This window comes from Clostridium ljungdahlii, assembly GCF_001636845.1.
Classification (GTDB): Bacteria; Bacillota; Clostridia; order Clostridiales; family Clostridiaceae; genus Clostridium_B; species Clostridium_B ljungdahlii_A.
The window spans coordinates 1-57,671 of record NZ_LITT01000064.1; the positions used below are offsets into that span (position 1 = coordinate 1).

Genomic DNA, 57,671 nt, shown 5'->3' on the forward strand with positions numbered 1-57,671 from the left:
CGGCTTATATCATTTTTATATTTTCTTGTTTTTGATATTTCATAATTTGCTGGTTTAATATATGATAACTGTCCGTTCTCTTTAACATAAACATAGTTTTCTTCACTTTCATAACCTGCATCCGCAGTAATTTTAAAATACTTAAAATACAAGAAGTTCTCCATAGTTCATTTTTAATGTTTATAATTCAATCACTTTTAACATTTTTAATTCCTTCTGGGAGTGGATTAGCTATGACTACTATGCCAATCATGATTCCATTATCCGAAATAATACATTTAAACAAACAAATTGCTATATTAGCCTTCCAATTTGGTGATGGTTTTGCACATTTGGCTTTTCCAACTGTAGCCGTTGTAGTTGGTTACTTAGCATATACAAAAGTTTCCTTTGGAAAATGGTTAAAATTTATATGGAGCTTTATAGTACTAGTTTATATTGCTGCATTCTTTACACTATGTATAGCTTTTATGATTAACTACCATTAATAAAATCAAGACATCTATCTGCGCATGTATTAATTTTAAAATTTTTATTTAAAAGAAAAGCTAACATCAAAAAGGTTAGCTTTTCTTTTAAATGTATGTTTACTAGATTGAATCATTAATAACCTACAAATAGATTATTTATTGTACATAATGTATTTACTACTGAAAATATTATGACAGCAGCTAAATTTGCCGTAGTTTTATCCTGATCAAATCTAGGAGAAACCTCGCATATGTCAAAACTTACTACTTTGTTGGATTTTAATATGTATTTTAAGAATTTTAAAACTTTTTCTGGGTCAAGTCCTAGAGATTGGGTAGCACTTACTCCAGGTGCGTAAGATGAAGTAAATACGTCAGAGCATATTGTTATGTAAATATCATCATGTTTTTTAATAAAATCATTCAGCTTATCTAAGGTATTCCACTCAGTATCGTTAGTTACATCTTTGGCTAGTACATATTTTACTCCAAATTTATGTGCTGTTTTAAAAAGATCTACAGTGTTACTGTGATTTTGTATACCCATGCAAAAATATGAATAGTCAATTCCCTTGTCTACATTGAGATCGTGAATTTGTCTGAACATTGTTCCTGAACTGGAACCTTTTTTATAAGGTCTGAGATCAAAATGAGCGTCAAAATTTACAATGCCAATGTCTGGAGCTTTAGTATGGTTACTTAAGTGATTTAATACTCCCTTGTAATTTCCAAAAGTAGTTTCATGGCCTCCACCTAGAATTATGGGGAAGAGATTTAAACTTAATATTTTAGATACTGCTTTTGAAAGTAGTTCCTGACTTTCTTCTAAAGAATTATCATCACAAATAATATTGCCAAAGTCAAATAAATTAACGTCTTTTGTAAAAAAGCAAGGAAGGTTTGCCATTTCTTTTCTAATACTTTCCGGACCTTTTGAAGCACCTGTTCTCCCATTATTACGTCTTACACCTTCATCACAGCAGAATCCAATAAAGCCAAATCCCAGCTTACCAGTATAAGGAGAAAGATTATCTTTTCTTAAATCAATGCATTTAATCCATTGATGCCATCTGAAAGCATCAAAATTAGTTTCACTATCAACTCTGCCTTTCCATAGTATTTTGTCCATAGGTTTGTATTTAGAATCAAACATTTTAAAAAGTCTCCTTCTAGCTAAATTTGTAGTATAAATATATAGTAGCATATATATATTTATAGTATATAAGATTTTGATAAAAATGAATGAATTTTTTTAGTAAAATCTTATATTTGTCTTATAAATGTAATTAGTTAACAGTATAAATATTATGTAAATTAAAAAAATGTAAACCAAACTAGATATTACAAAAAATAAATGATAAAATATAAAATATAAAGAATTTAGGAGGGAAAAAATTGAAAGAAAAATATACAGCAGCAATTTTGTGTGGCGGAAAAAGTAGTAGAATGGGATTTGATAAAAGTAAAATAAAAATGGGAGATAAACTTCTAATAGAACTAACAGCTGAAAAATTAGAAAATATATTTGATGAAGTGTTTTTTGTAGCCGAAAACAAATACAAATTTGGAAATATAAAATATACTGTAGTAGAAGACTTAAAAAAAGAATATGGACCTGCAGGTGGAATATTTACAGGACTTAATTACTCCTCGTCACCTTATACATTTTTTATAGCCTGTGATATGCCTTGTGTAAATCTAGAATATATAAAATACATGATGAATTTTACAAAAGAAAAAAAATTCCATGTTATAATGGCTCACAATGGAAAAGATATAGAGCCATTGTATTCTTTTTATTCTAAAGATCTTGTACCTTATTTTAAACGGGGTATAGATGCTGGAAGATTATCTATTAGAAAAATAATAGAAGGCACTAATATAAAATATATACCAGAAACTATAAAAGAAAAATATGATAATTCACTAAGCATGTTTACCAATTTCAATTACAAAAGTGATCTAGACAACATATATGGTAAATACACACAAGATTAATGCTATATTTCTTTACAAATTAAAAAGACACAGACTAAAATATAAGTAGTTAAAGTCTGTATCTTTATATAAGTTTACATATCTATTATGTCTTTTATAACCTCTCCACCTATTATCATTCCTGCTACAGGAGGTACAAAAGAATTACTAGCCGGTATCTGACGTTTGGCAAGGCATTTTCTAGATCCTCCTGCACATACACATCCTTCCTTACAAGTTACAACCTCATCTATCTTGGGCTTTCTAGGGATTTCTTCTGAATAAAGTACTTTTACCCTATCTATATCTCTTTTTCTAAGTTCATGCCTCATAACTTTAGCTAAAGGGCATATTTTCGTATCATATATATCAGCTATCTTAAATTTAGTAGGGTCTAATTTATTTCCAGTACCCATGCAGCTTATTATATCAACATTGTGTTTTTTACACCACATTATTAAGGATATTTTGGAAGATACAGTATCCACTGCATCTATTACATAATCCGTTTTATCTGGTATGATTTCATCTATGTTGTCTTCCTTTACAAAGGTCTTGTAAGCTTCTATTTTACAATTAGGGTTTATATCTAAAACCCTGTCTCTTAAAACATCTACTTTATATTTACCTATTGTATGAAAGTTAGCTTGTATTTGTCTATTTATATTTGTTAAACAAACAGTATCATCATCTACAATTACAATGTGGCCTATACCTGCTCTGGCTATAGCCTCAAGGCTAAAACTACCTACGCCTCCTAATCCAAATATAACCACTGTACTGTTTTTCAATTTTTCCAAAGCTTCTTTACCAATTAATAATTCAGTCCTTGAAAGTGAATGTTGTTTCATTAAATAATCTCCCTCTTATCTATAGTAATATCATAAAAATTATATAATTTTACCTATTTTTAAGCAATAGATTTTTTGTAGTAATTTTAAAAACAATAATCGTATAAGCATTATTAAATTATGAAATTTTTTCGAAAACTTAAATAGTCTGGAGTAATAAATTAGAGTTAATGTTATAATATAAATTATACAACTTATGGCTATAATATATTTTAACAATTAAATGAAATGATTTAATTTTAAGAGGTGTTTTTGTGGTAAAAATAGGTTTATGCCAAATGAAAGTTTTAAGTTGTTCTAAAAAAAGTAATATAGAAAAAGCAAAAAGCATGATAGTACAAGCTACCGATAAAGGGGCAGATATAGTAGTTCTACCTGAAATGTTTAACTGTCCTTATGACATCAAAAATTTTAGAGAATATGCAGAAGCAGAATATTGTTATGGAGATACATTAGAAATGCTTTCCTCTGTATCAAGAGAAAAAAGGATACTTTTAATAGGAGGTTCTATACCAGAACTTGACCATAAGGGGAATGTCTATAATACTTCCTTTGTATTCAATAAGGATGGAAATTTAATAGGCAAATATAGGAAAATACATTTATTCGATATAGATATAAAAAATAAGATGACTTTTAAAGAATCTAAAGTTTTAACTCCAGGTAATAAAATTACAATAATAGATACAAAATGGGGAAAGATAGGTATAGCGATTTGTTATGACATAAGATTTCCTGAACTCATACGATTAATGGCTCTTAATGGTGCTAAAATAATATTTATTCCAGCAGCTTTTAACATGACTACTGGTCCAGATCATTGGCAACTTTTGTTTAGAAGCAGGGCAGTGGATAATCAAATTTACATAGCAGGAATATCACCTGCTAGAGATATAAATTATTCCTATGTAGCTTATGGACATTCTCTTGTAGTAAATCCTTGGGGAACAATAACAGATATATTAGATGAAAAAGAGGGAATACTAATATCTGAATTAGACTTAGACTATATAAATGATGTTAGAGAGTCTTTACCCATTATTAAAAACAGAAGAAAAGATATATATGACCTAACTTTTTTGCACTAAAAATTAATAAGGTGCTTAATTATTAAACTGCGTGTTGTAATTCAATCAGATATAATGAAAAGAAATAAGTAACTTTTCATTATATCTGATGAACAGGTGAATGTAAAAGCTTAAATTACAGCTTTATGGTTTTATCTGAAGAATTCATTTTTTCAACTATATCATACATATTAGTTATTTCACCTACAGATAATTTTTCTTTTACACCATAAAAATCAAGGCAAGTTCCACAGCTGTATATGCTTACTCCTTTTTTATCGAGCACTTTTAAATTGTCAATGCAATCGGAACCTTCTACTGTTAGTTTTACACCACCATTTAAAAATATTAAGTTAGTTGGAAGATATTCACTTTCACTCAGCGCATATAGATAACTTTTCATTAAAGTGGTCCCAAGTTTATCATCGCCAAGTCCAAGTTTATTATTTGATATAACTATAGTCAGTTTCTGTTGATTAGACTCACATAGCTCACAATTACTAGCATCTTTTTTAATAGTTATATAGAATAGATCTTCCTTTTGTTCTACTTTGGCAGTAAAACTATTGCTCTTAGCAAACTTGCATACATTATTTTTTGAGACTTCATTGTCCACAACAACAGTAGCAGTTCCTTTTTCTATGGAATCAAAGTATTTTTTAGTATTTATTACTGGTTGAGGACATTTTAGACCTTTACAATTTATTATATGTTCCATTATTTTATCACCCCTTAAAATATCTATGTTTCAGGATAATTATAACATAGTTGAAAATATGCAAATTATATTTTTTAGTAATACAAAGTCACTTGACTATTAAAAAAAATTATAGTATGGATATATATATTAATCAGAATATTACAACAAATACAGTATGACTAAAAATTTGTGGTATTATGATATACGATAATTATGTTTATTCGTTATATAAAATAATAGAGTAAATATATTAAGGAAGGATTTTATGATGAAAGGGTTTATTTTTAATTCTACATTTATTTTCCAAATATTAGTTTGTATACTTGCATCTTACTACCTAATACTTTCTCTATTTGGATTATACAAAAAAAAGGATAATGGCGCTGAAAAATGCACACCTAAAAATACTTTTGCACTTTTAGTGGCAGCTCATAATGAAGAAATGGTAATTGCACAAATAATAGAAAGCTTAAAAGACATTGATTATCCTAAAAATATGTATGATATCTTTGTGATTGCAGATAATTGTGACGACAATACTGCATCTATATCAAAAAAATACGGTGTTAATGTATGCGAAAGAAAAGTTCCTGATAAAAAAGGAAAAGGTTATGCTCTTGAGTGGATGTTTAACAAAATATTTAAAATGGATCGTAAATACGATGCAGTAGCTATCTTTGATGCAGATAATTTAGTTTCAAAAAATTTTTTAACTGAAATGAATTATAAATTGTGCAAAGGATATAAAGTTGTTCAAGGTTACATAGATAGCAAAAATCCAAATGATTCATGGATAACAGGTTCCTATTCAATTTCTTTCTGGTCTACAAACAGACTTTTTCAACTTTCTAGATCAAATCTTGGATTGTCAACTCAAATAGGTGGAACTGGATTTTGTATGAAAACAGATATATTGAAGAAATTAGGTTGGGGTGCTACTTGCTTAACTGAAGATTTGGAGTTTACATGCAAACTAGTATTAAATGGCGAAAAAGTTGGTTGGGCTCACAATGCAATAGTTTATGATGAAAAACCTTTGACCTTAAAACAATCTTGGACTCAAAGGAAAAGATGGATGCAGGGTTTTACTGATGTTGCTTCTAGGTTTTTCTTTAAGCTTATAAAAAAATCTATTGTAAACAGAAGCTTTACAGCATTTGATTGTGCAATATATACAATACAACCTTTTGTAACTTTATTACTTGGAGTTTCAGCACTCTTAACTATACTGCAAAACAACAATCCACATGGCCTAAATATATTTGTTATAAATTCGCTGTTTTCATCGATTGAATGGAAAATTTTTAGTATATTTCAGTTTCTATTTACTCCCTTAATAATGCTTTTAGAGAGTAAACTTTCTAAAAAAATGTTTTCTGTATTTGCATTGTATTCTTTAAATATAATTGTGCTTTCATATGTATTTACGTCTCCAACTTTCTATGAAATGTTAATTGGAAATATATTATATCTCTTAGTGTTTTTAATAGGTGTATCTTTATTATGTGGTAAAAATTGTTTTAAAGTTTTTATATGGTATCTTTTATATGGTATCTATACCTTAACATGGATACCTATAACAATACAGGGTATATTGGACAAGAATAATAAAGAGTGGAATCACACAAAACATATAAGACAAATAAGTATACAGGAAATGGAATAATATAAATAATCCTTAATGGCAATGTCATTGAGGATTATTTATATTGTATACATAAATTATGAGCTGTGAATTGAAGAACTTATAGGTAGGTGTTAATTATGGTAGAAAGATTACAAAAATATATGGCTTACTGTGGTATAGCTTCAAGGAGAAAATGTGAAAGCATAATATTGCAGGGAAGGGTTAAAGTAAATGGAGTAACTATTAAAAGCTTAGGAACAAAAATTGATGACAAGATAGATATAATTACTGTAGATAATGCAGAAATTGAAAAAGAAAGCAAAACAGTATATATACTATTGAATAAACCCACAGGATATGTTTCTACAGTTAAGGATGACCGCGGAAGGAATACTATTTTAGATATTGTCAAAGTAAAAGAACGAATATATCCAATAGGTAGATTGGATTATAACACTTCTGGTATCATTATACTTACTAACGATGGAGAAGTGTACAATAAAGTAGCACATCCTAAAATGGAGAAAAATAAAGTCTATGTTGCAGTTATAAAGGGAATCCCTTCAAAGGAAGATATAGAAAAATTTAAAAATGGAGTGAATATAGATGGCTATATAACAGCCAAAGCAGATTTTAACATACTTAATATAAATAAGAGCAAGAATAATTCCAAAGTTAGGATAAAAATACATGAAGGAAAAAACAGACAAATAAGAAAGATGTGTGATGCCATTGGCCATCCTGTAATATCTTTGACTAGAATTTCTATAGGTAATATAAATGTAGGAAATTTAGAAGAAGGAAAATGGAGATATTTGAATGATGATGAAATAAAATATATAAAAAATTAAATTTGTGTATTGCTTTATTCCTAATAAAAGTATCAATTATCAAGGAATATACAAAAAATTAAGGGAAAAATTAGATAAACAAATGAATAATCTATTGAAAATTTGGTCAATAGATGTTAAACTGAAGTAAATATTGCAATAATTATAGCAATGAAAGAAAGGAATGAAGCAAATGGAGAATGTTGACAACCATGACCTGATACGAACAATTCAAGTTAAATTTCCTAGATTGAGTAAAGGACAAAAATTAATAGCTGAATATATATTAAAACATTATGATAAAGCTGCTTTTATGACAGCTGCTAAATTAGGTGTAAGTGTAGGTGTAAGTGAATCAACAGTGGTTAGATTTGCAAATGAACTTGGATTTTCAGGATATCCTAAATTGCAGAAATCTCTTCAAGAACTAATAAAGAATAAATTAACTACAGTGCAAAGAATTGAATTGTCAAATGATTTTGTAAGTCAAGAAAGTCCATTAAAAAGTGTTTTAAAATCAGATATGGAAAATATAAGAGCTACACTAGAAAAGATAAATCATAAAACTTTTGACGATGTAATTACAAACATATTCAAAGCTAAAAAAATATATATAATAGGTCTTAGAAGTTCCACTGCAATTGCAGATTTTTTAGGATTTTATTTAAATTTGATATTGGATAATGTAAAAGTTGTTGGATATGGAATAAGTGATATTTTTGAACAGATGATAAATTTAACTGGAGATGATTTAGTAATAGGTATAGGATTTCCAAGATATGCAGTAAGAACTATTGAATCTTTAACATTTGCTAAAAGTAGAAATGCAAAAGTAGTTGCTATTACAGATAGTCTTCTATCGCCACTTGCAGCAAGAGCAGATTACACATTAATAGCTCAGAGTAATATGGCTTCTTTTGTAGATTCACTAGTTGCACCTTTAAGTGTAATCAATGCTTTAATCGTAGCTGTAGGTATGCAAGAAAAGGATAAAATATCTTCCACTTTTTCAGATTTAGAAGACATTTGGAAAGAATACCAAGTATATTCTTTTAGAGAACAAAATTAAAAATGAATTTTCTACAAGGGACGAATTTATTTTGAATTTGTCCATTTTAGATTAGGCATTTGAAAGAAAATAACAAGTCAAAGATGCGACGAATATCTTTTATCAGACAAGGAGGCAGGTTCCGCAGATAGTGAATCCTATCTAAGGGTTCTACCGACGCAGTATGATAAAAAATAGGCTAGCATACTGATTAGTTATTTCTTTGAAAATGCCTTATTATCAATATATATCATATTTATATTGAATAAATGATTATAGTATATTACTATAATAGAAGTGCTATATGTATTATATATGAGAAAATAAGGTGTGTAGATTAATGTCAAAAGTAATAGTAATTGGTGGTGGTCCCTCCGGTATGATGGCAGCCATAAATGCAGCAAAAAATAATGATGTCGTTTTAGTTGAAAAAAACAACAAGTTAGGTAAGAAAATGTTTATATCCGGAAAAGGAAGGTGTAATATAACTAATTCAAAAGATATAAGTGAATTTTTTGATTATATTCCTCGAAATCCGAATTTCTTATACAGTTCTCTTTATTCGTTTACAAACAATGATACTATAAATTTTTTCAATAATTTAAAAGTTAAATTGAAAGTTGAAAGAGGAGATAGAGTTTTTCCTGAATCTGATAAATCTTCAGACTTAATTGGTGCTATGGAAAAAGAATTGCTTAGAAAAAAGGTTGTTATAAAATTAAACTCCCAGGTTATCAAATTTATCTGTAGAGAAAATCGTATAGAATCAATTCAGCTTCAAGATAGCTCCATAATGAAAGGCGACTATTTTATATTGTGTACAGGGGGGATGTCTTATCCCCAAACTGGTTCTACCGGGGATGGTTATAAAATGGCAAAAGATTTAGGCCATACTATAACACCTATAAATCCCGCTTTAGTACCAATAGAAATAAGTGATGATTGGATCAAATCTCTTCAAGGACTTTCTTTAAAGAATGTAGAGCTAAGTATAATAGATCCTAAAAAAAATACATTATATGAGGAATTTGGAGAAATGTTGTTTACCCATTTTGGCATCTCTGGGCCTATAGTATTAAGTGGGAGTAGAGTTGTAGAGAACAAACATAATTTAAAGGCAGTTATAAATTTAAAGCCTGCACTTAGCTTTGAAGAATTAGATAAAAGAATACAAAAGGACTTTTTTAAGTATTCAAATAAAAGTTTTAAAAATTCCCTAGATGACCTGCTTCCTAAAAAGTTAATAGATGTAATTGTAAGTTTGAGTAATATAGATCCAAATAAAAAAGTTAATTCTATAACAAAATTTGAAAGACATACATTAGTAAATTTGCTTCAAAATTTATCAATGAATATAAAAGGACTTCGCCCTATAGCTGAAGCTATAGTAACTTCTGGTGGTATAACTGTTAAAGAAATAGATCCATCTAATATGAAATCTAAAATAGTTTCAAACTTGTATTTTGGTGGAGAAGTAATAGATGTAGATGCTTATACGGGAGGATTTAACATGCAAATTGCTTTATCTACTGGTTTTTTAGCAGGAAATGATATTGGGCATATTTAAGAAAATAACTAATTTTATATAAGATCATAAAATAAAGGATTTTATAGTTTTATATAGAATTATAATAGAATGTAGATATACAAATTTTTATCCTTATATTGACTATTTTAAGAAAGGCGGAATAACATTTTGAAAATATCTGTAGCAATAGATGGACCTGCAGCTGCAGGTAAAAGCACCATAGCAAATATCGTAGCCCAAAAATTTAATTTTATGTACATAAACACAGGAGCTATGTATAGAGCAGTTACTCTTATGTGTATAAGACAAAATATAAGTTACACAGATGTAAATAGAGTATGTGAAATCACAAAATCACTTAAAATGCATTTTGAAGGAGAGAAGTTAATTGTAAATGGGGAAGACTTAACAGAAAGTATAAAGCATCCTACAATAAGTAATACTGTATCCAATTATGCTGCAATTTCTGATGTTCGAAAATTACTTGTAAAGTTGCAACAGAAGATGGCAGGGGAATATAATGTAATTATGGATGGAAGAGATATTGGCAGTGTTGTTTTAAAAAATGCACCTTTAAAATTTTTTCTAACTGCCAGTCCAGAGGAAAGAGCTAAAAGAAGATATAATGAGCTGAGTGAAAAAAATATATCTGTAAACTATGACGAAATACTAAATGATATAATTAAAAGAGATCATATAGATTCACATAGGTCCTCTTCACCTTTTGTAAAGGCAGAAGATGCTGTAGAGATAGATTCATCTTTTCTCTCTCTTTCTGAAGTTGTACAAATAATTTCATCCTATATAAAAAAATATATTGAAGAACATAGATAAAATAATTAAGGTGATAAAATTGAACATTATTTTAGCAGACAAATCTGGATTTTGCTTTGGAGTAAAAAGAGCTGTAGAAGAATCCTTAAAGGCTCAAAAAAAATTTAATAAAAAAATATATACTTTAGGTCCTTTGATTCATAATAGTGATGTAGTAAATAAATTAAAGGAAAAAGGTATATATCCTATAGAAATAAATAATATAGATAATCTAAGGGAAGATGATGTGGTTATAATACGTTCTCATGGTGTTCCCGAAAAAATATTTTTTACTTTAAAAAACAAAAAAGTAAACATAGTAAATGCAACTTGCCCATATGTTTTAAATATACAAAGAAAAGTACAAGAATATTATAAATTAGGGTATTCTATATTAATAGTAGGAGATAAAAATCATCCTGAAGTAATTGGAATAAATGGATGGTGTGAAAATAAGGCTTTTATATCTAAAGATGGCTCTAATTTGGGAAAATTACCATCAAAACTGTGTATAGTTTCTCAAACTACGGAGAAACAATCTAACTGGCAAAAAGTACTTAGTATAGTAGCTAAAAAGTGCAAAGAATTTATTGCTTTTAATACTATATGCAGTGCCACAGAATTTCGTCAGAAGGCAGCAGCAGATATTTCTAAAGAAGTAGATATGATGGTAGTAATAGGTGGCAAAAATAGCTCTAATACCACTAAACTTTATGAAATATGTAAAGATAACTGCAATAATACTATTTATGTTGAAAATTCAGGAGAAATACCTGATGATATAAGTAACTGTAATAAAATTAAAACTATAGGTGTTACAGCAGGAGCTTCAACACCAGATTGGATAATAAAGGAGGCAATTTTAAAAATGAGTGATGACAAAAATTTAGAACTAAATGAGCAACTATCTTATATGGACAAAAATGATACACAAATAATATTAGGTGAAAAAATTAAGGGTACAGTAATATCTGTAAATCCAAAAGAAGTTTTTTTAAATATAGGATATAAATCAGAAGGTGTACTTCCAAAACGTGAAATAACAAAAAATGAAAGTGACAACTTAGAAGAATTAATTCATTGTGGAGATGAATTATATGTTAAAGTAATAAGAAGACAAAATGAAGATGGATATGTGGTATTATCTAAGATAGAATTAGAGAGGGAAAATGCTTATAAAGAATTAAAAGAAGCTAATGGAAATAATCAGGTATTAAAGGTTATTGTAAAAGAAGCTGTAAATGGAGGTCTTGTTGCCAATTATAAAGGTGCTAGGGTCTTTATACCTGCTTCTCATGTAGAATTATATCATGTAGATGATCTTTCACAATATGTAGATAAAGAACTTGATGTAACTATAATTGAATTTAAAGAAGAAAAGAAAGGTACCAGAATAGTAGCTTCAAGAAGAGACCTTTTGAGAATGGAAAGAGAAAAAATGGAAGAACAGACTTGGAATGTGCTTGAAAAAGATACTGTAGTAGATGGTGAAGTCAGAAGATTAACTGATTTTGGGGCATTTGTTGATGTACAAGGAGTTGACGGGCTTCTACATGTATCTGAACTTTCCTGGGGAAGAGTTGGAAAACCAAGTGATGTTTTAAAAATTGGAGATAAGATTAAAGTTTACATCTTAGACATTGATAGAGAAAAGAAAAAATTATCTTTATCTCTAAAAAAGCTCATGGAAGACCCATGGATCAACGTAGACATAAAATATCCTGTCGGCAATGTAGTTCTTGGTAAAGTAGTCAGATTTGCAAATTTTGGTGCATTTGTTGAATTAGAGCCAGGTGTAGATGCATTAGTTCATATATCCCAAATAAGCCATAAGAGAATAGATAAACCAGAAGATGTACTTAAAATAGGTCAGGAAATAAAAGCAAAGATCCTTGAAGTAAATAAAGATAGCGAAAAAATAGCTTTAAGTATAAAAGAAGTAGATGAAATCTAAGTTAAGTATTTTTAATTTACTACCCTGAAGTAAGGATTAGAAAATAAAAACTATGTATAAATTCTAATTTCTTATACAATATACATAGGAAATAAGAGCAATATTTAATTAAATAGAGCTATTGTAAACTAATATTTTAATAGTTATATTTATATTGACTTTTCTCTTATTTTTGATAAAATTTAATTGTTGTATTTTTTTCTAAGGGGGTAAATTAAAGCATGCATGAATTAGGAAGACATATTTTAGCAGAGATTTATGGATGTGATGCTAAAATATTAAATAATAAAGATTTTATAGAAAAAATTATGATTGATTCTGCGATAAAGGCAGGTGCCGAAGTTAGAGAAGTTGCTTTTCATGAATTTAAGCCTCAAGGAATAAGTGGAGTAGTAATAATATCTGAATCTCACTTAACTATTCACACATGGCCTGAACTTGGTTATGCCGCCGTAGATGTGTTTACCTGCGGAAGTAAAATAAATCCTTGGGATGCATGTAATTATATGACTGAAAAGTTCCATGCCAGAAATATGACAGCAACTGAAATAAAGAGAGGTATATTTGAGCAAGTTGTAGAAGTAAAAGCTTCAAATATATAAGAGATCATCACCTGAGATGGTCTCTTTATATATTTGACCAAGATTTATTTTAAATTTATACTTATATTAAATAACAATCCTATGGGGAAAAATAGAGTATGTATAAATGCGTGAAACTAACAAACAAGAATCTAAAGTATTTTAGGGAGTTAAACAATAAAAGATATTTATTTAATCCTGTAAACGAGGATTTTTTTAAAACCTATGATAGGTATAATTTTGCTAAGCAGCTAATTTTAAGAAGAAGGGTAAAACTTATTAAAAAAGATTTACACTATATAGGCTATATTTGGTCTGATGTCTCTTATAATAAGATGCGTACTATAAACGCCATGAATGTATTATGCAACTGCATTGCACCAGATAGTTTGCCTTATAAGTATCTAATAAACACTATAAAAGAGCCTTGTACTATAAAATATATGTGTCAAAACAATAATTATAATTTCAACTTATTAAAAAGTATTGGATTTAAAAAAAGAGAGGGAACTTTAACCCTTTATAAGAATTTACTTGAAAATATACCGTTAATTTTTGACGAAAAGCTTCAATTCAAAATATTTCAAAAGGGAAAGGATGAACAAAAAAGATGTGAAATACAAAATGAAATATTTAAAGCTGATACGAGAATTCCTTTGACTTTAGAGGATATATATTTTGATGAAGCTCAAGATTACTATTTTGAAAGAGGGGCAATTTTTCTAAAGCAAAATAATGAGTATATAGGTTATGGTCAAATTATAATGGAAAATGATGTACCTGTTATAGTGAATTTTGGTATATTAAAACAATTTAGGGGGAAAAAATATGGTAAGGCATTGTTAATCTATCTTTTAAAAATGATGTACTCCAGTGGATTTAATAAAATAATAATAAAAGTAAAGAGCTCTAATTATATAGCCTTACAATTATATACTAGCATGGGATTTCGTATTGAAAGTGAAAGGTATAACTGGATATTAGAAAAAAAAGTTTCCATAAATAATTATGGAAATTTTTTTATAATCATTTATTCTTTAACTTTTGATACTCTTCTAGTGCTACTTTGAGAAGACCCATAGCATCTTTTAAATCATCACAATTTAAACAATAAGATATTCTCACTTCATCTTTTCCAAGACCAGGAGTAGCATAGAAACCACCTGCTGGTGCTACCATTACAGTTTTACCATCTTTACTAAACTCAGTTAATAAGTATTTAGCAAAATCTTCTGCATCTGGAACAGGTAACTTAGCAACTATGTAGAAAGCACCTGTTGGCTTTTGACATACAACTCCAGGTATTTTTTTAAGGCCATCCATAAGTATGTCTCTTCTTTTTTGGTACTCTTTTCTAGTTTCAATGAAGTAACTTTCTGGAGTATCTTTTAAAGCTGCAGCACCTATCTGCTCTACTGTAGGTACACAAAGTCTAGACTGACATAATTTCATTATATTGTAAATAAGGTTCTTATTCTTTGAAGCTACAAGACCAATTCTTGCACCACAAGCACTGTAACGCTTTGATATACTGTCTACGATTATTACTCTGTCTTCAATGTCCTTCAAAGTAAGGGCTGAAGTATATTTTAATCCATCATATACAAATTCCCTATAAACTTCATCTGCAATTAAGAATAAATCATGTTCTTTAGCTATATCTCCAAGCATCCTGAGTTCTTCTGCAGTATACACTGTTCCAGTTGGATTTCCTGGATTTGAAATCATAAGAGCACGTGTTTTATTAGTTATTTTGCTTTCTATTACTTCTTTAGGTGGTAAATGAAATCCTTCTTCAGCCTTTGTTAAATAAGGAACCATTTTAGCTGAAGCAACTTGTGCAAATCCGTTATAATTTGTATAAAAAGGCTCAGGTGAAAGTATTTCATCACCAGGATCACATAAAGTTATAAAAGTAAGCATTATGGCCTCACTTCCACCATTAGTTATCAAAAGTTCATCTTTTGTAAATTCTGTACCCCATTTTTTATAATATTCTATAAAACTTTCTTGAAGTGCATCCATTCCTTGTGATTCAGTGTATTTAAGCACATTTTCTTTAAAATTTGAAATTGCCTTAAAAAATATGTCAGGAGTACGTACATCAGGTTGTCCAATATTTAAGTGATAAACTTTTGTACCTCTCTTTTTAGCTTCAGCTGCATAAGGTGCCAATTTACGAATAGGTGAAAATTGCATCTTTAAAATTCTGTTTGATAATTTCATATAATTTATCCTCCAACTATTAATTTTAACCAAGCTAAAGATAATTTAAGCTAAAAATTTCTATTTAATTAAGCTTTCTGTAGGAATGTGCATTGACTTAAATTGAAACATACTTTCATAATAAGTGCTTTTAAAATAACTCCTGTCTCCAATGCAATCAGCCCTTAGCTTATTTTTTCTCTCTTGTAATTTTTCAAAATCTTTTATATCATACATATTATCCACTCCCTTAAGAGAAGTTTAACCCAAAGGGAGTGGTTTTATTCATATATTAATAGTATTTAGCAAGAACTTTTCCTAATCTTTTGATTCCTTCAACGATTTTGTCTTCAGACATACATGAGTAGTTTAATCTAAAGTGATTTTTATGTCCACCATTTGGGAAGAAAGGACCTCCAGGAACATAGGCAACATTTTCTTTTAGAGCTTCTTTTAATATTTCAGCAGAATCTAAACCTTCTTTTAAATAAACCCAAGTGAAAAGTCCTCCATAAGGATTTGTGTGTTTAACTTCTTTTGGAAAATACTTGTCCATACTTTCCAGCATAAGCTTTCTGCGTTTTCCATATACTTTTTTAATTTCTTCCACATGTTCATTTAAATCGTACTTTTGCATAAAAAGTGCAGCTGCCCTTTGATCTAAAGTACTGCACTGCAAGTCTACACCTTGTTTTATAATAACGTATTTTTCAAGTATTTCAGGTGCAGCACATATCCAACCAAGTCTCAAGCCTGGGCAAAAAGTTTTTGAAAATGTTCCAAGGTATATTACCCAGCCATCTTTATCAAAACTTTTTATAGATGGATGTGTAGTGCCTTCAAAAATAAGTTCTCCATATGGATTATCTTCAATTACAGGAACCTGATATTCTTTAGCAAGCTCTGCAATACGCTTTCTCCTATCATCTGACATAGTTATTCCTGTTGGATTTTGAAAATCTGGAATTGTATATATCATTTTAACTCTTTTATTTTTCTTTAATTCTTCTTCTAATTTTTCTATTATCATACCATGTTCATCCATCTCTATTTCAGTAAAATTAGGTCGATAAGCTTTAAATGCACCAATAGCACCTAAATAACTTGGGCTTTCACATATTATAGTATCTCCCTCATTTACAAATATCTTAGCTGAAAATTCAATTCCTTCTTGAGATCCAGATGTTACAATTATATCATCTCCAGTTACATCTACACCTTCACGAGACATTCTCTGCTTTGCTATTATATCTCTTAAAGGCTTAAAACCTTCTGTTGTACTATATTGTAAAGCAACTTGTCCATCCTTTTCCAAAACCTCTTGAGTAACTTTCTTCATTCCGTCTACAGGGAATAATTCCGGTGCTGGTAATCCTCCGGCAAAAGAAATGACTTCAGGCATCTCTGTTAATTTTAAAAGCTCTCTTATTTCAGATGCTTTTAAACCATTTGCCCTTTCTGAAAAATTTATTTTCATAAAAAAACCCCCTTAAGTAAATATTTTGTCATACAAATATCTATTTATCGCCACCTTATAAATAGATATATTACAATAATAAAGTTTTTGAATGATTTTTTCAATAAAAACTTTATTATTGTATAATTCTGAATACGAAATTTATTCTATATATTTATTATACTTAAATTTAAAGAGCTATGAAAGTTAAAGTCATGTTATCACATTCTGATTTCAGAGTAAACAAAAATGCATTAAAAAATACAAAGTACGGCGAATTAGATATTTCAGGAAGCGAAATATAAGTGTATTCATATAATATATTAAAAAATAAAATTATGAGATTAAATAAAATTTTTACATAGATGGAGGTAATAATATAAAAAACCTTATCAGAGATTATGCCACTGCTGCATTTAGATTTTATGCTAAACAAAATATGTCAGTGGATAAATAAAAGGAAAAAATATATGATGAAGCATTTGATATATGTTAAAAATAAGTTAGAAAAATGAAGGAGATGTTTAAAATGTCAAATGAAGCAGAAAAAGTGTTTTTATATGATTTAGTTCGCACTCTTAATAAAAAATATAACTATGAAACAGAATTAAGAAATAGAATAAGTCAAACTAGTAAGCTTATAATTGAATATTTTGATATTCTTCAAGAAAATTTAAAAAATATATGTGAAATTTCTAATGGAGACATTATGATAAAATTAAATGAATCTAATGACATTATTGCTAGAATTAAAATATTTAGTGATGAACTAATATTTAAAAGGGAAAAAAATATGATAGATGTATTGCTGAAAGGGACCGCTATAAATGGTGATTCTAAAGATGTTAGAATCAATTATATTGACTGCCAACCTGATGAAGTTAATATTAATTTTAAAGTAATGGATGATATATTAAAACAGGCCTTTAAAGATGTGATTGAAAATATTAAAAAAGAGCTTAAATAAGCTCTTTTTTAATATTTAAATATAATGTTTAAATATAATGAATAGCATAGAACTAGTTAAATGGATTAATACTTTAATAAAACATAATAATATTAAAGAATTTTATGACTCTGATACAATATGGAAACTAGTAAGAGCATACAGAACTCAAATCTATATTATCAAGTACTTAGCTACAGGATTTTTAAAATATTATATTTACAAAGTTCTGCTATTATATTAAAAGTAAGATAAACATAGTCCATTGAAAACAATCTTAATGAATTATGTTTATTTTCAGTTACTTATTATGTTATAATACAGTGTAAAGCTAAGACTATCGGAGGTTATAATACATGATAAATAACATAGAAAAGGCAACTAAAAATTTCTTTATTGAAACCTGGGGCTGTCAGATGAATGAAGAGGATTCTGAAAAATTATCTGGTATGTTAAAAAGATTAGGATATAAAAGAACAGAAGATAGATCTTCTGCAGATTTAATTATATTTAATACCTGCTGTGTAAGAGAAAATGCAGAACTAAAAGTATATGGAAATCTTGGAATGCTCAAAAAGCTAAAGATTAAAAATCCAAATCTCATAATAGCCATATGTGGATGCATGATGCAGCAAAAAGACATGGCAAAAAACATAATCAAAAGATTTCCTTTTGTAGATATAATATTTGGGACTCATAATTCTTATAAATTTCCTGAATACTTAAATAGAGTTCAGCAGGAAAATACATCTGTAATTGAAATACAAGACAAAGAATCTGGAATTGTAGAAGGGCTTCCAATAGATAGAGAAAGTAATGTAAAAGCCTTTGTTACAATAATGTATGGATGTAATAATTTTTGTACCTACTGCATAGTTCCCTATGTAAGAGGAAGAGAGAGAAGCAGAAAACCTGAAGATATTGAAAAAGAAATAAAAGAATTGATTTCAAAAGGTTATAAGGAAATAACCCTCCTTGGACAAAATGTAAATTCCTATGGTAAAACTTTAGAACCTAAAGTAAGTTTCAGTGATCTCTTGAGGAGAATTAATTCTATAGATGGTGTTGAAAGAATTAGATTCATGACATCCCATCCCAAAGATTTAACTGAAGATGTAATAGATGCAGTAGCTGAGTGTAGTAAAGTATGTGAACAAATACATCTTCCTGTTCAGTCGGGTTCAACTTCTCTTCTAAAAAAAATGAACAGAAACTACTCAAAGGAAGGGTATCTAAATCTTGTTAAAAAGATAAGAGAAAAAGTGCCAGATGCCGGTATTACTACGGATATAATAGTTGGTTTTCCAGGTGAGACGGAAGAGGATTTTGAAGAAACATTAAATCTTGCAAGAGAAGTACAGTATGATTCAGCATTTACTTTTATATATTCCAAAAGGAAAGGTACTCCTGCTTATGATTTTGAAGAGCAGATTCCAGAAGATATAAAACATGAAAGATTTAATAGACTTGTTGAAGTTATAAATGAATCCTCCGCTAGAAAAAATAAAGCTTACGAGGGAAGAACGGAAGAAATATTAGTAGAGGGTACAAGTAAAAATGATACTACAAAACTTACAGGTAGAACAAGATCAGGTAAGCTGGTAAACTTTGAAGGTAATAAAAAAGATATAGGCAAATTAGTTAAAGTAAAAATAACAAAAGCAACTTCTTTCTCACTTTTAGGTGAGGAAATACAGTAGCAAGGAGGACAGTAAAGTGGCATTAACTCCAATGATGCAGCAGTATATGGAGGTAAAAGAAAGTTATAAAGACTGTATACTGTTTTTTAGATTAGGTGATTTTTATGAAATGTTTTTTGAAGATGCAAAAATAGCATCTAGAGAACTTGAATTAGTGCTTACAGGTAGAGACTGCGGCCTAAAAGAAAGGGCTCCTATGTGTGGAATACCCTACCATGCCGCAAATTCATATATAGGAAGACTTATAAACAAAGGATATAAGATAGCTATATGTGAGCAGCTAGAAGATCCTGCTCTAGCAAAAGGTATAGTTAAAAGGGGCATAATCAAGGTTGTAACTCCTGGGACTTATACGGACTCTACTTTTTTAGAAGAAAATAAGAATAATTATATAGCGTGTTTGTACATAAATACCAAGACAAATATTTCTGCACTGTGCTTTGCAGATGTATCCACTGGAGAATTCAATTGTACGGACACTCCTTTTAATTTATCTATAATTTTAGATGAAATATCAAAATATTCTCCAAGTGAACTAGTGATTCAAGATAGTATAAGTATTGATCTATTGAATAAAATGAAGGATATTTTTAATGGTTCATTCACTAAATTAGATGAAAGCTATTTTTCAGACGAAACTAAAAATATGTTAGAGGATCAGTTTGAAAATTTTGCAGGGGAAAATTATAGTAATGAAATTATAAAATGCTGCGGCTCTCTACTAAAATATATAAGGGAAACTCAAAAAAATGATCTATCTCATATAAATAAATTTTCCTATTACAATATAGTAGATTACCTCACTATAGATGGGAATTCCAGAAGAAATTTAGAAATTACAGAAAGCTTAAGAGAAAATAATAAAAAGGGATCTCTCCTATGGGTTATAGATAAAACAAATACATCTATGGGAGGGAGGCAGCTTAGAAGATGGCTGGAACAGCCCCTTATAAATAAGGTTAAAATAGAAGAAAGACTGGACTCTGTAGAAGAAATTTCAAATAATATATCCTACCATGAAGATCTAAAAGAGGCTTTAAAAAACATATATGATATTGAGAGATTAGTTGGAAAAATATCTTCTAAAAGTGTAAATGCAAAAGAGTTGAATTTTTTAAAAAACTCTATAGAAAAAATACCTGAAGTAAAATCCATACTATCCAATTTTCATACAAAATTATTGAAGGATATGTACGAAAACTTGGATGAACTAAAGGACATATATTCACTTTTGGATAAATCTATATTAGATAATCCTGCAATATCTTTAAAGGAAGGCAACCTTATAAAAAAAGGATATAACAGTGACATAGATGAACTTAAAGAAATAAAGGCTCATGGTAAGGAATGGATAGCTTCTCTTGAGAACTCAGAAAGGGAAGTTACTAAAATAAAATCTCTTAAAATAGGTTATAATAAAGTATTTGGTTATTATATTGAGGTTACTAAAAGTAATTTAAATCTTGTACCAGAAGGTAGATATATAAGAAAACAAACTCTTACAAATGCAGAAAGATACATAACCCCTGAATTAAAAGAAATGGAAGATAAAATATTAGGTGCAGAGGAAAAACTTATAAATCTAGAATATAGTGTCTTTATAGAGGTAAGAGATAAAATAGAAAATGAAGTAGATAGAATGCAAAAATCCGCTAAAATAATTTCAGAAGTAGACTGCTTAAGCTCCCTTGCAAGAGTTGCTATAGAAAATAATTATTGTAAACCTGAAATAACAAATTCAGATAACATAATTATAGAAGAAGGTAGACATCCTGTAGTAGAAAAGATGATTGACTCTGGAGAATTTATATCAAACGACATAAACATAGATACTTCCGAGAATCAACTTCTTTTAATAACAGGACCTAATATGGCAGGCAAATCTACCTACATGAGACAAATAGCTTTGATTGTTATAATGGCCCAAATTGGCAGCTTTGTGCCAGCAAAAAATGCTTCCATATCTGTTTGTGATAAGATATTTACAAGGATAGGTGCATCAGATGACCTGGCATCGGGAAAGAGTACCTTTATGGTGGAAATGTGGGAGGTTTCAAACATACTTAAAAATGCAACTAATAAGAGTTTGATTTTACTGGATGAAGTAGGCCGTGGAACAAGTACTTATGACGGTCTTAGCATAGCTTGGTCGGTAATAGAATATATATGCAAAAACAGCAAACTAAAATGTAAAACCTTATTTGCCACCCATTATCATGAACTAACTAAATTAGAAGGTAAGATAGATGGAGTCAAAAATTACTGTGTATCCGTTAAGGAGATGGAGGATAATATAGTTTTTTTAAGAAAAATTATAAGGGGAGGAGCCGACCAATCCTACGGCATAGAGGTTGCAAAGCTTGCAGGACTTCCAGAAGAAGTTTTAAAAAGAGCAGGAGAAATATTGAATAGCCTTGAAAGTAAAAAACTAAAAGAAAATAAACGTGCTGATTCTGAAATTGCACTAGATGTAGAGTATTCAATAAATGAGAAAAAAACTCCTCTCAAAAATAAGGAGACAATTATAGAAAAAGCTCCTATACTTGAACCAACCAGACAATTGGGATTTTCAGATATAGAAAAAACAAATTTAGTAAAAGATATTACAGATATAGATATACTAAACATGACTCCTATGGACGGATTTAATAAACTTTATGATATAATAAGAAGAGCAAAGTCCATAAGATAAAACTTAGTCATAAGGAATGATGTATGGTGAAAAGAATAAATTTACTTGATGAAAATACTTCAAATAAAATTGCCGCTGGAGAAGTAGTTTAAGGCCCTTCATCTGTAATAAAAGAGCTTCTTGAAAATAGCATAGACTCTGGAGCTAAGAACATAACTATAGAAATAGAAGATGGTGGAGAAAAATCCATAAAAATAATAGATGATGGATGGGGAATACATCCTTTGGATATAAAAAAAGCCTTTATGCCTCATGCCACAAGTAAAATAAGCACTGTAGAGGATTTAGATAAAATAAGTACTTTAGGGTTTCGTGGAGAGGCTCTATGCAGCATAGCTTCCGTATCAAACACCATGCTTAAAAGTAAAGCAGAAGGTTTTGATGTGGGAAATGAAATAATTATAAGTGGAGGAGCCTTAAAGGAAACTCAAGAAATTGGCTGTAACAAAGGGACTACAATTTTAGTAGAGGATTTGTTTTTCAATGTGCCTGCCAGGAAAAAATTCTTAAAATCCCCAAGTAGGGAAGCTGCAGGTATATCGGACATAGTAACAAGACTTTCTCTTGCCAACCCAGACATATCCTTTAAATTTTTTAAAAATGGGAAAAAGGCTTTGACAACTTATGGTACGGGAAAAGTGATGGATGTTATACGATGCGTATATGGGAAAAATATATATGAAAATATAATTCCTGTGGAAAAGCACAGCGATGTTATCTCAATTTTTGGATACATAGGTAACTCCGAAATAAGCAGGGGAAGCAGAAATAACCAAAGTATATTCATAAATAAGAGATATGTTAAAAATAAATCCATAACTTCTGCTGCAGAGCAGGCTTTTAAATCATTCTTAACCATAAATAAATTTCCTTTTTTTATATTGTTCATAGATATATTTCCTGAATTTGTAGATGTAAATGTGCATCCAGCCAAATGGGAAGTTAAATTCAGCGACTCCAGAATGGTATTTAAATTTGTATTTGATGCAATTCACGAGGCTTTAAGGGAAAGCTTAAAGGATTCCTTTACCATTGATTTAAAGGAAGATGATTTAAAGCCCAAAAAAACTGAAACTGAAATTAAGGAAGTTCAAATACCAATAGATTTGAGATCTCCAAATGAGGGGATTTATGTAGAAAAAAATGAGCCTGGCTTATTTAAAAAAAGTAAAGAAAGCTCAAATAAAAATGAATTTGTAAAAGAACCTAAGGTATCTTTTACTGCTAAAGAAAATGCAGTATCTAAAAATAAACCAGAAGAAACTAGAGTAGCTAAATTTCCACCACTTAGAATAATAGGACAATTTCATAGTACCTATATAATAGCAGAAGATAACAGTAATCTTTATATGATAGACCAGCATGCAGCCCATGAAAAAATTCTATTTGAAAAATATAAAAAGAGCATACAAAAGGGTATGGTATTATCCCAAGTTTTAATAACTCCTGTAGTAATGGAACTTACAATTAAAGATTATAATTGTTTTATAGAAAATAGAGATTTATTTAAAAAAACTGGTTTTAATATAGAATTATTTGGAAATAATACAATAAGTATAAGAGAAGTACCTATGATACTTGGAAAACCTGATATGAAAAATTTATTTATGGATATATTAGATAATTTAAAAAACATGGGATCAGGCAATACCTGGGAAGTTAAATATCTTTCACTTGCAACCCTTGCCTGTAAAGCTGCCATAAAGGCAAATTCTAGCATTTCAGAAATAGAAATGAATCATTTAATTGAAGAACTGCGCTTTATAGATGACCCATTTAACTGTCCCCACGGAAGGCCCACTATAATAAAACTTACATTAAATGATCTGGAGAAAAAATTCAAAAGAATACAATGAGGAGAGACATGAAAAACTTATTTATACTTTCGGGACCGACTGCAGTTGGAAAAACTCATATATCTATAGAACTTGCTAAAAAATTAAAGGGTGAAATAATATCTGCAGATTCCATGCAAATATACAAGTATATGGATATAGGTTCTGCTAAAGTTACAGAAGCTGAAATGCAGGGGATTACCCATCACTTAATAGATTTTATTGAACCAGATAAGAATTTTAACGTATCTGAGTACAAAGCCTTAGCTGAAAATGCAATAGATGAAATATGTAAAAAGGATAAACTTCCTATGGTAGTGGGTGGTACTGGACTTTATATAAATTCTCTCATTTTAAATTACAATTTTACAGATGCAAAAACAGACAAAAGCTATAGAGAATGCCTGGAAAATTTAGCAGAAGAAAAGGGGAAGGAATACGTACATTCCCTTTTGAAAGAGGTAGACATAGATTCTTACAAAAGATTATATCCAAATGACTTAAAAAGAGTTATACGTGCCCTGGAAGTGTATAAACTCACAGGGAAAACTATAAGTGAGTACAACGCAAATACCAATTTATATGACATACCTTATAACATATATTATTTTGTACTCACTATGGATCGGGCTAAATTATATGATAGAATAAATAAGAGGGTAGATTTAATGATGGAAAATGGCCTTATAGATGAAGTTAAAAGTCTAAAATCCATGGGATATACCCCTGATATGCAATCCATGAAGGGTATAGGCTATAAGGAAATTTTAGATTATTTAAATGGAAATTCTACCTTAGATGAAGCTATCTACTTAGTAAAAAAGGGAAGCCGAAATTATGCCAAAAGGCAGTTAACCTGGTTTAGAAAAGATAAAAGAGTAGTTTGGATAAATAAGGATAATTTTAGTTGTGACGAAGACATTGTAGAACATATAATACACGTCTTTAATATAATGAAAATTTAAATTCATTATATTGTATGAATATAAATAAAAGTTACGGAGGGTGAGAACTATGAGTAAAACAGCTAATAACTTACAGGACATATTTTTAAATGGGGCAAGGAAAAATAAAATTCCAGTTACTATATACTTAACAAATGGATTTCAAATTAAAGGAAATGTAAAGGGTTTTGACAACTTTACCGTTATAATGGATTGTGATGGCAAACAAATGATGGTATATAAACATGCGATTTCAACTATGACACCTATAAAGTGCATTTTATTTAACAATTTTTCAGGAAATGAGATATAGGGGGAATGGACATTTGTCTATTCCTTTTCTATATGTTAATATGACATTTAGTACATACATTTAGGAGGTAATATTTTTGCTAAATATAACAAAAAAAGTACTTAAAGATAAATATAAAATAAGCGATAAGGTAATTGATTTATATGAAAAGGCTTTAAATGATGTGAAAGACCAATTTCAATACTACGATGAAATAAGGGAATTCAATCAATTAAAAGTTTTAAATGCACTGCAAGAAGAGGGAATAAGTGAATCTCATTTTACAAATTCATCTGGATATGGATATGGAGATATAGGTAGAGATTCATTGGACAAAGTCTATGCTAGAATATTCAATTCAGAGAGTGCCCTTGTAAGGCCTCATTTTGTAAATGGGACTCATGCTCTTGGCTGTGCACTTTTCGGAAACTTACGTCCTGGAGATACTATGCTTTCAGTATGCGGTGATCCCTATGATACCCTTCATGAAGTAATTGGCATAGAAAACAAGGGTTCCGGTTCTCTTAGAGAATATGGAGTAAATTATGAACAGGTAAATTTAACTGATGATAACAAAATAAATTTTGAGGACATAAAAAAGCATCTTGAAAATAATCATACAATAAAACTGGTACATATACAGAGATCTACAGGTTATGGCTGGAGAAAATCTCTTCTTATATCTGAAATCAAGGAAATTATAGATTTCGTTAAAGGTATAAATCCTAATGTAATATGTTTTGTAGACAATTGCTATGGTGAATTCATAGATACCATAGAGCCTACAGATGTAGGAGCTGATTTAGTAGCAGGTTCGCTTATAAAAAACATAGGTGGTGGAATAGCACCAACTGGTGGATATATAGCAGGAAAGAAAGACTGCGTTACAAAAGCGTCTTACAGGCTAACTGTACCTGGAATAGGTGGAGAATGTGGTTCTACTTTTGGAGTTATGAGACTTTTATATGAAGGTTTATTTTTTGCACCTCATGTTGCCATAGAAGCACTAAAGGGAGCTATATTCTGTTCTAGAATAATGGAACTTTCAGGATTTGAAGTACTGCCTAAATATACGGATAAAAGAAGCGATATAATACAGTCTATTAAGTTTAACGACAAGGAAAAGCTTATAAATTTCTGCCGTGGAATTCAAAAGGGATCTCCTGTAGATTCTTTTGCCCAGTGTGAACCTTGGGATATGCCTGGATATTCAGATCAGGTCATAATGGCTGCTGGAGCTTTCATACAGGGAGCTTCTATAGAGTTGTCTGCAGATGCACCTATAAGAGAGCCTTATATAGGTTATCTGCAAGGTGGACTTACTTTTGACCATGCTAAGATTGGAATATTGATAGCTCTGTCAAATATATTTTAGAGTTTCTAAGTAAAAAATCAACTTATACTGCGAATATTTTTACAACCTTCATCCCGGTTAAATATTTAAATGTGCTTCATTATTGTAAAAATATCTCTACGTATAAGTTGATTTTTAGGTTTAGAAATTTGAGGTGAATTTTGTCAGTATTATTCCTATGTATAAGTTAACTTTTTTAATGAAAAACCCTATAATTAATATAAAGAAGATTACATTGATTTTAAAATTTTAATAAATATGTGAGGTGGTAATATGTATACTTGTGCTATGTGTAAAGAACATTTTTGTAAAAAAGGAGAGCTTGAAAATTTACCTTCTAACTGTCTCTGCAGGGAAGATGAGGAACAGGAAAAGATAAAGAAGTTGTACCTTGAAGATGAAAATGCTAAATTGTCTTATAATTCAGCATTGGTAGAAGCAGAAGGTTATTGTAAAAAAACAAGACTTGAGGAAATAATGGATTTTGCAAACAAGTGCAACTTTAAAAAGTTGGGATTAGCTTTTTGCGTAGGCCTTAGCAATGAGGCAAGGATGTTATCTTCAATACTAGAGCATAATGGGTTTGAAGTTAATTCCGTAATATGCAAAAATGGAAGCATACCTAAAGAGTTTTTAAATATTAAAGACAGCCAAAAGGTAAGACCTGGTACTTATGAGCCCATGTGTAATCCAATTGGACAAGCTGATTTTTTGAACAAAACTAAAACAGATTTAAATATCATTTTGGGTTTATGTGTGGGGCATGATTCTTTGTTTATAAAATATTCTGAAGCACCTATAACGGTTTTTGCAGTTAAGGACAGGGTTCTTGCACATAATCCTCTGGGAGCTTTATATCTTTCGGAAGGATATTATAAGAATAAGTTGTACAAGTAAATGAATTTGATAATACTGCGTCATTGTTTTTTTAAGGAAGACAATGACGCTTTTCAATTTTTGTGAGTGATAATGTTTTAATACAAATAAAAACATTTCTATTCTTTTATATATTATAAAAAAGGAATGTAACTATGGAAAAAGAAGAAATTATTAATGCGTTTTTAAAAGTGGTTCCCGTTCTTAAAGATATGTTGTTGGATGATATAGTAGTGTCTGTTGCGGACACTACGAAAGTTCTATATTATAGACCAGGTGACACAATAGATATAAAAGCTAATGTAGGAGATAAATTGTCACCAGGTGAGCCTTTATATGAAGCAATTAAAGATGGAAAGACATATAGTTCAACAATTTCTAAAGAATTAAACGAAATAAGAAAATTAGCTCAATTAAGTAATCAATCATCAGAAAAAGTCTCACAATCTTTATCAGAGACAAATAAATATATTAGAAATATTTTCAAGGTAATAAGTGAAGCACAATCTATTTCCGAAGGACAAGCTGCCTCTACTCAAGAAATGAATGCCACATTAGAAGAGATTACTACAAGTGCTCAAACATTAACAGAGATTTCAAAGACTAAATAAGTCTAAATATAATTGCAATTTACACAGTATAGTGTGAATTGCATATTTTTTTGAATAAAAATAATGTCTAATAAATAATCACAGTGTATAAATAAACGTATCAAATTCAGTCATTATGTAAGCTGAATTTCCACAATGTATATGATATTCTAACATTAGTACAAATTAACATAAATTTTTATTTTGTATTAAAAGGAGGATATGAAAATGAGTAAAAAATTAATTGATGCAATGGCGGACTTAGATGAAGACGTTGTTTTAGCAGAAGTAAAGGCACAAAAAGAAAGTGGAACACCAGTATTAGATATTATAGCAGATTTGCAAGAAGGCATGGAAATTGTAGGAAATAGATTTGAGAAAAAAGAATACTTTTTATCTGAACTCATTATGTCAGCTGAAGTGTTTAATGAAGCTTCTGAAATTATTGGAGGATTGGGTGAATCTTCAGTATCAAGCAATGGAATATTTGTAATGGGAACTATTTATGATGATATACACGATATAGGAAAAAATATAGTAACTACTGTAATGAAAAGTAACGGCTTTGATGTAAAGGATTTAGGTGTTGATGTGCCTACAGCAAAATACATTGAAGCTATAAAACAATATAAGCCTAAGGTAATAGGAATATCATGTCTTTTAACTACTTGCTTTGATAATGTAAAACAATGTATAAAAGAAATAGAAGATGCAGGACTTAGAAAAGATTTAAAGATTCTAGTTGGAGGTGGACCTGTAGATGAAAATGCAGGAAAATACATGGGAGCAGATTTAGTTTGTAAAGATGCACAACAGACAGTAGATTTCTGTAAAAAAGCTATGGAGGTAAAATAATATGAAAACTGCAGAAGAATTATATAATGAACGTTTAAACAGAGTTAAAAAGGCAATTAAATTGGAGAAGACTGATAGGACACCTGTTGTTCCATTTGGAATTTGTATTTTTCCAAAGTTAACAGATGTGAAAATGTCTGATTTTGTAGCAGATTTAGATTTGTCAAATAGAGTTATATTAAAAGGAATGAAAATGTTTGGAGATGTTGATGCATCACCAGCTTCGTTTTGTTTCGCATCAACTATGGGAACTACATCTTTTTCAAATATGAAGCTTCCTGGACGTGAACTTCCAGATAATATGCTCTGGCAGGTTGATGAACGCCAATTGATGACCACAGATGATTATGATACTATAATAAATAAAGGATTTGAAGCTTTTAGAAATGATTATTTTGCTTCAAAGATAAACTTAGATTTAGATGTATTAAATGAAGTAATAACTAAATGTCCTCAGTATATGAAAAATATAAATGATGAAGGATATCCTCTTTATGGTGCAGTACAAATAGTACATCCTATTGATTACTTGAGTGTAGGCCGTACACTGGCAAAATTTATGATGGATATAAGAAAGATGCCTGAAAAAGTAGAAGAGGTAATGGACATAATTACTGATGCAAACATTAAAACAATGAAACAAGCTGTTAAAAATGCTGTTGATCCTTTAGGCGTATTCATAGCTATGGGGAGAGGATGTCCTGATTTCTATAATCCTAAACTTTGGGAAAGATTTGTATGGAAAAACCTCAAAAAGATAACTGATGCTATAATAGAGACAGGAGCAGCTGCAAGTTTCCATGCTGATTCCAATTGGGAGCGCGGACTTGACTATTTTAAAGAATTTCCAAAAGGTACTTGTGTATTTGAAACAGATGGTACCACAGATATTTACAAAATTAAAGAAAAACTAGGAGATCATATGTGTATTAAAGGAGATGTTCAAGCTTCAAAATTTGTTCTTGGAACTCCTGATGAAGTATATAATTACAGCTCTCGCCTAATAAAAGATATGGGCCCGGGATTTATTCTATCATCTGGCTGTGATATACCTGCAAATGCAAAGATAGAAAATGTGAAGGCAATGATTTCTGCTGCTTCAGGCAAATAAAATATATTAAAATTTAACACTATTGACTGAAGCAAAAAAATTTCACTTTGATAAAGTAAGTTTTTAATCAAAGTGAAGTTTTTATTTTTATCATTTAAATATGAACAGAGTTCTAAGCATCAGGTGGAGTCAAAACGCAACCTGATGCTTAGAACTCGTTATCCTATGACTACCTATTCTAATTGATGAATAAATATAATTTAGATATACTAATCATATAGATGATATAATAGATTCCAGATAATAGTAGAGGAAGTGATATTTTTTATTAAAAAAGCTTTTTCAATATTTAAAGAGGAATAATTGGGAAATGGTCTTTTTCGCTATAACAGTAGAAAAATATTGTATGATAAAATATAAGCTTATTAGCAATGGTATTAAAGTAAAGACTAAAATAATAAGACACAATGGAAGAAAAAGTGGACATGAATACTATGAAATATATATCGAATCCAAAGAAATAGAAAAAGCTAATAAAGTTATTCATAATACAATGTTGATCTAAATCCTAGTGATTCTTAGGTTCAGATGGAGTTTGATTACAATGATGACTTTCTCCAGCTGAGCCTAAGAAGAGAACTTCCATAATAAAAAATAGGGTTAATTACTGGTAGCGATCGGATGAATCAAATAATCATATTTATTTTTAGATAATTAATCAATATACTCTTAAGTACTTAGTGTAGTTAAGATACATTGATTTCATCAAGGGTTCGACCTTTAGTTTCAATACCAACTAGAGCAACTACTACTGCAACTACTGCGAACACTATAGTTAGCATAAGAAAGACATAAGTGAAGCCAGCTTGTTTACCTTTAGTTTCATATACCAATCCAACGATGTAAGGAGCAGCGATGGCACCAATTCGGCCAATTGCAGCTGCCCAACCGGCTCCACTGCCCCTAACACGTGTAGGATAAACTTCCGGTGTATAAGCATACACTGCACCCCAGGCTCCTAGACTGAAAAAGTAAAGTAGGCATCCGAAAACAAGCACAGTAACTGCAGATGTTGCTTGGCCAAATAAATATGCTGATAAGGAGGTACCTATTAAGTAGACCACTAGAACTACTTTACGACCAATCTTTTCTATTAGATAGGCTGCACTGTAATATCCGGGCAGCTGAGCAATACTCATAATTAATGTAAATTGGAATCCCTTTACTAAGCTGAACCCTTTGCCAACAAGCAGAGTCGGAGTCCATAAAACAAACCCGTAATATCCAAAATTAATACCTAACCATAGAACCCACAGCACAATAGTACGCCTAAAATAAGCTTTAGACCATAAATCAGCAAGAGTGATATTACTCATTTTTTCATTTTTGGGCAAATCGGTTACAGCTATTTCATTATTAATTACTCCAGCCTGTTGTTCCATTTTACGTACAATTCCATCTGCTTCTTCCAAACGTCCTTTTTGTTCCAAGTATCGAGGAGATTCTGGAATATTTCTTCTTAGATAGGCTGCATACAATGCTGGCATTCCTCCTAAGAAAAACCCAATACGCCATCCATATATTGGTATCAAAAGGTAAGCAATTAAAGCTGCAGCAATCCATCCCCAAGCCCAGAAACTTTCTAACAAAACAACCATCCGACCGCGGGATTTAGCAGGTGAAAATTCACTAACCAAAGTAGATGCCGCTGGCAGCTCTCCACCCAGTCCTAATCCAGTTAAAAATCGCAGCAACAATAATATATTAAAGTTAGGAGAAATACCGGATACAGCACTGGCTAATCCATATAGAACAAGAGTAAATGTAACGACTGTTCTTCTGCCATATCTGTCAGCGACCATTCCAGCAACAGCGGCACCAATAGCCATTCCCACTGCCGAAGCGCTTCCGAGCAAACCTAAATCGGCAGGAGTAAGTTTCCATGACTTTCCAATTGAAGCCATTACACCAGCCATCATGCCTTGATCCATTGCATCAAACAACCATCCGATACCTGACAAAAACAGCACTGTCCAAAGCATGGGTGTGACCGGCAATTTTTCAATTCTTCGCGAAATACTACTCATTTAATTCACATCACTTTCTTAAATAGCTATTTATTTTTTTAATTCTTTTAAATAACTAACTTCTTATTATTTTTTGTATAATACTATAGAATATTTACGCCAATAACGACTTCTTACATAAATACTCACCTCTAATAATATAAATTTTATAACTTCAACATTTATATTATACTGTATATACACATGTAAATTCAATGTTTTCTCATGTTTTATATGAGCTTTTAAAAATAGGAAACAAAGTATTTAAGATATAGCACGAAAAACGCTGCTAATTTCAAAGAAGTATTTAGAAGATAACATTCCACATATAGATATGTTATATAAAAAATAATATTAAAAAATTTATTTGACAATAGGTTAAATTAGTACTACAATTAAGAAAATCAAATTTAAAAACTATGACAGGAATCAAGTAGGTATATAATATTCAAAGAGAGTGATGTTTGCTGTAAATTCACAATATTTATATATTGAAAACTCATCCTTGAGTTATTAGCTGAAATATCAGTAGGCTGTATCGGTTGAACCCGTTATTTTATAAAGAAAAAATTTGGATGGTACCGCGGTATTGTTTCTCGCTCCAAGAGAAACAATACCGCTTTCTTATTTTAACAACTTAATATTATAAAAATAATGATAGGGACAAGTAGATATAATTATACTTTAAAGAGAGTGCGCATGGTGAGAAAACACATTTATATTATATTGAAACTCACCCTTAAATTGCAATCTGAAATCAGTAGGACTGTGCCGGCATGAAGCCGTTAAACTATTTAAGTAATAAATTTGGGTGGTACCGCGATAGACCTTTCGCCCCATGGGAAGGTCTATTTTTTATACTCAATTTTAGAAAATAATTTTTACTGGCCAGTGAAATTATATATAAAAAAATTAATTTTGCACTTATTGGATGGAGGTATTTTAATGGAATCAGTTAGTTACATTTCTGAAAAGATGGATTATGTTCCAGTATCTAAGTTACATTACAAGATATTATGGCTTATAGGCCTTGGAATATTTTTAGATGGTTTTGATGTATATCTGGCAGGTGGAGTTTTAGGAGTATTATTAAAAAGTGGATGGTCAAATATTGGCTTAAATGCTACTTTTATCTCTGTAACTTTTTTGGGACTTTTAATAGGTTCACTTCTTACTGGATTTTTAGGGGATAGTTTCGGACGTAAATTTTCCTATCAGTTGAATCTTTTAATATTTGGAGGAGCTTCTCTTGTGGCTGCATTTTCTCCTAATATGATTTTTTTAATAGCTTGCAGAGGAATAATGGGGATTGGTCTTGGCGCTGAAATTGTTACAGGATATGCATTACTTGGAGAATTTGTACCATCAAAAACGAGAGGAAGGTGGGTATCCATGCTTTCTCTTATAACAAACTGCTCTACTCCAGCAGCTGCATTTCTAGGATATATCATAATACCTAGATTTGGATGGAGATGGATGTTTGTATTTGTAGGAGTATTTTCCCTAATTGTATGGTATCTTAGAAAAAGTATGCCTGAATCCCCAAGATGGTATGAATCAAAGGGAATGGAAAAAGATGCACAGGATGTAGTAAATATATTTTACAGTGCAGCACAAGAAGAATCAGGAAATCCAATATCCCAACCCAATGTAGCAAAGAAAGTACAGAATAAAAATGAGGGAAAATTTTCTGATTTATTTAGTAAAAATATGATCTCCAGAACTATTGTAGGATGCGTAGTTTTAATTGCAATAAACACTTTGATATACACTTTTGTAAGCTGGGCACCTACGTTTTTCTTGAGAAAGGGCATAAATATTTCTAAATCTCTAGGATATACAACTATAATGATGATAGGTGCACCACTTGGAGCTTTAATTGGCAGTTTTATTGTAGATAAGCTTGGACGTAAATGGTGTCTTACTGTATTTATGCTTGCAGCTGGTGCACTTGGATATGCATATGCTTCGCAAAATGTTATGGGAATAATATTAACAATGGGATTTTTCTTAACTGTAATAATATATATTTTACTTACACTTGGCCTTGCTATCTACGTTCCGGAATTATTTCCTACAAATATAAGAATGAGAGGTTCTGGATTTTGTAATGCTATTGGAAGACTGGCAACTATATTCAGCCCTTATGGAGTAGCATGGATACTTAAAAATTATGATACCAAAGTTGTCTTTATAACACTTGGATTTATACTTATAATAGTAGCATTTGTTATCGCCTCTTTAGGAGTTGAAACAAAACAGAAATCTTTAGACGAAATATAGTATTCCTAATGTAAGTATAAAGTTAAGCTAGTTGTTTCCAATATAAAAACTCCACCGCTGAAACTTTTCATTATTTTAAATGGTGGAGTTTTTATAAACACAAGATAGGCTACAGCAAATCTGGTTTTATAGGATAGGCACCAAAGCTTCTTGCCGTATCCATAAGTGCCTGTATATTTTCAATTGGGGAATTTATAGGAATTTGGCATCCTGTACTAAGTACAAATCCTTTTGGATTGTCATAAGCTTTTTTGATACAAAGCTTGCTTTCACGTACAACATCATCATAAGTCCCATACCTTACAGCATCTACTGGAGATACATTACCAACCAAACAAACCTTGTCTCCAATAGCTTTTTTAGCCTTTTCTAGATCCTCAGTATTATCAATACTCAATGTGGTTATTCCTGTTTGTATTAAACTATCCCATATTTCTTTGCTTTTACCGCACACATGCATGGAGGTTCCCATACCATTTTTTTGTCTCATTCTATCTACACATTTTTTTACATAGGGCATAGAAAACTTATCATATAATTTTTTGCTTATTATACTTGAAGAAGAAACAGGGTCACACATTTCAAAACCAATTCCTATATTTGCTATAATATCTATAATCTTAAAATTAGATTCTGTTACTATCTCTAAAAGCTCATGAACTTTTTCAGGATATTTAATCAGCGCTTTTAAAAAATTTTCAGTTCCTAATAAATCTGACGCTGTTGTAAAAGGAGCTGGAATCGAAAAACTTACATTTACTTCTTTACCTAAAGCATCGTTCACCATTTTTACTGCTTCAAGTCTTATTGGAAGTTTCCCATCTTTATAGGGATCAGCAGGGGAAAGCTTTGCTACATCATTGATATCCTTTATGGCAGGTTTGTCTACGTATGAAATAGCATTTTCAGGATATATAACTTTCGTTCCCATAGCTTCTGCAATTTCTCTAAGAGAAACACCTACCCCAACACTATCATGTCTAAATTTTTTAAAAAGAGCTATTTCAAGTTCAGCAGTTACATCCGCATTATGATAGTATTCATAAGTAGTTTGCCCAATAAAAGGAGCTAAAGTAACGCCCATCATGGGAGTACATGGTATCCTATCAACAGGTTCACCTTTTGATAGGGCTTTCATTCTTTCTTTTGGAGTCATCGAATCCTTTTTAATTTCCATATATAATTAAACACCTTCTTAAATTTATATTAAAATAATCATATGCTTATGGTGATAAATAAATTATAGCATTTCTATAAAAGCAGCAACTCTAGTCTTAATCTGACCTACGTCTGTTTTTGAATAATCTGTTTCGATAGCCATATAAGGCACTTTTTTCTCTTCATTTACAAATTTCTTTATTCCATAAGATTCTACACTGTATGGATGACAAGACTGAAGTATTACATCTACTACTCCATCTATTTTATAGTCATCTATAAGTTCTGAAAGTAAATTTATTCTATTGTTGTTTGGAGTCATACAGGCACAGCCTATTTTTAAATATTTTTCAGTAATTGCATCTATTGGATCTTTAGTTTCATCTACAAGTTTAGAGATTTCCTTAACACCTGTACAATCTTCATAGCATACTACTACTCCACCGTTATCTTCTATAGCATGTACAACTTTTTCTGTAGCTTCACCCATTGGACAGCCTGTAATCAATATTCTCTTTGCATTTTGTGATATTTTTCTTTCTCCCTTATCATAAGCATCTTTAATTTTTGCTGTTGTATTATGTAAGTCATTGATTAAAGCTTCCTTGTCCCATTTAAAAGACGATCCATTTAAAATTTTAAGTAATTCTATGCCTGTTATTGGAGGAGGGCACATTTTCCCTAATTCATAAAATTCCTTTAAGGCTTTTCTTTCTCTATTACGAAGCTTTATAGAATTTTTTAACTTTTCATTAGTTATAGTTATATTGAATTCTTTTTCAAGCTTTTCCTTTAATTTTATCAATTCATCTTTCCATAATTTATAGCTATCAGCATCATCAGGCATCTGCGGCAGGTGCATTACATGTACATTCTTAAATTTACTTAAGTATTCATACATCTTTTTCTTTCCATCACAAGTAGTTTCTCCCACAATTAAATCTGAAAAATAAAAATAAGGGCATTTATCTGTCATAGCAAAGCCGTAACTTGATTTAATAAGCGGGCATAGATTCCTAGGTAAATGCTTTTCTGCATCTTCTATGGTTTCATCACTTTTTGAACACAGTGAAACAGCCAAAGCTCCTGAAGCATTTATAATTTCCCAGGGGGTAAAAGTACAAAAAGTTCCTACAACCTTTTTACCCTCATCCTTTAGATTTTTTATAGTTATAAATCCTTGTTTTCTAGAATCGCTAAAATCATTAAATATTTGGGGTAAATCATTCATTTATCAATACCTTCCTTACTTTTAATTTTTAATGGATTACATATTTTAATATTATCACAGATTATATCGTTAATTTTATCTATAAAGAAATCTTATATTATTTAAGTTGATTATTTGTTTTATGTATAATTATTGTTAAATTTTCACATGCAGGGATATAATTGAATTAGAATTATACTGTTATGTAATATTACATACTGCAATGGTGAGGAAAGATGTTATAAATGTAAGGTGGCAATTTTCGGAAATTTGTCTAAAAAAACAGAAAAAGAAATAAAGCATACTGAAGACTCTTATAAATAAAAATAAACTAAATAAAATAAGTGCTATTAAAAATAGTAAAGTTGTCAACGAGAGACGATTTTCAAGATCATTTTGTAAAAACTTTGAATTTTTAATTGTATATATAAATATAAATTTAAGAAGGGATATGATTTTATTATGAAGGATGATTTATTAAAGGAACTATCTGATTCTGTATTAAATATGCAAGAGGAGGAAACAATAGAGATATCAAAAAAGTGTGTAGAAAATAATATCAATGCTTATGAAGCTATAGATAAAGGATTAGCTGACGGCATGAATAGAGCTGGAAAGCTCTATGAAGAAGAAGAATATTATATACCTGAACTACTTTTGTGCTCTGATGCCATGTATTCTGGTTTAGATATATTAAAGCCACATTTAGAGAGAGAAGAAACTGAAAGCAAAGCTAAAGTAGTAATTGGTGTAGTAGAAGGAGATACTCACGATATAGGTAAAAACTTAGTTAAAATAATGATGGAAACAGAAGGATTTGAAGTTATAGACTTAGGAAGAGATATACCTCCTATAGATTTTGTAAACAAAGCCAAAGAAGTAGGAGCCTCAATTATTGCACTATCAACTCTTATGACTACTACTATGGACGGCATGGCTGAGGTAATAAACCTTTTGAAAAAGGAAGGTTTAAGAGACAAAATATCAGTCATGGTAGGCGGAGGCCCTATATCTCAAAGCTTTGCAGATAAAATAGGAGCAGATGCTTATACCTTAGATGCTTCAAAAGCTGCTAAACGAGCTAAAGCTTTAATTAAAAAACAAACAGCAGAAATTATATAAGGAGAGCTAAAAATTATGGAAGATCAAATGACACCTATAGAAAGATCTATAGCATTAAATAAAAAGCAAGAAGTAGATAGATTACCCTGCAATCCTAATATAGCTAACGGCGTAGCAAGAATTTATGGCTGCAAGATTTCGGATTTTAATACTAGCGGACAAGCTATAGCTGAGGCACAAATAGCAGCGTATAAAAAATTTCATATGGATGGAGTAAGAGTATTCACAGATTTATATGCTTGGGCAGAAGCTATGGGATGTGAGCTTACATTTCCAGAAGATAATACTGCTGATCTTTTAAAACCGGCCATAAAAAATATTGACGATATATGTAAAATAAAGATAGCAAATCCTTATAAAGATGGTAGATTGCCCGTATATATTGAGGCAATGAAATATTTAGTTGATAAAATTGGGAAAGAAGTTGCTTGCTCTGGAGGTATAGTAGGACCATTTTCAAATGCCTTTTTCCTGGTAGGAATAGAAAATATGACAAGACTATTTTTTAAAAATCCAGAGGCCGTACATAAACTTTGTGAGCTTTCCTTACAGACATGTATAGAATACGCAAAAGTTGTAATGAGTTTAGGACTTTCTATTACTATTTCAGAACCTTTATCCTCTTGCACTGTAATTAGTCCAAAGCATTTTGAAAAATTCTGCATTCCTTATTTAGAAAAGCTTGTACGATTCATACAATCTCAGGGAAAAACATGTGTGCTCCATATATGTGGTAAAACTAAAAAAATATGGCCCTACGTTGGAAAACTTTCTGAAATAGGTGTCAGTGGTTTTAGCATGGACAATGTAGAAAGTTTAAAAGAATGTAAAGAAGAACTAGGCGATAAAGTAAAAATAATGGGTAATGTAGATCCTTCAAATATAATGTATGGAGGCACAAAAAAAGAAATTGTAAATACAGTTGCGAAATGTGTATTAGATGGATATGATAGTTTAAAAGGTTATGTGGTAATGTCCGGGTGTAGTTTACCTGTAGAAACCCCTTCAGAAAATATACAATTAATGATGGATACTGTTAGAAAAATTGGATATCCAATAGATGTTGAAAAGGTAAAATCATTTATTGTATAACACAAATAATTAAAAAAGAATAGTACAAATTAAAATGTTTAGTAAATCCAACGAATTTAATACAAAGTTTTTAAAAAAATAAGGTTAAATACTATTTTAGCCTTATTTTTTATTTTATTATCTAAAATATATTTAACAATTTAAAGTATATACTATAATATATTTAATAAACTAAAAAAGAGGTTTTGCTTAATATGGATGCTATAGATGTTAATATATTAAAATTACTAAAGGAAAATTCGAGAATTTCAGCTTCAGAAATAAGCAGTAAAATTAATTTATCAATACCTGCAGTAAGTGATCGGTTGAAAAAACTTGATGCATCAGGAGTAATAGAAAAATACACTGTAATTATTAGTAATAAGGAAATGAATAAAAATATCACAGTAATAATGTTTGTAAGTCTTAAAAATCCAAATTTTACAGACAAATTTGTAGAATTTGTTCAAAATGAAAATGAAATAATTGAATGTCACTACTTAACGGGTGACTTTGATTATGCATTAAAAATTGTTACTGAAGACACAGAAACTCTTGAAAAGATTTTAAATGAAATAAAACTAATTAAGGGAGTCTTACGAACTAAAACTATAGTTACACTTTCTACTATTAAGAATAACTATTCAATACCACCTGATGAAATCTAAAAATAGTTCAATAGATAAATACTGTTAAATCAGGGCAAACGCATGAAAAGTTATAATCTCTTATATCCCAAGAGTAATTCTGGAATAAATTCTATCATTGCTAAATTTTCACACATATTAGTATGATTTAATAACTCCTTTTAAAGCTATAACAGATCTCCTAATTAAAAACATTTCAGATGCAATTACACCACCAGGTAAAAACATAACTTTACAGTAAAAAATATATTTAAATTTAAGCAAAAATAGGGGATACAGGTATATTTTAAAAACCTCACTTGTATTCCCTAAAAAAAATTAATCTTTACTATTTTTCTTCATTAATATTGCACGATTAATTATTGAATAGCCGTACTTTTTTCGTATACTATCAATGGCATTTTCTATTTTGTCGACTTTATCCGCATCTCTCATACAGATTTCTTCACGCTTAATTTCTTTCATATTAAAAAATGATATCTGCTGTATACTAGTATCTCCACTAAATCCACTAAGACTTATCCCTAATAACCGTATTGGCAATCGTAGGTTCCAATTTTTCTCAAGAAGTTTAATTCCTGTAGAATAAATTTCCTTAACTAAATAAGTTGCAGGTACCGTTGTTTGCCGAGTAATAGTTTGAAAATTAGAATATTTGATACTAATTTGTATTGTATGGCCCTTTTTCCCGTATTTACGTGCAGTCATTCCAACTTCATCGGAAAGCTTCATCAAAATAATTTTAGCACGTTCCATATCTGAAATATCTTCACCTAGAGTGGTGGATTTGCTAATTGATTTTATATCTTTTTTTAAATGTGGCTTTACGGAAGAGGTGTCTATACCATTTGCAAGTTGATGAATCTCAGCACCTATTTTGCCAAGTTTTTTTATAAGATGTCGTCTATTAAAAAGTGCAAGATCACCAATAGTCTTAATTCCCATTCTTTGAAGCTTTTGTGCAGTTTGCTTGCCAACTCCATACATAGACTCAATAGGGAGTGGCCATAGCTTTACTTTAATATCCTGTCTCCAAAGCTCTGTAACACCTGAAGGCTTTTTCATATCAGAAGCCATTTTTGATAAGAACTTATTTTGAGATATACCTATAGAACATTTTAAATCTAACTGGCTGTTAATGTGATTCATAATTCTTTTAGCTGACTCAAACGGCTTCCCAAAGATTCCTTCACAGCCTGTCATATCAAGCCAGGCTTCATCAATACTATTTTGTTCAATAGAAGGAGTATACTGCGAAAGTATACTCATGACTTCTCTGGATTTTTGCTTATAAAATTGATGATCTGGAGGAATAACGACCATATTTGGGCAGAGCTTTAAAGCTTGATGTAGAAGCATAGTTGTTTTAACTCCAAATCTTCGTGCTTCATAATTTGCAGTTAAAATAATACCTGCTCGATTTTTAGGATCCCCAGCTACTGCAGCAGGCTTATTTATGATTTCAGGATGGCGTGTTGCCTCACAACTTATGAAAAAAGCATTCATATCTACAAGAAAAATAACTTTCTGCATATTTACACCTGTACTTTACCTCTTTATATATTTACACAAAAATATCTAGTACCTTCTATATATTCCTACTAGCCTACCAATTATTTTACAATCATCCACTATAATAGGAGACATACTTTTGTTTTCAGGCTGTAACCTTATATGGTCTTTCTCTTTAAAAAACCTCTTTAGAGTAGCTTCATTGTCAATTAAAGCTGCTACTATATCTCCATTTTCTGCAAAATTAGTCTGTTCTATTATAGACATATCTCCATCCAATATACCTGCATCTATCATACTTTCTCCTTGTACTTTGAGTATAAATAACTGATTTTTATTTTTTACATATTCTATTGGAAGGGGGAATACATCTTCTATATTTTCTACTGCTAAAATAGGAATTCCTGCCGTTATAGTTCCTACAATAGGTATATCTATTAGTTCTTTTTTAGTAGTTTTAGGAACGGATCTCTTAATAATCTCTATGGTTCTAGATTTTGAGGAATCTCTTTTTATAAAACCCTTTTTTTCTAATTTTTCTAGATGACTGTGAACAGTAGAAGTAGATTTTAAACCTACGCCCGCACATATCTCTCTAACAGAAGGGGGATATCCTTTCTCCCTAATTTGAGTCTTGATAAATTCATATATTTGAAACTGTCTATCTCGATTGTGTTCTGTCATTGAAAACACCCCTCTAATTTACTTATGTGAATTATATCATATAAGTTGACAAATATCAAACTTATGTTCTATACTAACTTTATTAATACACATATTAATATAAAATTTAAAGGAGTACTATGTATGAATAGAGAATATTGCATATTTGATGAAAAAAAGCCCTGCAATAATTGCGGCGAATGTGAAATCTGCGATTTAGATTCAAACAAGAAGTGTGACAACTGCGGCAAATGCCTTGAAATGGAAGGGTATGATATGAAGGCCATAAAAATTGACCAAATTATAGATGATAAAGATGAAATAAGAGAATATGAGGAAGAGACTTCAGAGAGTACAGATAATACTAATGACTCTCATTATCAATTAGATGATGAAGAAAATTCACAAGCAGATCTAAAAGACGACGAAATCAATGTCCAATTCATTGATGACATAGATGGATTAAAGGAAATTCTAGAAGACAGAGAAAAATATCAAGATATAACTTATGAAGATTATCCTGGACTTATAAAAATTAAAAAGAAAAAAGAAGCTAAGTAAGAAGTACGTCTGTTCTTTGAAAGAGTAGGGAACAGACGTACTTCTTTATTCTTCTTCATTGCTTAAAGGATTTGAATTCACTGCTTCTCTCAATTGTTCATCATCTACATGAGTATAAATTTGAGTAGTAGATACATTTTCGTGGCCCAATATTTTTTGAAGGCTTCTAATATCTACATTTCCATATTTATACATAAGAGTTGCAGCCGTGTGTCTTAATTTATGTGGAGTATATTTATTGCTGTCAAGTCCTGCATTTTTTAAATATTTCTTGAGCATCATTTCCACAGATCTTTTATTTATCCTGGTGTGATTTTTACTTAGAAAAAGGGCATCCTTATCTTTTATTTTATCATAATCCTTATTTCTAATTTCAAGATAATTATTTAAAGCCATCAAGCAGGCTTTGTTTAAATATATGGTTCTTTCCTTATTTCCTTTTCCAACTACAGTTAATGTATCTTCCTTAATCTTTGATACATTTATGCTGCAAAGTTCTGAAAGCCTCATTCCACAGTTTAAGAAAAAGGTTATGATGCAATAATCTCTTTCTTTAAATTTGCCATCTATAGAATTTAAAAGGATTTTGCTTTCCTTCAAACTTAAATAAATAGGATTCCTCTTATCTATTTTAGGAGACTCTAGCTCTAAAGCTGGATTTGTATCTATTAATTTAGCTTTACTAAAAAGATACTTAAAAAACGATTTTAAGCAAGCTACTTTTCTAGCTCTAGCATAATTGCCATTATTTCTATAATTTTCGGCAAAGGATATAAATGCATATAAATCACTTAAAGTTATTTTACATATAAAATCCGTATTTATATCACTTATATCTATATTTTCAAATTCATAATTTTCCTTAACAATTCCTCTATATATTTTTAAAAATCTAAAAAACATGGTCAGATCAACTTGATATCCATCTTGTGTATTTTTTGACTTACCTCGAATAGTTCCAAGGTAATTTAAAAAGCCATTCAGGCATTGTGGAAGTTCAGGATTATAAATATTACTTAAATTATACTGCATACAGCCATTCCCCTTTCTAAAATTAGGTATAACTTCGCTAAATGGTTATTTAGCGAAGTTAATATTCTATAAAACTAAGTCAAAATCCTCCTTATATGCCCTTATATTGTATGAATAATTTGTTAATTATATTTTATTCTCATATTTTATGATGATAAATGTCATAGATTTTCTCTCAAATTATGAGCTATTTCATGCTGCATGCTTTCCATGTATTAATTTGTAAAAACATCTCTTACGCATTAAATTTTTATTTCAATTGATAATATTCTCAATTCATATTTTTAACTTTGAAAAAGAATATTTTAAATTGGAATATTTCATTTTTAATTTAGAGTTGTATATATTTTATTGTATGAAAAAGTAATTTTTATCAAATTGAAATATTTCCACAATATGGGCATAACTTTGTGGATTCATTTTTCTACTTTATTCTTTCTTATCTATTGTTGTAAACCTTTCTGCATAATATTTGCAGAATTATGATTTATTTTCAGATATTATATACCCTCTTATTTATAAAATCAGAAAATAGAAATACTCCTAACTTGTATTTTATAGTCGAAAGCTTTTTTAAAAATATTTTTTTCAACACAATTCATATGTTAATCAAGCGATTCTTAAACTCAGGTGGAAGATAAGAGTGTTGCGTATGGTAGGCATCAGATAAACTCTAGCACAGCCTTTTTATAAGTTCATCTTATACTTTACATAATATTTATTCTGAAAAGTAAAAAATAATATTTTATAAAGATTGAATAAATCCAAGAAATTATGGCAAAATATACAAATGTAAATATTTAATCATAAAAGATTGGAGGAATCGCTGCTTAGAAATTTCTATGTTCTTCTCTCCTATTGAAAGCAGCAACTTATATATGAAACTAGGTATTCCTAAAGGATTATTGTATTGTAAATATCACACTTTTATAGAAACGTTCTTTAAAGAACTTGGAGCTGAAATAATAACATCCCAAGATACAGATAAATATATACTTAATCTTGGAACAAAGTATTGTGTAGATGAAGCATGTCTTCCAATAAAGGTATTTCATGGTCATGCAGCTTCAATAAAGGATAAATGTGACATCATGCTTATTCCTAGAATAATGCAACTACAAAAAAGAGAATTTATATGTCCTAAATTTTGCGGCCTTCCAGAAATGATAACAAATGACATTCCCAATATGCCTCCATTGTTAAACTACCCTATATATGCTTTTTCTAAAACAAAGCGTAGAAACTGGTTATTAAAAGCTGGTTTGATATTTACTAAAAATATTTTTAAAATAAGTGCTGCCTATAAAAAAGCATTAAGTACCCAAGAAAATTATAAGTTATCAATAGATACCAGTGATTTTCCTATAAAAACTGCATTAGTAAGTCATCCTTACAACTTATATGACACCTTTACCAATATGAATATAGCAAAAAAATTAAACAAACTTGGTATCGGCATAGTTACAGAGGAAAGTATAAATGAAAGCATAATAAACAGTGAGGTAAACCATCTATTTAAAAAGCCATTTTGGCATTTTGCTAGAAATTCTTATGGTTTTTCCACTTATGCAGCAGAAAATAAAAAAGTAGATGGTATAATATACATCTCTTCTTTTGCCTGTGGAATAGATTCTGTAGTAATTGAACTTATTAAAAATAGGTTAAAAGATTTTCCTATGCTCATATTAAAAATAGATGAACAAACTGGAGAAGCAGGTTTTAATACTAGATTAGAAGCCTTTTCAGATATGCTTAAAAGGAGGTGTACAAATTTATGAAAGTAACCTTTCCCCATCTTGGAAATACATGTTTTGCAGCAAAAGCTGTATTTGATGGACTTGGTGTTGATTATATAATTCCGCCATTGAGCAACAGAGAAGCTTTAGAAATTGGATCATTTTATTCTCCAGAGGAAATGTGTCTTCCTTTTAAAATAATGATAGGAAATTATATACAAAGTATAAAACAAGGTGCAGATACAATATTAATAGTTGGAAGCTGCGGCCCATGCAGATTTGGAGAATATTGTGAACTCCAAATGAATCTATTGAAAAAATTAGGCTATAACTTAAATTTTGTAGTTCTAGATTATCCAAAAGATATAGGATTGAAAGAACTTATGAGAAGATTGCTTTCTATTGGATCAGTTAGCACGAAAAATACAGTAGAAAAGTTAAAAGTAGTATATCAAGGACTTAAGATAATAAATCTAATGGACAATATAGATAAAAAGGCAAAATTATTATCAGGCTATGAAATAGAAAAAGGACAGTGCAAAGATATATTAAAAAGTTGCAAATTAAACTCTTTTAAAACTACTTCACCAGAAGAAATGATATTTACTATAAAAAGCCATATGAAGCAGTTAAACAAAGTACCAATCTCTAAAAATGAAAAGCCTTTAAAAATTGCTATAATCGGTGAAATATATACTATAATAGAACCTTTTTCAAATCTTTTTATAGAAGAAAAACTTATGAATTATGGAGTATCTACAGCTAGATATCTTTCTCCAAGTTGGTGGATTAAAGATATGGCTTTATCTCCATTAAAGTTGAATTCACTCAATTTAAGAAAAAATTCTAAAAAATATTTACCTTATTATATAGGCGGTCATGCAAGGGAATGTATAGGAGAAGCTGTTTTAGCAGATAAAAGCGGGTTTGATGGTGCTATACAGATTTTTCCTATGGGATGTATGCCTGAAATTGTATCAAAATCCATACTTCCAACTATATCAAAGGATAGAAATTTTCCTATACTTACATTAATAGTAGATGAAATGACCGGTGAAGCTGGATATATAACAAGAATAGAAGCATTTTTAGATTTACTTGAAAGGAGAAAAAAGAATGTATTATATGGGAGTTGACGTAGGCTCAGTTAGCACAGATATTGTAATAGTTGATGAAAATATGAACTTACTTGAATCACTTTACTTAAGGACAAAAGGAAGGCCTATAAGTGCAATTCAAGAAGGATTTAAATTATTGAAAAATAAATATAGAGATACGGACATAAGTGCAGTTGGAACCACTGGAAGCGGAAGACAAATTGCTGCTTCTATTATAGGTGCTGATATAATTAAAAACGAAATAACTTCTCATGCCATTGCTGCCTTAAACCTAGATAAAGATGTTAAAACCATAATAGAAATAGGTGGTCAGGATTCTAAAATAATACTTTTGCAAAATGGCATTGTGCTAGATTTTGCAATGAATACAGTATGTGCAGCAGGAACAGGTTCCTTTCTAGACCGTCAAGCTGAAAGATTAGATATCCCTATTGAACAATTTGGAGAATATGCTTTAAAGTCTACTTCTCCTGTAAGAATAGCAGGGAGATGTGCCGTATTTGCTGAATCAGATATGATACACAAGCAGCAATTAGGTTATAGTAACTCTGATATAATAAAAGGTCTTTGCAATGCTCTTGTCAGAAATTATTTAACCAACGTGGCCAAAGGCAAAGATATAAAATCCAAAATATTTTTTCAAGGAGGAGTTGCTGCAAATATAGGAATGAAGACTGCTTTTGAAGAAATACTAAATAAAGAAGTAGTAATCCCCCAAAATTTCAAAGTAATGGGTGCCATTGGTGCATCCATTTTAGCAAAGGAAGCTTTGGAGAAAAGTAATAAGATCACTAACTTTAATGGATTTAATTTAGCAAATGCTAGTTTTACATCTAAAAGCTTTGAATGCAAAGGATGTCCTAATAGATGTGAAGTTGTAAAAATATCAGGCACTAAAAAAACTATGGGCTTTTTTGGTGGAAGATGTGAAAAGTGGAATAAAACTATTTCTGCATAAATGCAGAAATAGTTTTATTCCCTAAAATAAGTATAGGTAAATTAATTCCACATATCTTTAGTTATATATTCCATATGTTTTTTCCTATTTTGAGTTTCTTCTAGATCTATAGTTATTTCATCTCCATTTACATCAAGTACATATCCCTCTTTTGCCTCAATGGGTAAATTTATTCGTTTTATATCCATCATAGTTTTATCTTCCTTTTCACAAACGGCATAAGGTCCCTCAAACCTATCTATTATAACTTTCATAAAAATAATCCCCCATTTCATAGTATTATGTATTCCCATTATATTACTATTATACTACCTATTTTTTAACTTTAAAGTATTTATTTTAAAAATTTTTAGTTACATTTTCCTGTATTTTTCTAACAACAACCGCAGAAATCTTGCCTGGCAGTAGCTTAGAAAATAAAACAGCTATTTTATTAAAAGATCCTGGTATTATAACAGATTTATTTTTCATAAATCCTCTATAAGCTATCTCAGCAGTTTTTTCAGCACTCATAGCAGTTTTTATATCTTTTTTACCTGCATTTTTAGAAAATCCCGTTTTAGTAGCTCCTGGGCACAGAGTACATACTTTTATGCCATATGGTTTTAGCTCATTTTCAAGGGCTTGAGAAAAGGATAGCACATATGCTTTAGATGCATAATATACTGCAATATAAGGTCCTGGCTCATAAGAACCTGTAGATGCCACATTTAATATACTCCCCTTCTTTAATTTTATCATCTCTTTTGAAAATAACTTCGTTAAATAGGTAATAGCTTCAATGTTTAAACCTATAATTTTTTCATCTTTGTCTATATCAATTTCATGAAAAAGGCCGCAGTAACCTGCACCTGCATTATTAACAAGAGTAGTTACTCTTATTCCTAGTTGCTGTACTTTCAGAAATAGATCTTTTACAGATTCTCTTTTTGAAAGATCTTCTTTTATTATATGTACATTAATATTATATTTTTTTATTAAATTTTCTGCTATTTCTGCTAATTTGCTTTCACTTCTAGCTACAAGTACTAAATTATACCCATCCTTAGAAAATAGTTTTGCAAGTTCAAGTCCTATTCCACTTGAAGCTCCTGTAATTAGAGCAGTCTTTTCATTATTTAAAGTCATAATAAATCTCCATTTTATTTATTGCTAGTTTATACTTTTTATTTTAAGTAGTTTTGTTTTTATTTACAACTGTTGTTTATCATTATTTTTGGTTTACTTTATTTTTAATTTACATAATATTTATTATTTTAACATAACATATTTCATTACATTCTTGTTTAAATAAAGGTCATAATTATCATATTAATTGATAATTATGACCTTTAAGTCTTTTCTTAATTATATTTTTATTATTAACATTGTTTATATTGTGGTTCCTCTTGCTGTATGAACTTTTGTCTTCCTTGAAGTATTTGAAGAGCGTCATCCAGATTTGTTGCTATTTGGTGAAAATCTTTTTTAGCACTTTTGTCCTCTGTCTCCAGTTCAAATGTCTTCATAGTTGCAGCTGCACTTTGAATTCCTGCTATTGCTTGCTGCATTTGAGTTCCAACTGTCATTTATTATCACCTCCTTTAAATTACCCTTTAGGTTTAAATATTAAAGCCCCTATAAATCCAAAAATAACAGCAGCAGAAATACCAGCACTGGTAATCTCAAAAATTCCTGTTAGCACACCTATTATTCCATATTCATCTGCTTCCATCATAGCTCCTTTAACTAATGAATTTCCAAAACTACTTATTGGTATAGAAGCACCAGCACCAGCAAATTTTACTAAAGGATCATATAATCCAAATCCTCCAAGAACAGCTCCAACTACTACAAGAGTAGTTGTTGTATGTGCCGGTGTGAGTTTAAATACGTCCATCATTATCTGACCTATTACACATATTCCTCCACCTACTAAAAATGCCCAAAGAAACTTTTCCATATGAATGCACCTCTCTTCTATGCTTCTATAGATACTGCATGAGCTACAGATGGTATACTCTCTTTTTGCTGATATGACATAGGTGACATAAGTGCTCCTGTTGCCACTATCAATATTTTATTTAACTTTTTTTCTTCATTTCTTTAAAAAAATGTCCATAAGTTACTGTAGCAGAACATGCACATCCGCTGCCACCTGAAAATACAGGTTGATCTTTGTTATATATTAGCTTTCCGCAGTCTTTAAATACTCCTTCTTGAAACTTAAATCCATCCTTTTTTAAAATTTCTTCTGCTATATCATGACCTATTTTCCCCAAATCTCCTGTAGCTATTATGTCATAATAAGAAGGATCTCTGTTTAGATCTCTAAAATGAGCTTCTATTGTATCTACTGCCGCTGGTGCCATAGCAGCACCCATATTAAATGGATCAGAAATTCCCATGTCTACTACTTTACCTATAGTAGCTGATGTAACTTTAGGTCCAGTACCTTTCCCAACTACTGCAGCTCCTGCTCCTGTTACCGTCCATTGAGCTGTAGGCGGCTTCTGCCCGCCATACTCTGTAGGATATCTAAACTGTTTTTCTGCAGCAGCATTATGACTGGATGTTCCACAAAGAACGTATTCTGCTGCACCATTATCTACAAGCAAAGACGATATAGCTAACCCTTCCATAGAGGTTGAGCAAGCTCCAAATATACCTAAATACGGTATGTTTAAAGTTCTAGCAGCAAAACTACTGATAACTATCTGATTTATAAGATCTCCGCTTATGAAAAAATTTATACTTTCCTTTTTCACTTTTGCATTTTTTATAGCAATCTGACAAGCTTCCTCCAATAATTTTTTTTCAGATTTTTCGAAACTATCCTGTCCAACCCATATATCTTCATGAAGCAGATCAAAATCTTTAGCTAAAGCACCTTTTGCTTCAAACGGTCCTCCTACTGCACCACATCCAAGTATAGTCGGTTTAGATTCAAATACCCATGATTGATGACCTTGAATCATTTACATCCCACCTAACCATTTAATAATTACTTTTATAGTAGCAACTACAAAAGCAGAAAAAACTCCAAAAGTTATTACAGGACCTGCAATTTTAAACATATTTCCTCCTACACCAAGAACGAATCCTTCGCTTCTATGTTCTATGGCAGCAGATGCAATAGAATTTGCAAAACCAGTAACAGGAATAGATGTTCCTGCACCAGCCCATTGTGCAATGTGATCAAACACTCCAAACCCTGTAAGTAATACAGCAATTATTATTAAAACTGCAGATGTCGGATTACCAGCATTGTCCTCTGTAAATTTAAAATACTTTATAAATATAATTTGAAGTAACTGACCAAAAGCACAAATACTCCCGCCAACCAAAAAAGCTTTCAAACTATTTTTAAGAACATTTCTTTTTATCTCTTTTGTTTTAGCTAAATTTTGATACTCCTGTTGTACGGGAGTCAACTTTTTATTTTTTTATTAGACATTATATCACCTTCTATTTCAATAAATAGGGTTTTAACTTTACTAATACATTCTTTAAAATATCAGAATCCTTTTTATACATATCTTTTATCTTTTTATCCTCAGTTTCAAGTGCAAATGCCATCAGATCTGCCTGAGCCTTTTCCAGATTGGCATAGAGAATTTTTCTAACATTTGATTGGGGAGTTTGAATTAAATCATCAAATAAATCTATGTAGAGCTCGCCTTTTGAATTAACCTGACCTATAAATACATTATCCAAAGATACACCTTTAGATTCTAACTGTACATCAAGCCATCCTTGATTTAGTCCTAAATTGCTCAAGGATTCATTTATTATATTTCCGTCCAATATTACAGTCTGCGGTGCTCCTTCTTGACATACTTCTATCTGAAGATCATTTGGAGTAAGTGGCCTTTTATCTGATTTCATGAGTATATTTATATCTCCTGTAGACTCCATCATGGCAAATTCCACATCTGCTAAATTAAATACATTTTTTGAGCGAAGTTCCCTTAATAAGTCTTCGCCGCTGCATCCAATTTTACTTAAATTTTCTTCCATTACTTTTCCTTCTTTTACAACTACGACTCCTTTACCCTTTAGTAAATTGCTTATAAACTTACTTTTCATAGAAGCATATTCTAAAATTAATGGAAGTAACATCCATACAGCTATGGCCAGAATACCAATTACCCAGTTATATATAACATTTATACACGTTAGTGCTATTAAAACCGCTATTACACTATAGTTTATAAAATTAAAGGGGGTTATCCTTCTGGGATACTTTTTTCCCATTATTGTTATAAAAAACAAGGTAACAAAAAATAGTACCGTAGATTTTAACAAAATTGTAATCCAAATTTTCATATATTATTCCCCCAAATCAGTTCTGTTTATATTGAGGCTCTTCATATTCTAAATATTTTAATCTATCATTTAGATTCTTTGTAATACCATCTACAGCATCCAGTGCCTCTTTGTACACATTCTTTACTTTTTTATCCTGCTCTTGAAGAGAATATACCCTCAAAGTACTTTCAGCGCCTTTAAGAACAGCCAGTGTCTGTTTTACTTGAGATCCTACAGTCAATTTATTAAGCCCTCCCTCACATTTCTTATAAAATTGCTAACCAACTTTTCTAATATAGTTTTACCCTGTTTAAATAGAATTATTACATATAATTTATGTACACTTATATTTAAATTTTTTAAATAAAAAAAGACCCCAAAAACAATAATATTTTTAAAGGTCTTTTTTTATTTACTACATATAATTAATACGCTATTTCTGTCTTTATAACTTTAAGGTCTTCTTCACCTCTATTGCAAAATTTAATATTAAAAGGATCACCATTAACCAAAGTGGTTACAGCTAATGTATCTTTATTGTTAAGATACACCTTCATACCGCTAATATAAGCTTCCACTTTTTCACCCAAAATATAAAATACATATGTAATTTGTTTTATATTTTTTTCTCTATTAATATATTCGCCTGGATTAAGTTTTTCTTCATATATTTTTTTACCTTCAAAAGTGTATGTCTCTATTTTCCCCTGGCAGCCAGGAGCCATCATTAAGTTAAAATCTGTTACCTTTCCAAAACTTTTAGTATTCCAATCACCCATAAAACTATCCTGTTCAAAAGGCTTTAAATCTTTTTCATAGTGTCCCTCATGATGGAGAGTTAACTTTCCATCTATGCTCATTATGATTCTAGCAATTCCAGGTAAATGAGTGAATACAGATTCTTCATCTATAACCTTAGCAGAGCTTAATCTCCATTTAAAATTTCTATCAGCATATTTTGCTTCATAAGGATATATTAAAAGTTCCGTAGTAGTCCCTCCCGACCATCTGCTTGTCTTATATTCATCCGACCTTATAATTTTTACTGTATTCATCATATTACACATCTCCTCATACATATAGGTTTAATTCTAGATAAATTATATCACAACAAATTTTATTTTAATTTCTATTCCAAAATAAACAGGAAGTAAATGTGCCTACTATTATTATCCCTAGTATGGTTTCCATAATTACCATAAAACGCACTATAATAGAATTAGGCAAAATATCACCATATCCCAATGTGGTTATAGTTACAGCACTAAAATATATAAAATTCTCTATTGGATATTTGAAATTTCCACAAACTACTGATTTAAGTACTAGAGGACTATTATCCAAAAATGATATGGAATTTTCAACAAGCTTTGAAAAATAAAAGCTTAGTGGATAATAATAGTATTCTTCTTTAAAAAATTTACTTTTAAGCATGGTATAGTCATTTACCCACATATATTTAGTATCCACTTTGCTTAACTGATTTGCTTGACTTTTTTTATAGCACTTAAAGCTTTTATAGATTTCATTTTCATTTACTGTATAAAAGCATATTTTTAATTTGCAACTGCTAAATTTACTATTAACCCTATCTTCTCCCATATCTTCTACACTTATATGGGTTACGCCCTTATCTTTTAACAATGTACTATAATAGTTGGCCCATAATTTTCCTAAAGGCTTATCAAAGGAAAATACCTTTATAGAAGAACCTGAATCATCTACAATTTCTAAATTTGCAAAAGGTCTTTTGTATTCATCAGAATTTATTAAATCTTCTACAGTGCTTTTCAATTCTCTGCTTTTAATTTTAATGTTTAGATTTTTTTTAAATGCATCTATTTTTGTAGTCATATTTACATCTCTTTGAAATACAAAAAAATCTCCCCTAGAATTATTTGCAATGCTCCAATAGATAAGCCCAAATAAAAGTAATACAGTTACATAGGAAAATGCCAATACAGACAAAATGATTCTTTTTCTAAGTTTATATATACTAACAAACTTTTTCATAAACATACCTCTATCTATTGTATATATATTTATACTTTCTGAAAAAGTTTATTATCACATTTTCCTATTAATTTTTCACCTTAATCTAACTGTTTCTAACCTTCAACTTAGTCCCTTCTTTTGAGTCTATTATATCTATTCCCATGGATTTAAGTTCATCCCTAATAACATCTGCCTTATGCCAATCCTTATGGTTTCTTGCATCATTTCTCTCACATATGAGTCTTTTAATATCTTCTGAATCCAACTTTTCTAAATTATGATCGTTGGGTTTTAAAAGATCCAGTGAAAAAACAGTATCAAAACTTTCTATAAGTAAGCTTTTTTCCTTATTTGTCAATTCATTATCCTTTATAACTTCAAATAAGACGGTAAATGCATTTGGTATATTCAAATCATCACTTATCTTTTCCTGAAACTTATCTTTATACTTATTAACAAGATCCTCATCTGACCTTTCATTTTCTTTTACATTTGAAACTATATCTGCAACTTTCTCCTTTAATTTTTTGTAAGCTAGCTGTGCTTGCTTTAATGCATCAAAACTAAACATAAGCTGTTTCCTATACCTAGATTGAAGACAAAAGTATCTATAATCCATAGGTGAGAAGCCTTCCTTTTCAATTTTAGAAAGAGTTAAAAAATCACCTTTTGATTTAGACATTTTGCCATCAGATAATACTAAAAATTCTCCATGCATCCAATAATTCACCCATTTGTGCCCAAGCACCGCTTCTGATTCAGCTATTTCATTTGTATGATGTACTGGAATATGGTCTACTCCACCACAGTGTATGTCTATTTTATCTCCTAAATATTTTATTGACATAGCAGAACATTCTATATGCCAACCAGGAAAGCCTTTTCCCCAAGGAGAATTCCACTGCATTATTTGATCTTTAAATTTAGAATTTGTAAACCAAAGTACAAAGTCTAGTGGATTTTTCTTATTCTCATCCACATCTATTCTAGCTCCTGCTTCTAATTCTTCCATACTTAAATTGGCTAGTTTATTATAATCTTTAAATTTATCAATTTCATAATACACATTCCCCTTTGATGTGTAGGTATATCCCTTTTCCTCCAGTATCTTAATTATATCTATCATATCTTGAATATGATCTGTGGCCTTACAAACTATATCAGGTTTTCTTATATTAAGTTTATGGCAATCCTCAAAAAAAGCATTCTCATAAAATTTAGCAATCTCCCATACAGTTTTATTTTCACGTTCAGCCCCTATTTGCATCTTGTCTTCACCTGTATCTGCATCAGATTGTAAATGTCCTACATCAGTTATATTCATAACATGCTTAACTTTATAATGACCATATTCAAAAGCTTTCTTTAATATATCTTCAAAAATATATGTTCTTAAATTTCCTATATGAGCATAATTATAAACTGTAGGACCACAGGTATAAATTCCAACTTTCCCTTCATTTACAGGAACAAATTTTTCCTTTTTTCTACTCATTGTATTATAAACGTAAAAATTCATAGTATATCTCCCCTTACTAGGCATAAACTGTTAAAATTGTGTTATAAATAAATATTATCACAATTTTAATATAATTCAATAATCTCACATGTCCTATTTTACATAATCCCTTATATAATTGTGAAAATCCCAAAGATGTAAAAACCTTTCTGCACTACTATATCCTGATTGAAAAAGTTTCATCCTCATTTTTCTGGATATATTAAATTCTGTGCTTCTAACTCCTAATGTTGGAATAAATACAGTTCTAACTGCATATTTATCCTTCACATACACCTCTTCATTTTTATCTATCATAGTCCCAAATATATCAAATAAGTAAGAGATGAAATCCATCTTTTTTGATTCTCCATAGTTTATATCCTCTTCCGCTAACTTAAATCCTATTGTAGGAAACTCCGGGACTTCCTCTGTATCAAATATCCATATTGGAAAATTACTGAGTATGCCCCCATCAACTATATAGCTGCATTCACCTTTATAATAAAATTTCACCGGTTTAAAATAAAGTGGAATACTTATACTCATTCTAACTGCTTCCGCTATTTCAAACTTCATAGGATCTATACCGTATTCTTTTAAATCATCTGGTAATATTATCATTCTCTTTTTAGTTATATCTGATGCTACTATTTTAAGAGGTGACTTTCCATTTACACTTATATCTCCAAAAGTTCTTTTTCCCTTTTTAGATATGAGTTCTCCAATATATTTTTTTACAGCATCTGAAGAATATATTCCCTTATCTTTAAAAAGTGTAAAAGACTTTTTAATTAAGGAAAGTTCTCTTATCCATTTTTTTTTAAAGAATACATCTTTGTCTAGATTCATAGCTATATTTTTCAATTCTTCTCCACTATACCCTACTGCTAAAAGTGAAGCTATTACCGCTCCAGCAGAAGTTCCTGCAAACTTGTTCCACTTATATCCCATTTTTTCAAAACAACATACTGCTCCTATAAGTCCTATTCCCTTCATACCTCCACCTTCAAATACAGCATTTGCTATCATAAAACCACCTCAATATATAAATATGTAAATTTTCATATATTGGATACTTAAAAATCAATTATAGAATATTATTCAAAATAAATGGGAAACTATAATTATTGATGTTATGTTAAAAGAAGGGAGATTGTCAAAATGCGAATTGAAATTTACTATAAAGGCATTAAAAACGCCAATGAGGCTGTAAAGAAACTTAAAAATGAAGGATTTAGCCATACCGCTGTGGATTTAAATGACAATTATATAGACCCCTTAAGCTCTAATTCAGATTTTGGTATAAATTTTTCAAATGTAATAAATTCCTCAGGAGTTTCCTATACTTCATCCGGAAAAACTCTTCCATCCACAAGTCCTATGATAAGTGGTTTCGGTAGTTTTAGAGACCTTGAAAACACATCTTATAAAGTAATTGTAAATTCTAATTCTATGGATAATGAAAAGTTGAAAGAAACCATAAAAAAAACTGGCGGAAAAATCAAAAATTATATTTCAAATAGTGAAAGTAAAATTGGAGATAATAGTTTACTTTAATTTTAAATAAACATAATAATTTTTACGTTAATTAAAAACCTCACATAAGTGTCTTAAAATTTTATAACTTATTACGTGAGGTTTTCTTTTTAAATTTTCTGATTATCACTCTGTGCAATTGCTACATCTAATTTTCATAACAACCCTCCATAATAGCAAGAGCTGCAGCTCCGACAGCTCCAGAATCTTCTCCTAAAAGGGCAGAAAGTATCTTAGTATTTTCACTTATAGATTCAAAACATCTTTTTTTCACAACCTGTTTTACTTTACTTAAAACTATACTTCCACCTTTGGAGACTCCTCCCCCTATCACAACTACTTCCGGATCAAAGCAAGTGACTACATTTGCAACACATATTCCAAGATAATTTAAAGCTTTATCCAATATATTTTTAGACACCTCATCTCCAAGTTCTGCCTCTTTAAACACTTCTTTTGAAGTTATATCCTTATATTTAGAAAGAGAAGTACACTCTCCTATTTTTACTGCTCTTTTTCCTTCTCGTGCTATAGCAGTACCAGATGCAAGTACCTCTGCACATCCATAATTTCCGCAGTTACATAGAGGACCTTCTTTTTCTAAAGTCATATGTCCTACTTCCAGTGCATTTTTAGTATTACCTCTGTATATCCTACCATTTAATACAGCTCCTCCCCCTATTCCTGTAGAAACTGTTATAAACACCATGTTTTTACTTCCCTTGCCTGCACCAAACATATATTCTCCTAGTGCCGCTGCATTTGCATCATTATCCAAATATACAGGGATCTTAAAATTATCCTTTATGGGTTTTACAATATTAAAATTTCTAAAAGGCAAATTTGGGGTACATATTATCTCACCTTTGTCTATATCAAGCGGACCTGGAGATCCGATTCCCACGCCTACTATTTTTTTTCTGTCAACTTTACACTCCTCAATTACCTTTTCAATAATCTCTATCATCCT

At 30.2% G+C, this 57,671-nt stretch carries 55 protein-coding genes, 3 pseudogenes and 2 other annotated features (1 of these 60 running past the window's edge); of the genes and pseudogenes, 32 read left to right on the forward strand and 26 right to left on the reverse strand.

Annotated features, from left to right (window positions below; translation table 11 throughout):
- A pseudogene (locus WY13_RS22340) lies at window positions 1-164 on the reverse strand (IS5/IS1182 family transposase); the annotation flags it as partial.
- 12 nt (window positions 165-176) lie between these two features.
- Here WY13_RS22340 and WY13_RS18925 point away from each other — a divergent pair.
- Entirely contained in the window at window positions 177-488 is a 312-nt protein-coding gene (locus WY13_RS18925) for a hypothetical protein (RefSeq protein ID WP_082848573.1), read from the forward strand.
- A 115-nt stretch (window positions 489-603) separates the two neighbouring features.
- Here the strand turns inward: WY13_RS18925 and hutG are convergent, their stop codons facing one another.
- Window positions 604-1,623, reverse strand: a complete 1,020-nt coding sequence (gene hutG / locus WY13_RS18930) for a formimidoylglutamase (RefSeq protein ID WP_063557121.1) — start codon at window positions 1,621-1,623, stop codon at window positions 604-606.
- A 242-nt stretch (window positions 1,624-1,865) separates the two neighbouring features.
- Between hutG and WY13_RS18935 the strand changes: the two genes are divergently transcribed.
- Window positions 1,866-2,468, forward strand: a complete 603-nt coding sequence (locus tag WY13_RS18935) for a molybdenum cofactor guanylyltransferase (RefSeq protein ID WP_063557122.1) — start codon at window positions 1,866-1,868, stop codon at window positions 2,466-2,468.
- Window positions 2,469-2,542: 74 nt separating this feature from the next.
- Here the strand turns inward: WY13_RS18935 and WY13_RS18940 are convergent, their stop codons facing one another.
- The gene (locus WY13_RS18940) at window positions 2,543-3,298 is read right to left on the reverse strand and encodes a tRNA threonylcarbamoyladenosine dehydratase (protein WP_063557123.1); all 756 of its coding nucleotides are present in this window, start codon (window positions 3,296-3,298) and stop codon (window positions 2,543-2,545) included.
- 254 nt (window positions 3,299-3,552) lie between these two features.
- Here WY13_RS18940 and WY13_RS18945 point away from each other — a divergent pair, with 254 nt between their 5' ends.
- Complete coding sequence (locus WY13_RS18945) at window positions 3,553-4,386, forward strand: carbon-nitrogen hydrolase family protein (RefSeq protein ID WP_082848574.1); 834 nt, start codon at window positions 3,553-3,555, stop codon at window positions 4,384-4,386.
- Window positions 4,387-4,501: 115 nt separating this feature from the next.
- On the opposite strand, the gene yedF is transcribed toward WY13_RS18945, so the two are convergent.
- Window positions 4,502-5,083, reverse strand: a complete 582-nt coding sequence (yedF, locus tag WY13_RS18950; RefSeq protein WP_063557124.1) for a sulfurtransferase-like selenium metabolism protein YedF — start codon at window positions 5,081-5,083, stop codon at window positions 4,502-4,504.
- A gap of 250 nt (window positions 5,084-5,333) precedes the next feature.
- Between yedF and WY13_RS18955 the strand changes: the two genes are divergently transcribed.
- From WY13_RS18955 to WY13_RS18990, 8 genes are all read left to right on the forward strand, one after another.
- Window positions 5,334-6,731 (forward strand): glycosyltransferase family 2 protein, encoded by a 1,398-nt coding sequence (locus tag WY13_RS18955; protein WP_063557229.1) that lies wholly within the window; start codon window positions 5,334-5,336, stop codon window positions 6,729-6,731.
- Window positions 6,732-6,829: 98 nt separating this feature from the next.
- Window positions 6,830-7,543 carry a pseudouridine synthase gene (locus tag WY13_RS18960; protein ID WP_063557125.1) on the forward strand — a complete coding sequence of 238 codons (714 nt, stop codon included), beginning with the start codon at window positions 6,830-6,832 and terminating at the stop codon, window positions 7,541-7,543.
- Between the two features lie 172 nt (window positions 7,544-7,715).
- Window positions 7,716-8,591, forward strand: a complete 876-nt coding sequence (locus WY13_RS18965) for a MurR/RpiR family transcriptional regulator (protein WP_063557126.1) — start codon at window positions 7,716-7,718, stop codon at window positions 8,589-8,591.
- Window positions 8,592-8,910: 319 nt separating this feature from the next.
- Window positions 8,911-10,137, forward strand: a complete 1,227-nt coding sequence (locus tag WY13_RS18970) for an NAD(P)/FAD-dependent oxidoreductase (RefSeq protein ID WP_063557127.1) — start codon at window positions 8,911-8,913, stop codon at window positions 10,135-10,137.
- A gap of 129 nt (window positions 10,138-10,266) precedes the next feature.
- On the forward strand, window positions 10,267-10,932 hold the full coding sequence (gene cmk, locus WY13_RS18975; protein WP_063557128.1) for a (d)CMP kinase: 666 nt from the start codon (window positions 10,267-10,269) through the stop codon (window positions 10,930-10,932).
- Between the two features lie 19 nt (window positions 10,933-10,951).
- Entirely contained in the window at window positions 10,952-12,865 is a 1,914-nt protein-coding gene (locus WY13_RS18980) for a bifunctional 4-hydroxy-3-methylbut-2-enyl diphosphate reductase/30S ribosomal protein S1 (RefSeq protein WP_063557129.1), read from the forward strand.
- 221 nt (window positions 12,866-13,086) lie between these two features.
- The gene (speD, locus tag WY13_RS18985; protein ID WP_063557130.1) at window positions 13,087-13,467 is read left to right on the forward strand and encodes an adenosylmethionine decarboxylase; all 381 of its coding nucleotides are present in this window, start codon (window positions 13,087-13,089) and stop codon (window positions 13,465-13,467) included.
- A gap of 98 nt (window positions 13,468-13,565) precedes the next feature.
- Window positions 13,566-14,516: a GNAT family N-acetyltransferase gene (locus WY13_RS18990; protein WP_063557131.1), complete on the forward strand. Its 951-nt coding sequence runs from the start codon at window positions 13,566-13,568 to the stop codon at window positions 14,514-14,516.
- On the opposite strand, the gene WY13_RS18995 is transcribed toward WY13_RS18990, so the two are convergent.
- From WY13_RS18995 to WY13_RS19000, 3 genes are read right to left on the reverse strand one after another with little or no spacing between them, the layout of a single operon-like run.
- Window positions 14,473-15,672: a pyridoxal phosphate-dependent aminotransferase gene (locus WY13_RS18995; protein WP_063557132.1), complete on the reverse strand. Its 1,200-nt coding sequence runs from the start codon at window positions 15,670-15,672 to the stop codon at window positions 14,473-14,475. The two genes, WY13_RS18990 and WY13_RS18995, sit on opposite strands and share 44 nt — an antisense overlap.
- 60 nt (window positions 15,673-15,732) lie before the next feature.
- Window positions 15,733-15,888 (reverse strand): hypothetical protein, encoded by a 156-nt coding sequence (locus WY13_RS21425; RefSeq protein ID WP_192845061.1) that lies wholly within the window; start codon window positions 15,886-15,888, stop codon window positions 15,733-15,735.
- 55 nt (window positions 15,889-15,943) lie between these two features.
- Complete coding sequence (locus WY13_RS19000) at window positions 15,944-17,128, reverse strand: PLP-dependent aminotransferase family protein (RefSeq protein WP_063557133.1); 1,185 nt, start codon at window positions 17,126-17,128, stop codon at window positions 15,944-15,946.
- 508 nt (window positions 17,129-17,636) lie between these two features.
- On the opposite strand from WY13_RS19000, the gene WY13_RS19005 reads away from it, so the two are divergent.
- From WY13_RS19005 to WY13_RS19060, 12 genes and pseudogenes are all read left to right on the forward strand, one after another.
- Complete coding sequence (locus WY13_RS19005) at window positions 17,637-18,074, forward strand: hypothetical protein (RefSeq protein WP_063557134.1); 438 nt, start codon at window positions 17,637-17,639, stop codon at window positions 18,072-18,074.
- A 335-nt stretch (window positions 18,075-18,409) separates the two neighbouring features.
- Complete coding sequence (gene miaB, locus WY13_RS19010) at window positions 18,410-19,753, forward strand: tRNA (N6-isopentenyl adenosine(37)-C2)-methylthiotransferase MiaB (protein WP_063557135.1); 1,344 nt, start codon at window positions 18,410-18,412, stop codon at window positions 19,751-19,753.
- 16 nt (window positions 19,754-19,769) lie between these two features.
- Window positions 19,770-22,445, forward strand: coding sequence for a DNA mismatch repair protein MutS (gene mutS / locus WY13_RS19015; protein WP_063557136.1), 2,676 nt, complete (start codon window positions 19,770-19,772; stop codon window positions 22,443-22,445).
- Window positions 22,446-22,471: 26 nt separating this feature from the next.
- Window positions 22,472-24,301, forward strand: a pseudogene (gene mutL, locus WY13_RS19020) (DNA mismatch repair endonuclease MutL).
- Window positions 24,302-24,309: 8 nt separating this feature from the next.
- Entirely contained in the window at window positions 24,310-25,245 is a 936-nt protein-coding gene (gene miaA / locus WY13_RS19025) for a tRNA (adenosine(37)-N6)-dimethylallyltransferase MiaA (RefSeq protein ID WP_063557137.1), read from the forward strand.
- Between the two features lie 49 nt (window positions 25,246-25,294).
- Window positions 25,295-25,537, forward strand: a complete 243-nt coding sequence (gene hfq, locus WY13_RS19030) for an RNA chaperone Hfq (RefSeq protein WP_063557138.1) — start codon at window positions 25,295-25,297, stop codon at window positions 25,535-25,537.
- A gap of 76 nt (window positions 25,538-25,613) precedes the next feature.
- Window positions 25,614-26,891 carry an aminotransferase class I/II-fold pyridoxal phosphate-dependent enzyme gene (locus WY13_RS19035; protein WP_063557139.1) on the forward strand — a complete coding sequence of 426 codons (1,278 nt, stop codon included), beginning with the start codon at window positions 25,614-25,616 and terminating at the stop codon, window positions 26,889-26,891.
- A 252-nt stretch (window positions 26,892-27,143) separates the two neighbouring features.
- Window positions 27,144-27,767 carry a DUF1847 domain-containing protein gene (locus WY13_RS19040; RefSeq protein WP_063557140.1) on the forward strand — a complete coding sequence of 208 codons (624 nt, stop codon included), beginning with the start codon at window positions 27,144-27,146 and terminating at the stop codon, window positions 27,765-27,767.
- Window positions 27,768-27,901: 134 nt separating this feature from the next.
- Window positions 27,902-28,357, forward strand: coding sequence for a hypothetical protein (locus tag WY13_RS19045; protein WP_063557141.1), 456 nt, complete (start codon window positions 27,902-27,904; stop codon window positions 28,355-28,357).
- Window positions 28,358-28,564: 207 nt separating this feature from the next.
- Complete coding sequence (locus WY13_RS19050; protein ID WP_063557142.1) at window positions 28,565-29,191, forward strand: cobalamin B12-binding domain-containing protein; 627 nt, start codon at window positions 28,565-28,567, stop codon at window positions 29,189-29,191.
- A gap of 1 nt (window position 29,192) precedes the next feature.
- Window positions 29,193-30,302 (forward strand): uroporphyrinogen decarboxylase family protein, encoded by a 1,110-nt coding sequence (locus WY13_RS19055; RefSeq protein WP_063557143.1) that lies wholly within the window; start codon window positions 29,193-29,195, stop codon window positions 30,300-30,302.
- A 310-nt stretch (window positions 30,303-30,612) separates the two neighbouring features.
- A complete protein-coding gene (locus tag WY13_RS19060) occupies window positions 30,613-30,807 on the forward strand; it encodes a hypothetical protein (protein ID WP_063557144.1) in 195 nt (64 codons plus the stop codon).
- A gap of 181 nt (window positions 30,808-30,988) precedes the next feature.
- On the opposite strand, the gene WY13_RS19065 is transcribed toward WY13_RS19060, so the two are convergent.
- Entirely contained in the window at window positions 30,989-32,329 is a 1,341-nt protein-coding gene (locus tag WY13_RS19065) for an MFS transporter (RefSeq protein ID WP_063557145.1), read from the reverse strand.
- A 389-nt stretch (window positions 32,330-32,718) separates the two neighbouring features.
- Window positions 32,719-32,915, forward strand: a binding site (T-box leader).
- A 38-nt stretch (window positions 32,916-32,953) separates the two neighbouring features.
- Window positions 32,954-33,150 (forward strand) — a binding site (T-box leader).
- Between the two features lie 103 nt (window positions 33,151-33,253).
- On the opposite strand from WY13_RS19065, the gene WY13_RS19070 reads away from it, so the two are divergent.
- A complete protein-coding gene (locus WY13_RS19070; RefSeq protein ID WP_063557146.1) occupies window positions 33,254-34,591 on the forward strand; it encodes an MFS transporter in 1,338 nt (445 codons plus the stop codon).
- 109 nt (window positions 34,592-34,700) lie between these two features.
- On the opposite strand, the gene WY13_RS19075 is transcribed toward WY13_RS19070, so the two are convergent.
- A complete protein-coding gene (locus WY13_RS19075; RefSeq protein WP_063557147.1) occupies window positions 34,701-35,768 on the reverse strand; it encodes a uroporphyrinogen decarboxylase family protein in 1,068 nt (355 codons plus the stop codon).
- 63 nt (window positions 35,769-35,831) lie between these two features.
- Window positions 35,832-36,980 carry a double-cubane-cluster-containing anaerobic reductase gene (locus tag WY13_RS19080; RefSeq protein ID WP_063557148.1) on the reverse strand — a complete coding sequence of 383 codons (1,149 nt, stop codon included), beginning with the start codon at window positions 36,978-36,980 and terminating at the stop codon, window positions 35,832-35,834.
- Window positions 36,981-37,421: 441 nt separating this feature from the next.
- Here WY13_RS19080 and WY13_RS19085 point away from each other — a divergent pair, with 441 nt between their 5' ends.
- From WY13_RS19085 to WY13_RS19095, 3 genes are all read left to right on the forward strand, one after another.
- Window positions 37,422-38,081, forward strand: coding sequence for a corrinoid protein (locus WY13_RS19085; RefSeq protein ID WP_063557149.1), 660 nt, complete (start codon window positions 37,422-37,424; stop codon window positions 38,079-38,081).
- Between the two features lie 15 nt (window positions 38,082-38,096).
- Entirely contained in the window at window positions 38,097-39,173 is a 1,077-nt protein-coding gene (locus tag WY13_RS19090; RefSeq protein WP_063557150.1) for a uroporphyrinogen decarboxylase family protein, read from the forward strand.
- 194 nt (window positions 39,174-39,367) lie between these two features.
- On the forward strand, window positions 39,368-39,820 hold the full coding sequence (locus WY13_RS19095; protein ID WP_063557151.1) for an Lrp/AsnC family transcriptional regulator: 453 nt from the start codon (window positions 39,368-39,370) through the stop codon (window positions 39,818-39,820).
- A 297-nt stretch (window positions 39,821-40,117) separates the two neighbouring features.
- Here the strand turns inward: WY13_RS19095 and dinB are convergent, their stop codons facing one another.
- Window positions 40,118-41,332 carry a DNA polymerase IV gene (gene dinB, locus WY13_RS19100; protein WP_063557152.1) on the reverse strand — a complete coding sequence of 405 codons (1,215 nt, stop codon included), beginning with the start codon at window positions 41,330-41,332 and terminating at the stop codon, window positions 40,118-40,120.
- 45 nt (window positions 41,333-41,377) lie between these two features.
- On the reverse strand, window positions 41,378-41,995 hold the full coding sequence (lexA, locus tag WY13_RS19105; RefSeq protein WP_063557153.1) for a transcriptional repressor LexA: 618 nt from the start codon (window positions 41,993-41,995) through the stop codon (window positions 41,378-41,380).
- Between the two features lie 123 nt (window positions 41,996-42,118).
- Here lexA and WY13_RS19110 point away from each other — a divergent pair, with 123 nt between their 5' ends.
- Entirely contained in the window at window positions 42,119-42,535 is a 417-nt protein-coding gene (locus tag WY13_RS19110; protein ID WP_063557154.1) for a hypothetical protein, read from the forward strand.
- 45 nt (window positions 42,536-42,580) lie between these two features.
- On the opposite strand, the gene WY13_RS19115 is transcribed toward WY13_RS19110, so the two are convergent.
- On the reverse strand, window positions 42,581-43,567 hold the full coding sequence (locus WY13_RS19115; RefSeq protein WP_063557155.1) for a tyrosine recombinase XerC: 987 nt from the start codon (window positions 43,565-43,567) through the stop codon (window positions 42,581-42,583).
- A gap of 878 nt (window positions 43,568-44,445) precedes the next feature.
- On the opposite strand from WY13_RS19115, the gene WY13_RS19120 reads away from it, so the two are divergent.
- The 3 genes from WY13_RS19120 to WY13_RS19130 are packed head-to-tail and all read left to right on the forward strand — an operon-like array spanning window position 44,446 to window position 47,379.
- Window positions 44,446-45,345: an acyl-CoA dehydratase activase-related protein gene (locus tag WY13_RS19120; protein WP_063557230.1), complete on the forward strand. Its 900-nt coding sequence runs from the start codon at window positions 44,446-44,448 to the stop codon at window positions 45,343-45,345.
- On the forward strand, window positions 45,342-46,439 hold the full coding sequence (locus WY13_RS19125) for a hypothetical protein (RefSeq protein ID WP_063557156.1): 1,098 nt from the start codon (window positions 45,342-45,344) through the stop codon (window positions 46,437-46,439). Before WY13_RS19120 ends, WY13_RS19125 begins: the two co-directional genes overlap by 4 nt.
- Window positions 46,420-47,379 carry an acyl-CoA dehydratase activase gene (locus WY13_RS19130; protein ID WP_063557157.1) on the forward strand — a complete coding sequence of 320 codons (960 nt, stop codon included), beginning with the start codon at window positions 46,420-46,422 and terminating at the stop codon, window positions 47,377-47,379. Before WY13_RS19125 ends, WY13_RS19130 begins: the two co-directional genes overlap by 20 nt.
- Before the next feature lie 41 nt (window positions 47,380-47,420).
- Here the strand turns inward: WY13_RS19130 and WY13_RS19135 are convergent, their stop codons facing one another.
- From WY13_RS19135 to WY13_RS19190, 12 genes and pseudogenes are all read right to left on the reverse strand, one after another.
- Window positions 47,421-47,633 carry a DUF3006 domain-containing protein gene (locus WY13_RS19135; RefSeq protein ID WP_063557158.1) on the reverse strand — a complete coding sequence of 71 codons (213 nt, stop codon included), beginning with the start codon at window positions 47,631-47,633 and terminating at the stop codon, window positions 47,421-47,423.
- 85 nt (window positions 47,634-47,718) lie between these two features.
- On the reverse strand, window positions 47,719-48,507 hold the full coding sequence (locus WY13_RS19140) for an SDR family NAD(P)-dependent oxidoreductase (protein ID WP_063557159.1): 789 nt from the start codon (window positions 48,505-48,507) through the stop codon (window positions 47,719-47,721).
- Between the two features lie 233 nt (window positions 48,508-48,740).
- A complete protein-coding gene (locus tag WY13_RS19145) occupies window positions 48,741-48,947 on the reverse strand; it encodes a DUF1657 domain-containing protein (protein WP_063557160.1) in 207 nt (68 codons plus the stop codon).
- Window positions 48,948-48,967: 20 nt separating this feature from the next.
- Window positions 48,968-49,321 (reverse strand): stage V sporulation protein AE, encoded by a 354-nt coding sequence (gene spoVAE / locus WY13_RS19150; protein WP_063557161.1) that lies wholly within the window; start codon window positions 49,319-49,321, stop codon window positions 48,968-48,970.
- Window positions 49,322-49,338: 17 nt separating this feature from the next.
- Window positions 49,339-50,336: pseudogene (gene spoVAD / locus WY13_RS19155) on the reverse strand (stage V sporulation protein AD).
- Window positions 50,337-50,792: a stage V sporulation protein AC gene (gene spoVAC, locus WY13_RS19160; protein WP_063557162.1), complete on the reverse strand. Its 456-nt coding sequence runs from the start codon at window positions 50,790-50,792 to the stop codon at window positions 50,337-50,339.
- Window positions 50,793-50,826: 34 nt separating this feature from the next.
- Window positions 50,827-51,687 carry a DUF421 domain-containing protein gene (locus WY13_RS19165; RefSeq protein WP_063557163.1) on the reverse strand — a complete coding sequence of 287 codons (861 nt, stop codon included), beginning with the start codon at window positions 51,685-51,687 and terminating at the stop codon, window positions 50,827-50,829.
- Between the two features lie 16 nt (window positions 51,688-51,703).
- The gene (locus tag WY13_RS19170; protein ID WP_013238741.1) at window positions 51,704-51,910 is read right to left on the reverse strand and encodes a DUF1657 domain-containing protein; all 207 of its coding nucleotides are present in this window, start codon (window positions 51,908-51,910) and stop codon (window positions 51,704-51,706) included.
- Window positions 51,911-52,094: 184 nt separating this feature from the next.
- Window positions 52,095-52,727, reverse strand: coding sequence for a HutD/Ves family protein (locus WY13_RS19175; protein WP_242866552.1), 633 nt, complete (start codon window positions 52,725-52,727; stop codon window positions 52,095-52,097).
- A gap of 64 nt (window positions 52,728-52,791) precedes the next feature.
- Window positions 52,792-53,682 (reverse strand): potassium channel family protein, encoded by an 891-nt coding sequence (locus tag WY13_RS19180; protein ID WP_063557164.1) that lies wholly within the window; start codon window positions 53,680-53,682, stop codon window positions 52,792-52,794.
- Window positions 53,683-53,767: 85 nt separating this feature from the next.
- Window positions 53,768-55,183, reverse strand: coding sequence for a cysteine--tRNA ligase (gene cysS / locus WY13_RS19185; protein ID WP_063557165.1), 1,416 nt, complete (start codon window positions 55,181-55,183; stop codon window positions 53,768-53,770).
- Between the two features lie 93 nt (window positions 55,184-55,276).
- Window positions 55,277-56,194: a patatin-like phospholipase family protein gene (locus tag WY13_RS19190; protein WP_063557166.1), complete on the reverse strand. Its 918-nt coding sequence runs from the start codon at window positions 56,192-56,194 to the stop codon at window positions 55,277-55,279.
- A gap of 132 nt (window positions 56,195-56,326) precedes the next feature.
- On the opposite strand from WY13_RS19190, the gene WY13_RS19195 reads away from it, so the two are divergent.
- A complete protein-coding gene (locus WY13_RS19195) occupies window positions 56,327-56,722 on the forward strand; it encodes a hypothetical protein (protein ID WP_063557167.1) in 396 nt (131 codons plus the stop codon).
- 127 nt (window positions 56,723-56,849) lie between these two features.
- On the opposite strand, the gene WY13_RS19200 is transcribed toward WY13_RS19195, so the two are convergent.
- Window positions 56,850-57,671, reverse strand: partial view of an ROK family protein gene (locus WY13_RS19200; protein ID WP_063557168.1) — the 3' portion only. Its footprint extends 138 nt past the window's final position; 822 of the gene's 960 nt are visible here — the last part of the coding sequence; the start codon falls outside the window, past its right edge; its stop codon occupies window positions 56,850-56,852.

Bases quoted from the DNA above. Each gene is read 5' to 3' on its own strand.
- WY13_RS19125 (WP_063557156.1), top strand. From the start codon at position 45,342: ATGAAAGTAACCTTTCCCCATCTTGGAAATACATGTTTTGCAGCAAAA.
- hutG (WP_063557121.1), bottom strand. From the start codon at position 1,623: ATGTTTGATTCTAAATACAAACCTATGGACAAAATACTATGGAAAGGC.
- spoVAE (WP_063557161.1), bottom strand. From the start codon at position 49,321: ATGGAAAAGTTTCTTTGGGCATTTTTAGTAGGTGGAGGAATATGTGTA.
- WY13_RS19070 (WP_063557146.1), top strand. From the start codon at position 33,254: ATGGAATCAGTTAGTTACATTTCTGAAAAGATGGATTATGTTCCAGTA.
- speD (WP_063557130.1), top strand. From the start codon at position 13,087: ATGCATGAATTAGGAAGACATATTTTAGCAGAGATTTATGGATGTGAT.
- WY13_RS18990 (WP_063557131.1), top strand. From the start codon at position 13,566: ATGTATAAATGCGTGAAACTAACAAACAAGAATCTAAAGTATTTTAGG.
- WY13_RS19055 (WP_063557143.1), top strand. From the start codon at position 29,193: ATGAAAACTGCAGAAGAATTATATAATGAACGTTTAAACAGAGTTAAA.
- WY13_RS19050 (WP_063557142.1), top strand. From the start codon at position 28,565: ATGAGTAAAAAATTAATTGATGCAATGGCGGACTTAGATGAAGACGTT.
- WY13_RS19120 (WP_063557230.1), top strand. From the start codon at position 44,446: ATGAAACTAGGTATTCCTAAAGGATTATTGTATTGTAAATATCACACT.
- WY13_RS19115 (WP_063557155.1), bottom strand. From the start codon at position 43,567: ATGCAGTATAATTTAAGTAATATTTATAATCCTGAACTTCCACAATGC.
- WY13_RS18965 (WP_063557126.1), top strand. From the start codon at position 7,716: ATGGAGAATGTTGACAACCATGACCTGATACGAACAATTCAAGTTAAA.
- dinB (WP_063557152.1), bottom strand. From the start codon at position 41,332: ATGCAGAAAGTTATTTTTCTTGTAGATATGAATGCTTTTTTCATAAGT.
- WY13_RS21425 (WP_192845061.1), bottom strand. From the start codon at position 15,888: ATGTATGATATAAAAGATTTTGAAAAATTACAAGAGAGAAAAAATAAG.
- WY13_RS19090 (WP_063557150.1), top strand. From the start codon at position 38,097: ATGGAAGATCAAATGACACCTATAGAAAGATCTATAGCATTAAATAAA.
- WY13_RS19145 (WP_063557160.1), bottom strand. From the start codon at position 48,947: ATGACAGTTGGAACTCAAATGCAGCAAGCAATAGCAGGAATTCAAAGT.
- WY13_RS19080 (WP_063557148.1), bottom strand. From the start codon at position 36,980: ATGAATGATTTACCCCAAATATTTAATGATTTTAGCGATTCTAGAAAA.
- WY13_RS19110 (WP_063557154.1), top strand. From the start codon at position 42,119: ATGAATAGAGAATATTGCATATTTGATGAAAAAAAGCCCTGCAATAAT.
- WY13_RS19045 (WP_063557141.1), top strand. From the start codon at position 27,902: ATGGAAAAAGAAGAAATTATTAATGCGTTTTTAAAAGTGGTTCCCGTT.
- WY13_RS19075 (WP_063557147.1), bottom strand. From the start codon at position 35,768: ATGGAAATTAAAAAGGATTCGATGACTCCAAAAGAAAGAATGAAAGCC.
- miaA (WP_063557137.1), top strand. From the start codon at position 24,310: ATGAAAAACTTATTTATACTTTCGGGACCGACTGCAGTTGGAAAAACT.
- WY13_RS18960 (WP_063557125.1), top strand. From the start codon at position 6,830: ATGGTAGAAAGATTACAAAAATATATGGCTTACTGTGGTATAGCTTCA.
- yedF (WP_063557124.1), bottom strand. From the start codon at position 5,083: ATGGAACATATAATAAATTGTAAAGGTCTAAAATGTCCTCAACCAGTA.
- WY13_RS18970 (WP_063557127.1), top strand. From the start codon at position 8,911: ATGTCAAAAGTAATAGTAATTGGTGGTGGTCCCTCCGGTATGATGGCA.
- WY13_RS19135 (WP_063557158.1), bottom strand. From the start codon at position 47,633: ATGAAAGTTATAATAGATAGGTTTGAGGGACCTTATGCCGTTTGTGAA.
- lexA (WP_063557153.1), bottom strand. From the start codon at position 41,995: ATGACAGAACACAATCGAGATAGACAGTTTCAAATATATGAATTTATC.
- WY13_RS19000 (WP_063557133.1), bottom strand. From the start codon at position 17,128: ATGAAAATAAATTTTTCAGAAAGGGCAAATGGTTTAAAAGCATCTGAA.
- WY13_RS19005 (WP_063557134.1), top strand. From the start codon at position 17,637: ATGTCAAATGAAGCAGAAAAAGTGTTTTTATATGATTTAGTTCGCACT.
- WY13_RS19130 (WP_063557157.1), top strand. From the start codon at position 46,420: ATGTATTATATGGGAGTTGACGTAGGCTCAGTTAGCACAGATATTGTA.
- WY13_RS19095 (WP_063557151.1), top strand. From the start codon at position 39,368: ATGGATGCTATAGATGTTAATATATTAAAATTACTAAAGGAAAATTCG.
- WY13_RS19140 (WP_063557159.1), bottom strand. From the start codon at position 48,507: ATGACTTTAAATAATGAAAAGACTGCTCTAATTACAGGAGCTTCAAGT.
- WY13_RS19165 (WP_063557163.1), bottom strand. From the start codon at position 51,687: ATGAAAATTTGGATTACAATTTTGTTAAAATCTACGGTACTATTTTTT.
- WY13_RS18940 (WP_063557123.1), bottom strand. From the start codon at position 3,298: ATGAAACAACATTCACTTTCAAGGACTGAATTATTAATTGGTAAAGAA.
- WY13_RS19065 (WP_063557145.1), bottom strand. From the start codon at position 32,329: ATGAGTAGTATTTCGCGAAGAATTGAAAAATTGCCGGTCACACCCATG.
- cysS (WP_063557165.1), bottom strand. From the start codon at position 55,183: ATGAATTTTTACGTTTATAATACAATGAGTAGAAAAAAGGAAAAATTT.
- WY13_RS19195 (WP_063557167.1), top strand. From the start codon at position 56,327: ATGCGAATTGAAATTTACTATAAAGGCATTAAAAACGCCAATGAGGCT.
- WY13_RS18995 (WP_063557132.1), bottom strand. From the start codon at position 15,672: ATGAAATTATCAAACAGAATTTTAAAGATGCAATTTTCACCTATTCGT.
- WY13_RS19190 (WP_063557166.1), bottom strand. From the start codon at position 56,194: ATGATAGCAAATGCTGTATTTGAAGGTGGAGGTATGAAGGGAATAGGA.
- WY13_RS19040 (WP_063557140.1), top strand. From the start codon at position 27,144: ATGTATACTTGTGCTATGTGTAAAGAACATTTTTGTAAAAAAGGAGAG.
- miaB (WP_063557135.1), top strand. From the start codon at position 18,410: ATGATAAATAACATAGAAAAGGCAACTAAAAATTTCTTTATTGAAACC.
- WY13_RS19085 (WP_063557149.1), top strand. From the start codon at position 37,422: ATGAAGGATGATTTATTAAAGGAACTATCTGATTCTGTATTAAATATG.
- WY13_RS19180 (WP_063557164.1), bottom strand. From the start codon at position 53,682: ATGAAAAAGTTTGTTAGTATATATAAACTTAGAAAAAGAATCATTTTG.
- WY13_RS18955 (WP_063557229.1), top strand. From the start codon at position 5,334: ATGAAAGGGTTTATTTTTAATTCTACATTTATTTTCCAAATATTAGTT.
- WY13_RS18925 (WP_082848573.1), top strand. From the start codon at position 177: ATGTTTATAATTCAATCACTTTTAACATTTTTAATTCCTTCTGGGAGT.
- hfq (WP_063557138.1), top strand. From the start codon at position 25,295: ATGAGTAAAACAGCTAATAACTTACAGGACATATTTTTAAATGGGGCA.
- WY13_RS19175 (WP_242866552.1), bottom strand. From the start codon at position 52,727: ATGATGAATACAGTAAAAATTATAAGGTCGGATGAATATAAGACAAGC.
- WY13_RS19060 (WP_063557144.1), top strand. From the start codon at position 30,613: ATGGTCTTTTTCGCTATAACAGTAGAAAAATATTGTATGATAAAATAT.